52 protein-coding genes and 5 tRNA genes (1 of these 57 running past the window's edge) are annotated in these 56,927 nt (G+C 63.8%); 44 read left to right on the top strand and 13 right to left on the bottom strand.

Features of this window, described 5'->3' with window-relative positions:
* Positions 1-1,321 carry the 5' portion of a PAS domain S-box protein gene (locus F2P45_RS07945; RefSeq protein WP_166872530.1) on the bottom strand. Its footprint begins 1,583 nt before the window's first position, so only the first 1,321 of its 2,904 coding nucleotides appear in the window; its start codon is at positions 1,319-1,321; its stop codon lies off the left edge, out of view.
* A 491-nt stretch (positions 1,322-1,812) separates the two neighbouring features.
* Here F2P45_RS07945 and F2P45_RS07940 point away from each other — a divergent pair, with 491 nt between their 5' ends.
* The 5 genes from F2P45_RS07940 to yiaA all read left to right on the top strand — a co-directional run bounded on the left by F2P45_RS07940 (position 1,813) and on the right by yiaA (position 6,424).
* Complete coding sequence (locus F2P45_RS07940; protein ID WP_166872527.1) at positions 1,813-2,427, top strand: hypothetical protein; 615 nt, start codon at positions 1,813-1,815, stop codon at positions 2,425-2,427.
* 147 nt (positions 2,428-2,574) lie between these two features.
* Complete coding sequence (locus tag F2P45_RS07935) at positions 2,575-5,142, top strand: DUF349 domain-containing protein (protein ID WP_166872524.1); 2,568 nt, start codon at positions 2,575-2,577, stop codon at positions 5,140-5,142.
* Positions 5,139-5,597 carry a molybdenum cofactor biosynthesis protein MoaE gene (locus F2P45_RS07930; protein WP_166872521.1) on the top strand — a complete coding sequence of 153 codons (459 nt, stop codon included), beginning with the start codon at positions 5,139-5,141 and terminating at the stop codon, positions 5,595-5,597. Before F2P45_RS07935 ends, F2P45_RS07930 begins: the two co-directional genes overlap by 4 nt.
* The gene (crcB, locus tag F2P45_RS07925) at positions 5,594-5,968 is read left to right on the top strand and encodes a fluoride efflux transporter CrcB (RefSeq protein ID WP_166872518.1); all 375 of its coding nucleotides are present in this window, start codon (positions 5,594-5,596) and stop codon (positions 5,966-5,968) included. Before F2P45_RS07930 ends, crcB begins: the two co-directional genes overlap by 4 nt.
* A gap of 21 nt (positions 5,969-5,989) precedes the next feature.
* Positions 5,990-6,424, top strand: coding sequence for an inner membrane protein YiaA (gene yiaA / locus F2P45_RS07920; RefSeq protein ID WP_166872515.1), 435 nt, complete (start codon positions 5,990-5,992; stop codon positions 6,422-6,424).
* 49 nt (positions 6,425-6,473) lie between these two features.
* Here yiaA and pepN read toward each other — a convergent pair whose 3' ends face one another.
* The gene (gene pepN / locus F2P45_RS07915) at positions 6,474-9,110 is read right to left on the bottom strand and encodes an aminopeptidase N (RefSeq protein WP_188130114.1); all 2,637 of its coding nucleotides are present in this window, start codon (positions 9,108-9,110) and stop codon (positions 6,474-6,476) included.
* 136 nt (positions 9,111-9,246) lie between these two features.
* On the opposite strand from pepN, the gene clpB reads away from it, so the two are divergent.
* Positions 9,247-11,841: an ATP-dependent chaperone ClpB gene (clpB, locus tag F2P45_RS07910; RefSeq protein ID WP_166872511.1), complete on the top strand. Its 2,595-nt coding sequence runs from the start codon at positions 9,247-9,249 to the stop codon at positions 11,839-11,841.
* A 102-nt stretch (positions 11,842-11,943) separates the two neighbouring features.
* On the opposite strand, the gene F2P45_RS07905 is transcribed toward clpB, so the two are convergent.
* The 3 genes from F2P45_RS07905 to F2P45_RS07895 form a co-directional block, all read right to left on the bottom strand.
* Positions 11,944-12,996 carry an NF038122 family metalloprotease gene (locus F2P45_RS07905; RefSeq protein WP_166872509.1) on the bottom strand — a complete coding sequence of 351 codons (1,053 nt, stop codon included), beginning with the start codon at positions 12,994-12,996 and terminating at the stop codon, positions 11,944-11,946.
* 309 nt (positions 12,997-13,305) lie between these two features.
* The gene (locus tag F2P45_RS37225) at positions 13,306-15,096 is read right to left on the bottom strand and encodes a response regulator (RefSeq protein WP_166872506.1); all 1,791 of its coding nucleotides are present in this window, start codon (positions 15,094-15,096) and stop codon (positions 13,306-13,308) included.
* Between the two features lie 299 nt (positions 15,097-15,395).
* Positions 15,396-17,810: a catalase gene (locus tag F2P45_RS07895; RefSeq protein WP_166872503.1), complete on the bottom strand. Its 2,415-nt coding sequence runs from the start codon at positions 17,808-17,810 to the stop codon at positions 15,396-15,398.
* A 161-nt stretch (positions 17,811-17,971) separates the two neighbouring features.
* Here F2P45_RS07895 and F2P45_RS07890 point away from each other — a divergent pair, with 161 nt between their 5' ends.
* Together F2P45_RS07890 and F2P45_RS07885 are read left to right on the top strand one after the other, a co-directional pair.
* Entirely contained in the window at positions 17,972-18,946 is a 975-nt protein-coding gene (locus tag F2P45_RS07890; protein ID WP_166872501.1) for a questin oxidase family protein, read from the top strand.
* 14 nt (positions 18,947-18,960) lie between these two features.
* On the top strand, positions 18,961-19,200 hold the full coding sequence (locus tag F2P45_RS07885) for a hypothetical protein (protein ID WP_166872499.1): 240 nt from the start codon (positions 18,961-18,963) through the stop codon (positions 19,198-19,200).
* A 153-nt stretch (positions 19,201-19,353) separates the two neighbouring features.
* On the opposite strand, the gene F2P45_RS07880 is transcribed toward F2P45_RS07885, so the two are convergent.
* Entirely contained in the window at positions 19,354-20,619 is a 1,266-nt protein-coding gene (locus F2P45_RS07880) for a TolB family protein (RefSeq protein ID WP_166872496.1), read from the bottom strand.
* A 93-nt stretch (positions 20,620-20,712) separates the two neighbouring features.
* Positions 20,713-21,504 (bottom strand): AraC family transcriptional regulator, encoded by a 792-nt coding sequence (locus F2P45_RS07875; protein ID WP_166872493.1) that lies wholly within the window; start codon positions 21,502-21,504, stop codon positions 20,713-20,715.
* A 107-nt stretch (positions 21,505-21,611) separates the two neighbouring features.
* Between F2P45_RS07875 and F2P45_RS07870 the strand changes: the two genes are divergently transcribed.
* Positions 21,612-22,820, top strand: a complete 1,209-nt coding sequence (locus F2P45_RS07870; protein WP_166872490.1) for an MFS transporter — start codon at positions 21,612-21,614, stop codon at positions 22,818-22,820.
* Positions 22,821-22,998: 178 nt separating this feature from the next.
* Here the strand turns inward: F2P45_RS07870 and F2P45_RS07865 are convergent, their stop codons facing one another.
* Positions 22,999-23,730: a hypothetical protein gene (locus F2P45_RS07865; RefSeq protein ID WP_166872487.1), complete on the bottom strand. Its 732-nt coding sequence runs from the start codon at positions 23,728-23,730 to the stop codon at positions 22,999-23,001.
* A 222-nt stretch (positions 23,731-23,952) separates the two neighbouring features.
* Between F2P45_RS07865 and rraA the strand changes: the two genes are divergently transcribed.
* On the top strand, positions 23,953-24,447 hold the full coding sequence (rraA, locus tag F2P45_RS07860) for a ribonuclease E activity regulator RraA (RefSeq protein ID WP_166872484.1): 495 nt from the start codon (positions 23,953-23,955) through the stop codon (positions 24,445-24,447).
* A gap of 122 nt (positions 24,448-24,569) precedes the next feature.
* Here rraA and F2P45_RS07855 read toward each other — a convergent pair whose 3' ends face one another.
* The 3 genes from F2P45_RS07855 to F2P45_RS07845 form a co-directional block, all read right to left on the bottom strand.
* Entirely contained in the window at positions 24,570-25,142 is a 573-nt protein-coding gene (locus F2P45_RS07855) for a DUF8082 domain-containing protein (protein WP_166872481.1), read from the bottom strand.
* A 39-nt stretch (positions 25,143-25,181) separates the two neighbouring features.
* Complete coding sequence (locus tag F2P45_RS07850; RefSeq protein WP_166872478.1) at positions 25,182-26,258, bottom strand: cache domain-containing protein; 1,077 nt, start codon at positions 26,256-26,258, stop codon at positions 25,182-25,184.
* Positions 26,259-26,640: 382 nt separating this feature from the next.
* Entirely contained in the window at positions 26,641-27,717 is a 1,077-nt protein-coding gene (locus tag F2P45_RS07845) for a cache domain-containing protein (protein ID WP_166872475.1), read from the bottom strand.
* A 281-nt stretch (positions 27,718-27,998) separates the two neighbouring features.
* On the opposite strand from F2P45_RS07845, the gene F2P45_RS07840 reads away from it, so the two are divergent.
* The 4 genes from F2P45_RS07840 to F2P45_RS07825 all read left to right on the top strand — a co-directional run bounded on the left by F2P45_RS07840 (position 27,999) and on the right by F2P45_RS07825 (position 32,529).
* Positions 27,999-28,268: a hypothetical protein gene (locus F2P45_RS07840; RefSeq protein ID WP_166872471.1), complete on the top strand. Its 270-nt coding sequence runs from the start codon at positions 27,999-28,001 to the stop codon at positions 28,266-28,268.
* 115 nt (positions 28,269-28,383) lie between these two features.
* Positions 28,384-29,682, top strand: a complete 1,299-nt coding sequence (aceA, locus tag F2P45_RS07835; RefSeq protein WP_099877013.1) for an isocitrate lyase — start codon at positions 28,384-28,386, stop codon at positions 29,680-29,682.
* A 321-nt stretch (positions 29,683-30,003) separates the two neighbouring features.
* Positions 30,004-31,131 carry a 23S rRNA (adenine(2030)-N(6))-methyltransferase RlmJ gene (locus F2P45_RS07830; RefSeq protein WP_229504967.1) on the top strand — a complete coding sequence of 376 codons (1,128 nt, stop codon included), beginning with the start codon at positions 30,004-30,006 and terminating at the stop codon, positions 31,129-31,131.
* Positions 31,132-31,269: 138 nt separating this feature from the next.
* Entirely contained in the window at positions 31,270-32,529 is a 1,260-nt protein-coding gene (locus tag F2P45_RS07825; RefSeq protein WP_166872465.1) for an EAL and HDOD domain-containing protein, read from the top strand.
* Between the two features lie 422 nt (positions 32,530-32,951).
* Here the strand turns inward: F2P45_RS07825 and F2P45_RS07820 are convergent, their stop codons facing one another.
* Both F2P45_RS07820 and F2P45_RS07815 read right to left on the bottom strand, forming a co-directional pair.
* Entirely contained in the window at positions 32,952-33,716 is a 765-nt protein-coding gene (locus F2P45_RS07820; RefSeq protein ID WP_166872462.1) for an SAM-dependent methyltransferase, read from the bottom strand.
* Between the two features lie 5 nt (positions 33,717-33,721).
* Positions 33,722-34,324, bottom strand: a complete 603-nt coding sequence (locus tag F2P45_RS07815; protein WP_166872459.1) for a Maf family nucleotide pyrophosphatase — start codon at positions 34,322-34,324, stop codon at positions 33,722-33,724.
* A gap of 180 nt (positions 34,325-34,504) precedes the next feature.
* On the opposite strand from F2P45_RS07815, the gene F2P45_RS07810 reads away from it, so the two are divergent.
* The 30 genes from F2P45_RS07810 to tnpA all read left to right on the top strand — a co-directional run bounded on the left by F2P45_RS07810 (position 34,505) and on the right by tnpA (position 56,887).
* On the top strand, positions 34,505-35,002 hold the full coding sequence (locus F2P45_RS07810) for a YceD family protein (RefSeq protein ID WP_166872456.1): 498 nt from the start codon (positions 34,505-34,507) through the stop codon (positions 35,000-35,002).
* Between the two features lie 220 nt (positions 35,003-35,222).
* Entirely contained in the window at positions 35,223-35,405 is a 183-nt protein-coding gene (gene rpmF / locus F2P45_RS07805) for a 50S ribosomal protein L32 (RefSeq protein WP_008449924.1), read from the top strand.
* A gap of 196 nt (positions 35,406-35,601) precedes the next feature.
* A complete protein-coding gene (plsX, locus tag F2P45_RS07800; protein WP_166872453.1) occupies positions 35,602-36,663 on the top strand; it encodes a phosphate acyltransferase PlsX in 1,062 nt (353 codons plus the stop codon).
* A 10-nt stretch (positions 36,664-36,673) separates the two neighbouring features.
* On the top strand, positions 36,674-37,660 hold the full coding sequence (locus F2P45_RS07795) for a beta-ketoacyl-ACP synthase III (protein ID WP_308613391.1): 987 nt from the start codon (positions 36,674-36,676) through the stop codon (positions 37,658-37,660).
* 99 nt (positions 37,661-37,759) lie between these two features.
* Positions 37,760-38,707 (top strand): ACP S-malonyltransferase, encoded by a 948-nt coding sequence (fabD, locus tag F2P45_RS07790; RefSeq protein ID WP_166872450.1) that lies wholly within the window; start codon positions 37,760-37,762, stop codon positions 38,705-38,707.
* Positions 38,708-38,752: 45 nt separating this feature from the next.
* Positions 38,753-39,490: a 3-oxoacyl-ACP reductase FabG gene (gene fabG / locus F2P45_RS07785; protein ID WP_166872448.1), complete on the top strand. Its 738-nt coding sequence runs from the start codon at positions 38,753-38,755 to the stop codon at positions 39,488-39,490.
* Positions 39,491-39,669: 179 nt separating this feature from the next.
* A complete protein-coding gene (gene acpP, locus F2P45_RS07780) occupies positions 39,670-39,909 on the top strand; it encodes an acyl carrier protein (RefSeq protein ID WP_018059410.1) in 240 nt (79 codons plus the stop codon).
* Between the two features lie 27 nt (positions 39,910-39,936).
* The gene (fabF, locus tag F2P45_RS07775; protein WP_166872445.1) at positions 39,937-41,184 is read left to right on the top strand and encodes a beta-ketoacyl-ACP synthase II; all 1,248 of its coding nucleotides are present in this window, start codon (positions 39,937-39,939) and stop codon (positions 41,182-41,184) included.
* 150 nt (positions 41,185-41,334) lie between these two features.
* On the top strand, positions 41,335-41,871 hold the full coding sequence (locus F2P45_RS07770) for a protein YgfX (protein ID WP_308613389.1): 537 nt from the start codon (positions 41,335-41,337) through the stop codon (positions 41,869-41,871).
* 69 nt (positions 41,872-41,940) lie between these two features.
* Complete coding sequence (rpoE, locus tag F2P45_RS07765; protein ID WP_166872439.1) at positions 41,941-42,543, top strand: RNA polymerase sigma factor RpoE; 603 nt, start codon at positions 41,941-41,943, stop codon at positions 42,541-42,543.
* Positions 42,544-42,594: 51 nt separating this feature from the next.
* The gene (locus F2P45_RS35585) at positions 42,595-43,302 is read left to right on the top strand and encodes a sigma-E factor negative regulatory protein (protein ID WP_229504966.1); all 708 of its coding nucleotides are present in this window, start codon (positions 42,595-42,597) and stop codon (positions 43,300-43,302) included.
* A gap of 134 nt (positions 43,303-43,436) precedes the next feature.
* A complete protein-coding gene (locus tag F2P45_RS07755; protein WP_166872436.1) occupies positions 43,437-44,909 on the top strand; it encodes a DegQ family serine endoprotease in 1,473 nt (490 codons plus the stop codon).
* A 67-nt stretch (positions 44,910-44,976) separates the two neighbouring features.
* Positions 44,977-45,237: a glutaredoxin family protein gene (locus F2P45_RS07750; protein WP_166872433.1), complete on the top strand. Its 261-nt coding sequence runs from the start codon at positions 44,977-44,979 to the stop codon at positions 45,235-45,237.
* Between the two features lie 258 nt (positions 45,238-45,495).
* Positions 45,496-47,289, top strand: coding sequence for a translation elongation factor 4 (gene lepA / locus F2P45_RS07745; protein ID WP_166872430.1), 1,794 nt, complete (start codon positions 45,496-45,498; stop codon positions 47,287-47,289).
* Entirely contained in the window at positions 47,286-48,200 is a 915-nt protein-coding gene (lepB, locus tag F2P45_RS07740; protein ID WP_166872427.1) for a signal peptidase I, read from the top strand. Before lepA ends, lepB begins: the two co-directional genes overlap by 4 nt.
* An 18-nt stretch (positions 48,201-48,218) precedes the next feature.
* Positions 48,219-48,626, top strand: coding sequence for a DUF4845 domain-containing protein (locus F2P45_RS07735; RefSeq protein WP_166872423.1), 408 nt, complete (start codon positions 48,219-48,221; stop codon positions 48,624-48,626).
* A 26-nt stretch (positions 48,627-48,652) separates the two neighbouring features.
* On the top strand, positions 48,653-49,501 hold the full coding sequence (rnc, locus tag F2P45_RS07730) for a ribonuclease III (protein ID WP_229504965.1): 849 nt from the start codon (positions 48,653-48,655) through the stop codon (positions 49,499-49,501).
* Positions 49,498-50,400 (top strand): GTPase Era, encoded by a 903-nt coding sequence (era, locus tag F2P45_RS07725; RefSeq protein ID WP_166872420.1) that lies wholly within the window; start codon positions 49,498-49,500, stop codon positions 50,398-50,400. Before rnc ends, era begins: the two co-directional genes overlap by 4 nt.
* A gap of 18 nt (positions 50,401-50,418) precedes the next feature.
* Positions 50,419-51,240 carry a DNA repair protein RecO gene (gene recO / locus F2P45_RS07720; protein ID WP_166872417.1) on the top strand — a complete coding sequence of 274 codons (822 nt, stop codon included), beginning with the start codon at positions 50,419-50,421 and terminating at the stop codon, positions 51,238-51,240.
* A gap of 47 nt (positions 51,241-51,287) precedes the next feature.
* On the top strand, positions 51,288-52,061 hold the full coding sequence (gene pdxJ, locus F2P45_RS07715) for a pyridoxine 5'-phosphate synthase (RefSeq protein WP_166872414.1): 774 nt from the start codon (positions 51,288-51,290) through the stop codon (positions 52,059-52,061).
* Positions 52,058-52,450 (top strand): holo-ACP synthase, encoded by a 393-nt coding sequence (acpS, locus tag F2P45_RS07710; protein WP_166872411.1) that lies wholly within the window; start codon positions 52,058-52,060, stop codon positions 52,448-52,450. The genes pdxJ and acpS overlap by 4 nt, the downstream gene beginning before the upstream one ends.
* A 26-nt stretch (positions 52,451-52,476) precedes the next feature.
* Positions 52,477-54,354 (top strand): excinuclease ABC subunit UvrC, encoded by a 1,878-nt coding sequence (gene uvrC, locus F2P45_RS07705; protein ID WP_166872408.1) that lies wholly within the window; start codon positions 52,477-52,479, stop codon positions 54,352-54,354.
* A gap of 121 nt (positions 54,355-54,475) precedes the next feature.
* The gene (gene pgsA, locus F2P45_RS07700) at positions 54,476-55,060 is read left to right on the top strand and encodes a CDP-diacylglycerol--glycerol-3-phosphate 3-phosphatidyltransferase (protein ID WP_166872405.1); all 585 of its coding nucleotides are present in this window, start codon (positions 54,476-54,478) and stop codon (positions 55,058-55,060) included.
* Between the two features lie 91 nt (positions 55,061-55,151).
* Positions 55,152-55,227 (top strand) — tRNA-Gly (locus F2P45_RS07695).
* 77 nt (positions 55,228-55,304) lie between these two features.
* Positions 55,305-55,380, top strand: a tRNA-Gly gene (locus F2P45_RS07690).
* 53 nt (positions 55,381-55,433) lie between these two features.
* A tRNA-Gly gene (locus F2P45_RS07685) sits at positions 55,434-55,509 on the top strand.
* A 56-nt stretch (positions 55,510-55,565) separates the two neighbouring features.
* Positions 55,566-55,641, top strand: a tRNA-Gly gene (locus F2P45_RS07680).
* A gap of 66 nt (positions 55,642-55,707) precedes the next feature.
* Positions 55,708-55,781, top strand: a tRNA-Cys gene (locus F2P45_RS07675).
* A 132-nt stretch (positions 55,782-55,913) separates the two neighbouring features.
* Positions 55,914-56,552 carry a hypothetical protein gene (locus tag F2P45_RS07670; protein WP_166872401.1) on the top strand — a complete coding sequence of 213 codons (639 nt, stop codon included), beginning with the start codon at positions 55,914-55,916 and terminating at the stop codon, positions 56,550-56,552.
* A gap of 41 nt (positions 56,553-56,593) precedes the next feature.
* Entirely contained in the window at positions 56,594-56,887 is a 294-nt protein-coding gene (tnpA, locus tag F2P45_RS07665; protein WP_166872397.1) for an IS66 family insertion sequence element accessory protein TnpA, read from the top strand.
* Positions 56,888-56,927 lie beyond the last annotated feature (40 nt).

The following is a 56,927-nucleotide window of genomic DNA, read 5'->3' as shown; positions in this document are numbered from 1 at the left end:
TGACGTAAATGAGCAGCGGCAGGTGTTCGATCAGCGATTGCAAGAAGCCGCGGTTGCCGCTGATTTCGAGTTCGGCCAGCTTGCGCGCGCTGATGTCGCGCCAGCTCACCGCCACGCCGTCGGGCAGCGGCACGATCTGGTGCCGGATCCAGAGCGCTCGCTCGCCCGGCGTGCGCAGTTCGACTTCTTCTTCCAGCGGGCGCGATTCGCCCAGCACCCGCGCGTAGCGCGCCAGGAACGGCGGGTCCACCCCGACCGGCAGCAGCGGCAGGATGCCTTGTCCGATGATGGCCGCGCGGGTGTGGCCGAACAGGGCCGCGCCCTTGTCGTTGATGTCGGTGACGGTGAAATCGGCGACCACGTCCTGGGCGTCGCGGCGCGCCTTGAGGAACATGACGCCATCGAGACTGCCCTCGGCCGCCGCGCGCGAGGTGGCCTGGGCGTCGCGCGCGGCGCGCATGCTGGCGCGCAGGCGCGCGCTCTGGTGCATCAGCAGCGCCGTGATCAAGACGATCGCCAGGGTCGCGGCCAGCGCCATCGTCAGGTAGCGGATGCGGTGGCGTTCGAATTTTTCCATCGCGGCGCGCTCGGTGACGCCGACCACCGCCACCAGCGCGTAGCGGTCCATGTCGCTGTAGCTGTAGATGCGCGCGATGCGGTCCGGCGGCGTGGTCGGCACCAGTTCGTCCGAGCCCTTGCTGCGCGCGCGAAAACCCAGGCGTTCGCCCACGAACAGGTGTTCGTCCACCCGTCCGATGCTCAGCTTGGCCTCGTGCGCCCACAGGAACAGGGCCGCTTCATCGTCGACGTTGACGCGGTCGTAGTCGTCGACGAAGTACAGCGGGTCGATCATGATCACGATGGCGCCGGCGAAACGGCCGGCGCCATCGTTCAGGCGGCGCGCGATCTGGATCATCCACTTGCCGCTGCGCGGCTCGACCAACGGGGTCGAGAACTGTGCCTCGCCGCTGCCGCGCGCGAGCGCCTGGAACCACGCGGCGCCGGCGGCGGCGCCGGCATGGAAGCCATTGGCGCTGTCGCGCAGGGTGCCGTCGCTCGCGACCAGGGCCATCGGCAGATTGAGCTTGGCCGGCAGCACGCTGTCGAGCAGGCCGTTGCGCTGGCTGAACTCGGCCAGGCGCAGGGCGCCGCCGGTTTCCTCGAACTTGAGCTTGAACAGCTGGGTCGCGTGGTCGCTCTGGCGCAGGATGTGGCTGACGTGCTCCGACAGCACGCGCGCCAGCGCCTGGCTGCCGAGGACCGCATCGTGATGGGCGGCGTCGCGCTCGATCCGCATATGGTGGAACAGGGTGAACCACATGGACCCCACCAGCGCGAGCGCGAAGCACGGGAGCAGCAGGACCCGGAACAGGCGCCTGGCTGATCGGCGAAATGCGCTGGCGGAAGGAATAGGCGTCCCCCTGATGGTTGAGTGGCATCAAAAGACATGGTGCAGGCGCAACTGCTTGACATGGCGCCGCACGCTAACTTACATTCTGCGCGCAAATACAGGCGGTGTGCCTGGCGCACGCGAAAAAATCTTGGAGACAAGAACAAAGCGTGGTGTTTCGTTACCAAATACCCTGCGCCACGTTGCGATGTGCCGACAAGAAACTCGCTGATGACGCACGCCTTGCGCTAGATCAAACGGACGGTGTCGGAGTTCTTTACACTGGTTTCTCCGGGCCGATGCAAGAGTTCATAAAAAGCAACTTCAGGGGCCATTCTCCAAGCCGGCCTGAACACACCACGCCACAATAGCTGGCTGCCAGCGTCCGGATCTTGCGTATGCAGCTCTTCTGAGGAGAACGAATGTTAACGGCGACATATACCCTGGTTGCACTGTCTGTCGAGCAAGCGAATATTCGCAAGCAAGTGCAGACCTTGCAAAAGATGCTACATGCGGCCTTCGCGCACCAGAATGCCTTGGCCGCCGGGCAGGTAAGCGCCGCATGCGAGATGGTCAAACGCCTTTACGAAAACTGTCACTGGCGCAAGATCGACATGTTCCTGGTGCCGGCCATCCGCAAGGCCAGTCCCGCCGCCGAGCGGCTGCTGCTCGACCTGGAAGAACTGGGCCGGGCCGCCGCCGACGCGGTGGGCGTGCTGGTAGTGCGCCTTGGCGTCACGGCGCTCGACACCTATGCCGGCGTGGCCCAGTTCTGCGCCGCGCTCGAAGCCTTTTGCAGCGCCACGCTCAAGCGCCTCGAGCGCGAGGAAAAAGAACTGTTCCCGGTGGCGCGGGCGGTGATTTCCGGCGAAGCGTGGTTTTCAATCGCCAACCAGATGCTGGTGCACGATGCGTACGAGCAAGAACGCAAGCCCTCGCGGGCGCCCATCGGCACGGCCGGGTACGGGCACGAGCGTGGGGCCGCGCGCGCCGACGACGCGGGCCGGCGCCGCTTCGCCACCCTTCCGGCCCACTGACGGCCGGCCGCTCAATGCGTCGGCGCGCCGCCAGCAACCGTGGCGGCCGATGCCACCCGTCGTATCGGCAGTGAATACTCGATCCGATCGCGTGCTTTCCTCGCCATTCTTGCTATCATGGTGGTTTTGAATGGTTGATATCACGTCATGTTCGAATTCCTTTTCAAGCGACCGGCCGACAAGTCCGACACCCCTGCCGGGAAGTCCGCGCAGGCGAGCCCGAATCCGGCGCCGCAGCCCTCGCAGACCAGCGTGCTGCGTGCCCAGCAGGCCGAAAAGGTAGCCGCGCTGGCTGGCGATGAAGCCGCCGCCGTCGAGTTCATCCTGCAATCCGATTTCTCCGAGCTGCGCCTGGCTGCCGCCGAGCACGTCCATACAGCGGCCCAGCTCGAAAAAGTCCACGCCGCCATGCGCAACACCGACCGCCGCGTCGCCAAGCTCATGCAGTCGCGACTGGACGCGCTGCGCCACCACCAGGCCGAGCTGGCCCGTGGCCAGGCCTGCATCGACCAGGCCCAGGCCCTGCTCAAGGACGAGAAACTCTCGCCCAACCAGGTAGCCGACCTGGACCGCCGCTGGTCGGTGATCGCCGCCCGGGAACTGGCCGAGCAGTTCAACGCCATCCGCGCGCAGCTGGCGCAACGCCTCGAAGCGCAGATGACCTTGCAGCGCTCCATGATCGACAGCCTGGGCGCCTTGCGCGCCCTGGGCACAAGCGGCCTGCGCGCCTTTGAGCTGGGCGAACGGCTGGAACAGATGGCGCAGGCACAGGCCGCCGCCCTGGCCGCGCCGGAACACGCCTCGCTGCCGCGCAGCCTGACCAACGAATTCGCTTCCGAGCACGCGCGCCTGACGGCCTCGCTCGGCGCGCTCGAACAAGGCCAGTCGGCCGTGATCGCGCGTGAGACCGCGCTGGCCGAATGGCGCGCCACGCCGCCCGGCGCGTTCAACCAGGAGCAGCTCAAGAAAGCCTGGCAGCAGTTGCCGCCGGCCCCGGCGGGCGAAGCGGCCGACTTGCAGCAGCGCTTCGAGGAGTTGCTTGCCTTGCTGCCGGCGCCGGTCGCCGCGCCCGGCAAGCCGGCCAGGGAGCCGCGCAAGAACGCCCCCGCGCAAGCGCCCGACCAGCATTTCCTCGACGCGCTCGACGCCATGGAAGCGGCCTTGCAACACGGTTCGCTCGGCAGCGCGGCCGAGATGGACAAGATCCTCAAGGACAGCAAGGGCACGCGCCTCACGCCCGCCCTGTCGGACCGCCTGGCGCACGCGCGCGCCGAACTCAAGCGCCTGTCGGACTGGGCGCGCTGGGGCGGCAATGTCTCGCGCGAAGAATTGATCAAGGCGGTCGAGCAGCTGGGCACGCAAAAACTGGCGATGAGCGAACTGGCGAAAAAGGTCGGCAGCATGCGCGAACGCTGGAAGGCGCTCGACACCCTGTCGGGCGCCGCGCCGAAGAGCCTGTGGGAGCGCTTTGACGCCGCCTGCAGCACCGCCTACGCGCCGGCCGCGGCCCACTTCAAGCACCTGGCCGACGAGCGCCACACCAACGCGGCCAAGGCGCAAGCCCTGATCGCCGAGGCGGCGCAAGAAACCGCCAAGCTGGCCGAAGGCGAAAGCGTCGACTGGAAGCACATGGCCGCCACCGTGCAGCGCATGCGCCTGGCGTGGAGCCACCTGGGCGCGATCGACCGCAAGGAAAAGAAGCGCCTCGACCACGAATTCACCGATGCGCTCAACACCTTGCAGGCGCCGCTGGAACAGCAGCGCAAGAACGAGGTGGCCGAACGCGAGGCGATGATCGCCCAAGTGGCCGCGCTCGACGCGCATGACCGCCATGCGCTCGACACCCTGCGCGCCTTGCAGGAACGCTGGCAGGAACACGCCAGGGCGCTGCCGCTCGAACGCAAGTCCGAGCAAGCCCTGTGGCAGAAATTCCGCGCCGCCTGCGACGCCGTCTTCGCGCGCCGCAAAGAAAGCGCCAACGCCGCCGACGCCGAACGGCGCAGCCACCAGGAAGCCAAGGACGCCATCAGCGCGCGCCTCGAACTTGCCGCCGGCGAGCCTGACGCCGCCGCCCACGCCGCCAGGCTGCTGCGCGAAGCGGCGGCCGAATGGAACGCCATCGGCGCCGTCCCGCGCGCCAACGAAGCGAAGGTCGAGAAACGCTACCACGCCGCCATCGCCGCATTGCAGCACCATGTCGATGCCGCCAAACGCGACGCCAGCCGGGCCCAGGCCAGCGCGCTGCGCGACAAGCTGCGCCTGTGCCAGGAACTCGAAGCGGCCGTCGCCGCCGGCAGCGAGCTGGCCGCTAGCTGCGACTGGGCCGCGCGCTGGAGCGCCTTGCCGGCGCTGGACGCCAACCACGAACGCACGCTCAAAGCGCGCTTCGACGCGGCGCTGGCGGCGCGTGGCGAAGGCCGCGCCGCGTTTGCCGCGCTGCTCGAGAAAAACCGCGCTGCGCTGCTGCACGAAATCCTCCGTCTCGAAATCGCGGCCGGCATCGACAGCGGCAGCGAGTTCGCGCGCGAGCGCCTGAAACTCCAGGTCGAAACCTTGCAGTCCTCGCTCAAGTCCGGGCAAAAGCCGGGCAACCAGGCCGCCCAATTCCTGCAACTGTGCGCCATGCCGGCGCTGGTGGACGACCGCACCGCCTCGCGCATCGAACACCTGTTCACGCGTATTGTCAGGGACGACAAATCGAAGGACGCCAAATGATGGCGGTGCGGGTCCAGACCGCCGACTTCGACCTGAGCACCGACATAGCGGCCCTGCGCGCGCAGGATGCGCGCATCGGCGCCGTGGTCAGCTTTGTCGGCACGGTGCGCGACATGAACGACGGCGCCAGCGTGGCCGCGATGGAGCTCGAACACTATCCCGGCATGACCGAGCAGGCGCTGGAAAAGATCGTGGCGCAGGCTGGCGAGCGCTGGCCCCTGTACGGCGCGCTGGTGGTGCACCGGGTCGGTCCGCTCGCGCCGCTCGACCAGATCGTGCTGGTGGCGTGCAGCGCCGCGCACCGGGGCGAAGCGTTTGCGGCCTGCGAATTCATCATCGACTACCTCAAGACCGACGCCCCGTTCTGGAAGAAGGAACAAACCCCCGATGGCGCGCGCTGGGTCGACGCGCGCGTGACCGACGACGCCGCGCTGGCCAAGTGGGCCAACGGGTGAACTTCGTCGCCGTCGGCGTGGGCGCCGCGCTCGGCGCGTGGCTGCGCTGGACTCTGGGCTTGTGGATGGGCGCCTGGCACCCGAAGCTGCAACTCGGCACCCTGGCCGTTAACCTGGCCGGCGGCTATCTGATCGGCGTGGCGCTGGGATTGTTTGGCGCGCATCCGCAGCTGCCGCCCGAATGGCGGCTGTTCGCGGTGACCGGTTTCCTGGGCGGGCTGACCACGTTTTCCACCTTTTCGGGCGAGGCGATGGTGCTGCTCGAACGCGGCGACTATGGCTGGGCGCTGGCGCATTCGGCCCTGCACCTGGCCGGCTCGATTATCTGCTGTATCGCCGGCCATGCCAGCTGGCGCGCTTTGTCCACGTGATGTCAAACCAAGGAGAATTGAATGTCCAAGCAACTGCCGCAACGTCCCACCGGGGCCTTTATCGGCGCATCGTGGGCGGCCCTGTTCGTCGGTGCCGGCACCTTCCTCGTCGGGCTGTGGAATTCGACGATGCAGCTCAATGAGCGCGGCTACTATTTCACCTTGCTGATGTACGGGCTGTTTGCCGCCGTGTCGCTGCAAAAATCGGTGCGCGACCGCCTCGAAGGCGTGAAGGTGACCGCCATTTACTTCGCGCTGTGCTGGGTGTCGCTGCTGCTGTCGGTGCTGCTGTTGACGGTGGGCCTGTGGAATGCCACGCTGGCGCCGAGCGAAAAGGGGTTTTATGCGATGTCTTTCGTCCTGAGCCTGTTTGCGGCGGTGGCGGTGCAAAAGAACGTGCGCGACGTCGCGCTGTCGCAGGACGCCAACGTGTACGTCGATTCGGGCAAGGAATAAGCCTGCGCTCAAGGTCCAGCGGCCCGGCCCGGCCGCTGGCCGGCATCCATCACTCCCGCGGGAACTTCATCGCCTTTCTCACCGCCAGGCAGCGCCGCTCGTTTTCATGCTGGTCGCGCAGCGCGCGCATGGTCCCTTCCGATAATCCCTTCAACTCCTTGCCGGCCCTGGCCAGGCGCGCCACGCTGGCCGGCGTGCAGTCCTTCGGTATCAGGGTCGCGGCCCAGCTGCGCATGTAGACCGGGCCGGCGGCCTTGTCCAGCGCCGGCAACTGGCGCAGGCGCTCGGCCGCGCTCATTTCGCTCAGCACGCGCTGCTCGGCCGGATACAGGTTTTCCATCGCCGTGCGCACGCGCGAAAACGGCAGCGTGGTTTTCAGGTTCATGATCGTGGCCAGCCACTGGCGCTTGACGGCGGCGTCGGGCCGGATCACGGTGGCGCGCAGCGCGGCGGCCTGGCCGGCATCGGAATTGTCGTGCGCCTGTTCGGCCGCGATGAGCGCGCCGCTGCCGGCGTAGCCTGCGCGGCTGAGCGCTTCGATGATTTTCCAGCGCAGGTCCTGGTCGAGCGGCACGCCGTCAAGCACGGTCGCGCCGTCCAGGATCGACACCAGGCGCTCTTGGGCTTGCGCGCTGGTGGCCGCGTTCAGGTAGGCGTCCATCCAGCGGTGCGTAAAGTTGGCGTTGCCCTTGCCCGCTTCGACCCCGCGCCACGTCATCGCTTCGAGTGCGGCGACGGTCTTTTGGGCGTAGCGCGGCGGCGCGTGCATCACGTCGATGTAGTACTTGGCGCCGGCCACCTTGGCCAGCACGTCGCCGAGCAGCTTGTAGTTCTTTTCGAGCGGAGCGTTGGCCAGCGCGGTCTGGATGAAGCTTTCCAGCGGCAGTTCGCCATCGCGCACGCCATCCCACAGGCTTTGCCACATCATCGCGCGCAGCAGCGGCTCGTCGATGGCGCCCAGGTGCGCGCTGGCCGAGGCGAACGAGCGCTTGTCCAGCTTGACCTTGACGTAGCCCCAGTCCTGGTAGTTCGGATACACCAGGTCGGGACAGGCGCTGCCCACCAGTTCGGGCACGCGGGTCGCAGCGCCCTTGTAGGTGACAGCCACGGTTTTTGCTGGAGCGAGCTTGCCGGCGTCAAACACGAAGGTGGCTACCTGCACGCGCTGTTCGCGCAGGGTCGGCAGCGCGGCCGGGGCGCTCTGGCGCAGGGTGAAGCTGGCGATCTTGCCGGCGCCGCAGCGGTAGTCGGCCGCCAGCGTGTTCACGCCGGCCTTGTACAGCCATTGCCGGGTCCACGGCGTGAGATCGCGCCCGGCGGCCTCGCCCAGGCTGCCGATGAAGTCGTCGAGCTGCGCGTTCTTGTACTGGTACTTGACGAGGTAGTTGTGCACGCCCTTGCGGAATACTTCTTCGCCCAGCAGATGGCGCAGCTGCTTGAGGGTGGAGGCGCCTTTCGAGTAGGTGATCGCATCGATGTTGTCGAAGGCGTTGGCGGTCGACGCCACCGGCACCTCGATCGGGTGCGTGGCCGGGCTCTGGTCCTGCACGTAGGCTTCCTGCTTGCCTTCGGCGTAGAAGGTTTGCCAGGCGCCGGTGAATTCGGTCGATTCGGCCGTCGCCATGGTCGCCATGAAGGAGGCGAAGCTTTCGTTGAGCCACAGGCCGTTCCACCATTTCATGGTCACCAGGTCGCCGAACCACTGGTGCGCCATCTCGTGCAGGATGACTTCGGCCAGGCTTTCGCGCTGGGCCTCGGTCATGGCCGCCTTGTACAGGAAGCCGTCTTCGGCGAAGGTGACCGCCGCCGCGTTTTCCATCGCGCCGTACAGGAAGTCCGGCACCAGCACCTGGTCGTATTTTTCGAACTGGTAGGCAATGCCGAAGTAGTTGTCGAAGTAGGCCAGGCCCTGTCTGGTGTACTTGAACCAGTCGGCGGGCGAGACTTGCGCGGCCACCGACTGGCGCGCCAGCAGGCGCATCGGATACGGGCCGCTGTTGTCTTCCCAGACCTTGTACGGGCCGGCGTGCATCGAAAAATTGTAGGCGGAGAGCTGCCTGGTGGCCGGGAAGGTCCAGCGCCGCGTGGCGCCGCGATCTTCGATGGCGCTTTCGCGTTTTGTCGACACCACCTGCCAGTCGGCCGGCGCGGTCACCGTCAGCTGGTAGGTCGCTTTCAGGTCGGGCTGGTCGAACAGGGCGAACATCTGCTGCGCCGCCGCCGGCTCGAAGTGCGAGTAGGTGTAGACCTTGCCGTCGACCGGGTCGAGCATGCGGTGCAGGCCTTCGCCATTGGTGCTGTGCGCGCGCTGGTAGCTCACGGTGATGCTGTTGCGCCCCACCTTGAGGTCGCGCGCGGCGATCGTGATGTAGGCCTTGTTGTACTGCGGCGTCACCGCCACGCCGTTGACGGCGAGGCTGGCGATGCTGGCCTTGTCGAGATCGACCGTGATCGGCGCGCGCGTGTCGGCCAGGTCGAACCGCAGGGTGCTGGCGCCGCTGAAGGTCTCGGCGCCGGTCAGCGTGAAGTCGAGCACATAGGCCACGTTGGCGATGCGTTTCGAGCGCGCCGCGGCGTCGGCCTGGGTCAGCGCGTCGGCGCGCACGGGCGAGGGCGCCGGGGCGGCTGCGCAGCTTGCGCCGGCCAGGAGGAGGGCGCCCAGGGCGCTGAATCGGGAAATAGACAAGGCGGCAGTCCAATAAAAGTTTCAATGATGAAAGAATATCATGGGCAGTGCGCCGTCCAGGGGGCTGCGCCTTGAAAAAGTCGGGCGTGGCCCAATCTGTCAATCAAGTTAATCACACTTTATGTGGAGCTCGACCATGCGCCAAGACAAAATGACCACCAAACTGCAGGAAGCGCTGTCCGATGCGCAAAGCCTCGCGGTGGGCAATGACAACCAGTATATCGAACCGGTCCACCTGCTGTCGGCCCTGTTGAACCAGGACGACGGCGCGGCGCGCTCGCTGCTGCAGCGCGCCGGCGTGAACGTGGGCAGCCTGACCACGGCCCTGCGCAGTTCCCTGGAGCGCCTGGCGAAAGTGTCCGGCAACGGCGGCCAGGTGCAGGCGGGGCGCGAGTTCGTGGGCGTGCTCAATCTGGCCGACAAGGAAGCGCAAAAGCGCGGCGACCAGTTCCTCTCGAGCGAGATGGTGCTGCTGGCGCTGACCGAAGACAAGTCCGACGCCGGCACCCTGGCGCGCGAGAACGGCCTGACCCGCAAAGCGCTGGAGACGGCGATCCAGGCCGTGCGCGGCGGCGAAGGCGTGAAGTCGGCCGACGCCGAAGGCCAGCGCGAATCGCTCAAGAAGTATACGCTCGACCTGACCGAGCGCGCCCGCCTGGGCAAACTCGATCCGGTGATCGGGCGCGATGACGAAATCCGGCGCGCCATCCAGGTGCTGCAACGGCGTACCAAGAACAATCCGGTGCTGATCGGCGAGCCTGGCGTGGGCAAGACCGCCATCGTCGAAGGCCTGGCGCAGCGCATCATCAACGGCGAGGTGCCCGATTCGCTCAAGGGCAAGCGCGTGCTCTCGCTCGACATGGCGGCCCTGCTGGCGGGCGCCAAGTTCCGCGGCGAGTTCGAGGAGCGCCTCAAATCAGTGCTCAAGGAGCTGGCGCAGGATGAAGGCCAGACCATCGTCTTCATCGACGAGATGCACACCATGGTCGGCGCCGGCAAGGCCGAAGGCGCCATGGACGCGGGCAATATGCTCAAGCCGGCGCTGGCGCGCGGCGAGCTCCATTGCGTCGGCGCGACCACGCTCGACGAGTACCGCAAGTACATCGAGAAGGACGCCGCGCTGGAGCGCCGCTTCCAGAAGATCCTGGTGGACGAGCCGAGCGTGGAGGCGACCATCGCCATCCTGCGCGGCCTGCAAGACAAATACGAGCTCCATCACAAGGTCGAGATCACCGACGCGGCCATCATCGCGGCGGCCGAACTGTCGCACCGCTACATCACCGACCGCTTCTTGCCGGACAAGGCGATCGACCTGATCGACGAAGCGGCCTCGAAGATCAAGATCGAGATCGATTCCAAGCCGGAGGTGATGGACAAGCTGGAACGCCGCATCATCCAGCTGAAAATCGAACGCGAAGCGGTCAAGAAGGAAAAGGACGACGCCTCGCGCAAGCGCCTCGACCTGATCGACGATGAAATCGCGCGCCTGGAACGCGAGTACAACGATTTCGAGGAAATCCTCAAGTCCGAGAAGGCGATCGTGCAGGGCACCACGCACATCAAGGAAGAAATCGAGCGGGTGCGCCTGCAGATGGAAGAAGCGACCAGGAACAGCAACTGGCAGAAGGTATCGGAACTCCAGTACGGCAAGCTGCCCGAACTTGAAGCGCAACTCAAGCATGCCGAAGCCGACACCGGCAAGGCCGCCGAAAACGCCAAGCCGAAGCTGCTGCGCACCCAGGTCGGCGCCGAAGAAATCGCCGAAGTGGTCTCGCGCGCGACCGGCATTCCGGTCTCGCGCATGATGCAGGGCGAGCGTGACAAGCTGCTGCACATCGAAGAGAAGCTGCACGAGCGCGTGGTCGGGCAGGACGAGGCGATCGTCGCCGTGGCCGACGCGATCCGGCGTTCGCGCGCGGGCCTGTCGGACCCCAACCGTCCGTACGGCTCGTTCATGTTCCTCGGCCCCACGGGCGTCGGCAAGACCGAGTTGTGCAAGGCGCTGGCGGGCTTCTTGTTCGATACCGAGGAATCGATGATCCGCATCGACATGAGCGAATTCATGGAGAAGCATTCGGTGGCCCGCCTGATCGGCGCGCCGCCGGGCTATGTGGGCTACGACGAAGGCGGCTATCTGACCGAGGCGGTGCGGCGCAAACCGTACAGCGTGATCCTGCTCGATGAAGTCGAGAAGGCGCACAGCGATGTCTTCAACGTGCTGCTGCAGGTGCTCGACGACGGCCGCATGACGGACGGGCAGGGGCGCACGGTGGACTTCAAGAATACGGTGATCGTGATGACCTCGAACCTCGGGTCGCACAAGATCCAGTCGATGGACAGCGACGATCCGGGCGTGGTCAAGCTGGCGGTGATGGCGGAGGTGCGCTCGCACTTCCGGCCGGAGTTCGTCAACCGGATCGACGAGATCGTGGTGTTCCATGCGCTCGACGAGAAGAACATCGGCGCCATCGCCAAGATCCAGCTCAAGCACCTGGAGCAGCGCCTGGCGAAGATGGAGATGACGCTCGACGTCTCGGATGAAGCCTTGCAGAAGATCGCGGAGGCGGGCTACGACCCGGTGTATGGCGCGCGGCCGCTCAAGCGCGCCATCCAGCAGCAGATCGAAAATCCGCTGTCGAAGCTGATTCTGTCGGGACGCTTCGGACCGAAGGACACCATTCCGGTGCGGGTCAAGGGTGGTGGCTTGACGTTCGAGTCGTTGGGAGAGTAAGTGCCGGCGCAGGAGGGCATTGCGCCCCCTGCGCCACGTCATTCCCGCCTGCGCGGGAAGTCATTTCTGCCAGTGGCGGGAATGACGGAGCTTAGCTTAGCATCAACGCTTGCGGCGCACGCCGACCAGGCCAGCCAGGCCAAGCATGAACAGCGCCAGCGCGCCCGGCTCCGGAACCGCGTTCACGTTCCAGCCGATCACGTCAAAATACTGCAAGTCCAGCGGCGACAGGCCGAGTTTTTCGCCACGGCCGGCGGTCGGGTCGAGCAGGCCCAGATTCATGTCATCCTGCCAGTGGCTGGCCTGCTGGCCGTCGCCATACACCGACCCGGTGGAGAAGGTCGCCAGCGTGGTCTGGCATTTATCGAGCGAGAAGAACTTGGTGCGCGTGTCGGCCGACCAGTCCAGGTCCGCCGCTTTCTTTTTGCTGTGCGACGAGCAGCGATACAGGTCGCCCGGGGCGATGTAGCTGAACTCCGAGTCGGCATAGTCGCCGTCGCGGTTGTAGTCGAGGACGTCGACGCCGCTGATGAAGCCGAGCGCATGGCCGATTTCGTGCGCGGCCACGCCGATGAAGTCGTAGGCCTTGCCGTCGACGCCATTGTCGGGATCGAAGTCCCAGTCGAACAGGCTGCTGAAATTGATTTCACCGTCCGAGACATCGTCCTTGGCGTCGCTCAGGCCGACAGCGCGCGCGTTGGCGCGGGTCATGCGGATGCTGTTGTTGTTATCGTCGCAGTTATCGTCCAGGAAGGGCGTGGCGCTGCCGATGCCCGACGGGTTGGTGCCGGTGCCGTTCATGATCACGTTCAGGCAGCTGCTGGTCGACAGGTTCGACACGGCCTGCTTGTCGCTGGTGCTCCAGGAATCCTTGGCGAGCGCGTTGCGGTAGTCGTCGTAGCTGAACAGCTCTTGGGTCGAGCCGGTCGAACCGAGCACGCCCGCCTCAAGCTCCAGGAAGCCGATGTTCAGGTTGACCTGCACGTTATCGTGCAACACATTGGTCCAGCGCGCAGCGGCGGCCTGGAAGCCGGCCAGCGCCAGCGGATCCATGCCGGGGGCCGGGGTGAAGTTGATGACGAGTGCCTGGGCAGAGCCGGCGTAAGCGCACAGCAGGACCGGCGCGATCTTCAAGAGACGTTTTAAGGTTTTCATTTCCGCTTTTCAAGGTGTCGCTGATTAGAATCAGACTATTGGTATATTTTTAACCATGCTTGGTGCAATAGGGCATTGCCCGCATGGCTCACTCGTAAAAGCGTATTCTAAAAGCAAGTTTCGCGCCTGAAATTTAAGCCCTTGTTACTAAACATTAAATTTTGAACAAGGGCGGATTTGACAGTTGCGGTGTAAAGATATCCGACAGTGCCGCGTGGGCGCGAGGAGGGTTGGACGGAAAGAAAAAACCGCCATGCCTGCGTTTGCAGGGATGGCGGTTTTGGTCGGGATGATCGGCCGTCGGACGGGTCAGGCGCGGCCCTCGCGCATGAAGCGCTGGATGTGATCGAGCATGACGGCATCCGAATACGGCTTGCCGAGCAGGACATCGACACCGGCTTCGGCGGCCTTGACCTGGTAGCTTTCCTCGGCACTGATCATGATGACGGGAATGTGCGCCGTCAGCGGGTTCTGGCGCACGTGCCTGGTCAGCTCGAAGCCATTCATGCCGGGCATTTCGACGTCGGTGATGAGCACGTCGGGCATGCGCTCGGCGATCTGCTTCATTGCGTCGAGGCCGTCTTCGGCCTGCGCGACCTGGAACTGATTGTTGACCAGCAAGCGGTTGGTTTTTACCCGGACCACTTTGGAATCGTCGGCGATCATGACGACGGTGTCGGTGGCGACCTTGGGCTGGTGCACGCGTGCGGGGGCGGCGCGAGCGGCTACCTCGGGCGCGGCAGCGGGGGCGCTGTTGGCAGCCGCCACGCGTGCTGCCTCGTCGGCGGCGGCGCGTTCAGCTTCCAGGCGCGCGGCTTGTTCCGCAGCGACGCGCTCGGCTTCAAGCCGGGCAGCCTGTTCCGCAGCAAGGCGTTCGGCATCCACGCGAGCGGCTTCTTCAGCAGCCACGCGCGCAGCTTCCGCTTGCGCAGCCGCGACGCGTGCAGCTTCTTCCGCTGCCGCCTGTTCGGCCTGCAGGCGTGCAGCCTCGGTGTCCGCGAGGCGCTGCGCTTCCACGCGCGCCGCCTGTTCCGCAGCCAGGCGGTCGGCTTCGATCCGCTCGGCTTCGGCCGCAGCGATGCGTTCGGCTTCACGCTGGGCGGCTTCTTCGGCAGCGATGCGCTCGGCTTCACGCTGGGCCGCTTCGATGGCGGCGATGCGCTCGGCTTCCAGCTGCGCAGCCTGCTCATCGGCAACACGCTGCGCTTCCAGTTGCACGGCTTGCTCGGCGGCGATGCGCTGTGCTTCCAGCTGCGCCGCGTGTTCGTCGGCCAGGCGTTTGGCTTCCAGCTCTGCGGCCTGCTCGTCGGCGAGGCGTTTGGCTTCCAGTTGCGCGGCTTGCTCATCGGCCAGGCGTGCGGCTTCCAGTTGCGCCGCCTGCTCATCGGCGATGCGCTTCGCTTGCGCCTGCGCGGCCTGCTCATCGGCCAGACGCTGCGCTTCCAGTTGCGCCGCCTGCGCGTCGGCGAGGCGTTGGGCCTCTTGCCGGGCGGTTTCTTCGGCGGCCAGACGCTCCGCTTCCATGCGGGCGATATTGATGGCGGCGATGCGTTCCGCTTCCACGCGCACGGCCGCGTCGAAGGCGGCGCGCGCCGCTTCGGCACGCGCGGCTTCTTCCGCGGCAAGACGCTCTTCTTCGGCCAGGCGTTCGGCTTCCAGGCGCTCGGCCTCGGCGCTAGCGAGACGCTCGGCTTCCAGGCGCGCCGCTTCCTCGGCAGCGGCGATGCGTTCGGCGTCGAGGCGGGCGGCCTCGCGCACCTCTTCCAGGCGCGCCTGTTCGGCGGCAGCCAGGCGTTCTTCCTCCAGGCGCGCTTGTTCCAGCGCCGCCAGGCGGTTCTGTTCGTCTTGCGCGCGCGCTTCGGCGATCAGGCGGGCCTCTTCGACGCGCGCGGCTTCCTCGGCGGCTTCCTTCTCGGCCTGGATGCGCGCGAAATTCTTTGCCTGCTCGTTAGCATCGAGCATGGACGGTTCATCGCGTTGTTGCAAGGCCTTGATCTCGCGTTCGCGCAACTTGTAGATCACCACGCGATACGCCACGTAGAGCAACAAAATGATAAAAACGCCTATGCCGACATTGGTTTCGTAACTTGAAGTAAACACGCGAACAGCTCTCCGTCGTTACCTTTTTTCAAGGCAATGGGTTAATAAAAGGCGATCTTGGTTGTAGGCAATAATGATACACCGCCGCGCGGCAGAACACGATGGATGGTTGTGAGCAATTCACGTGAGCTTGTTTTGCGACAGGGCCGATGTCATTGGTACGGATGTGATTTTGGTATCGCCTCCTGCTACTTTATCGGCTTTCTTGCCTGAACTCAGCAGGATGGGGCGGATGGCGACACTATTTTGCGCTGCACAAAAAAGCCGGCGCATGCCGGCTTTACCACACACCATGCCGCTTATACGGCCGGCGGATCGGTTGCGCGCTCGAATGTGCGGTGCCGCGCGAGCGCCAGCTTGAACTGGCCGATTGCCAGCGTGGCGAGCGCCGGGTCCATGCTGACGATGCCGGGGTCGCCGCAGCCGTCCGGCAGGGTCGTGGGGATGGCGGCGCTGGCGAGCAGGGCGGCGCCGTTGCCGAGGGCCAGGATGGGCTTGCCGTGGCGGTACTGCTCGCGCACGAAGTCGATCACGCGCGCATCGCGCCCGAGTGCGATCACGCCATCGTCGCCGCCCGGCGCGACCATCGCGTCGTACACCACCGAGGGCGTGACGTCGACGGTGGTTTCGACATGGAGCGCAACACCGTCGAGCGAGCTGACCTGTCCGAGGCGCTGGCCCACCAGGCGCGGCACGGCGCCGGCTTCCAGCAAGGCCGTGTAGACCGCGCGCACGGCGGCCCCATCGACGCCGGGCGCGATGAAGATGGCGACCTGGCGCGTGCGGATGCCGGTGACCCCGGGACGGCTGAGCAGGGACAGGGCGGGCGAGGGCGCGTAGCCCGGCAGCGGCAGGCTGGTGGCCAGCGGCAGCGGCGGCGGCACGGCGATGCCCAGGCCGCAGGCGACGGCGTGCGCCAGGGTCGCGTCCACATTGACCAGCCCGGCCACCATGCGCACCCGGATCGCCAGCGTTTCCACGCGCGTGAGTTCGAAGCGGAAGGCGTCGATGATGTGGGCTTTCTCGGGCGCGCTCTGGCTGATCCAGAACAGGCGCGCCTGCGAGTAGTGGTCGGCGAACAGCTCCGGCTTGCCGCGCACCTTGTTGCCGCTGACGGGCTCGGGCACGCTGACGAAACCGGCGCGGCCGACCTGGAACGGGCAGCCGCCGGCCAGCGAGTTGGGTTCGTAGTTGACCCGGCCGCGGTTGATCGTCTGCCGGTGAAAACCCTCGCGCTGGTTGTTGTGCACGTCGGCCAGCGGCGCGTTGATCGGGATTTCGTGGAAGTTGGGGCCGCCCAGGCGCGTAATCTGGGTATCCGGATAGGAATGATTGCGGCCCTGCAGGATCGGATCGTTGCTGAAGTCGATGCCGGGAACAATGTGCTGGGTGCAGAAGGCCACTTGTTCGGTCTCGGCGAAGAAATTGTCCGGGTTGCGGTTCAGGACCAGTTTGCCGACCGGGAACACCGGGATCAGTTCTTCCGGAATCAGCTTGGTCGGGTCGAGGATGTCGAAGGGGAAGCTCTCGGCCTGCTCTTCGGTGAACACTTGCAGGCCCAGCTCGTACTCGGGAAAGTTGCCCGCTTCGATGGCTTGCCACAGGTCGCGCCGGTGGAAGTCGGTATCGAGGCCGCGCAGCTTGAATGCTTCGTCCCAGACCAGCGAGTGAGTGCCCTGCAGCGGGGTCCAGTGGAATTTGCACAGGCGCACCTCGCCGCTGGTGTTGATCAGCTTGAAGGTGTGCACGCCGAAACCTTGCATCATGCGGTAGCTGCGCGGAATGGCGCGGTCGGACATGAGCCACATCAGCATGTGGGTGATTTCCGGGCTGAGCGAGGCAAAGTCCCAAAAGCTGTCGTGCGCGCTGGACGCTTGCGGCATGCCGTGGTGCGGTTCGGGCTTGAGTGCGTGGGCGACGTCGGGAAACTTCATCGCGTCCTGGATGAAGAACACCGGCATATTGTTGGCAACCAGGTCCCAGTTGCCTTCGTCCGTATAGAACTTGACCGCGAAGCCGCGCACGTCGCGCGCGGTGTCGGGCGAGCCGCGCTCGCCGGTGGCGGTGGAAAAGCGCACGAACGCCGGAGTGCGCTTGCCGGCATAGGCGAAAGGTGCGGCGCGTGTCAGCTGGCCCAGGTCCTGATACGATTCGAAGTAGCCGTGGGCGCCCGAACCGCGCGCGTGCACGACCCGCTCCGGGATGCGCTCATGGTCGAAATGCGTGAGCTTTTCGCGCATGACGAAGTCTTCCAGCGCGATCGGGCCGCGCAGGCCGATCTTGAGCGAGTCCTGGTTGCTGGACACGGGAATGCCCTGGTTGGTGGTCAGGCGCTGTTCGGTATCGTCGGCGCGCACGCGGTCGAGCGAACTGTTGAGGGCGTTGTCGCCCAGGTGCGGGATGCCGGCGCCGACCTTGGGCGAGGCGATGTTCTCGGTGCTGGTGCTGGCCGTGGCCAGCGGCGTCGATGGGGCGTAGGCTTCGCCGGTATGCGGCGTGAGCGCTTCGGCGCCGTATTCGAGCGGCTTGGTGGCGTTGAAGGGGCGCTCGTCGGCGAGGTCGGCTTGGCCGCCGGCTTTTTCGAGCAGGCGCTCCGCGATCGGGTTGCTGGTGCCCAGGCTGCCGGGCAGGGTCGGGTCCGAGGGACCCGCGACGGTGCTGAGAACGGAACCTGCGCCGTCGGTGGACGGTCCGCTTTTTTTACGTGTGACCATTGATTACCTCTTAGAAAGAGTGGGGCCGGGCGCCCCTGGCCTGTCGAGTTTGCATCGCTGACGCCGCGCGTGGTTGACCACGGACAGGCGATGCGGCGCGGGAGATCAGAGCGCCGCCAAGCGCGCGGCGGGTTGGTAGGAATCATTGAATGGAGATGTGCATGGAAACCGTGTCGGACACCTGCCGGGCCTTGCTCGAACGCAGCAAGCGCTTCGGGCCGCTGTATGGCGACCGGCTCGCCAATCACTTGCCGATGACACTCATCGCGCTCGACCGCCTGGGTGCGCCGGTGGACAGCATGCAGCGCGCGTTCGACGCCAATGCGCGCCAGTTGCAGGCGCGTGATGCCGGCATCAGCCCGGTTGTGGACGCGGCAATCTGGCTGGGCAAGGGCAGCAACGCCGGCGGGCTGGAACTGTATTTCCAGGCGTGCGTAGCCCGTGACGGGCCGGGCGCCGTGCTGCGGGACTGGGTACCGCGCCTGCTGCCGGGCGTCGCGGCGTCGGCTTTTCATTGCCCGATCCGGCTGGCGTACGCGGTTGATGCCGGCGACCATGACGAGGTCTGCGCCGCGCTGGCGTACTGGGTGATGGAATACGTGACCCTCGACTTGCCGCCGGACACAGTGGACGACACGCCGGCCGCGATCGCCGCGCGCCTGGCGGTCGCGGTGGCAGGCCATGCGCCGTGGGACGGCATCATCATCGACCGCATGCGGCAGGTGGCGCGCCATCCTGGCCTGGCCGGGACGGCGATCCAGCCATCCGTGCTGGACTTGCGGCAGGTGGCGCAGTTCGCGCTGGGCGCCTACCATGCGCGCGAAGATTTCACGCTCTTGCACACGGTGACGGCATGCCATGCGTTCCGCCTGCTGCTGCCGTATGCCGGCGAGCCGGGCCGGGCGCTGCGCTACTTGTGGGAGGCGGTCGTCGTGGCCACGTTGACAGTCGAACCCGAGGACGCCGCCGTGCCCGCCGCAGCCGCGCAGATTGACTGGCACGCCTGCATGGCGCAAGCTGCGCGGGCTAGCGATGCGCACGTCGTCAAGCTGTGCTGGTCGGCGTATTGCGAACACCTGGCCTACGGCGACGCGCGCTACCTCGCGATTGCCGCGCGCAAGCTCGCCAGGCAATGAACCGAAAGGACCTTGTGAAACTGAATCACCTGCCGTTGCTGCTGGCGCTCATCGGAAGTAGTCACGCCTGCCTGGCGCAACAAGCGCGGATTCCTGCCGCATTGGAGCAAGAAAGCCTGGATCTGTCGGGCACGTTCGGGGCTGGTCGGCTCGACGTGGCATTCGCCGCGCCAGGAGCGAGGCCAGCGGTCGCGAGCGTCACCCTGCGGCTCGGTGCGCTGACGACCACGCTGCAGGCATGCGTGGCGCCATGAAGACAGCGGTCCGTCCAGCCTCAGCCTGACCTTTTGCATGGTCGCGCTCCTGCCATCGCGCCGGCTGGCGCAGATCAGCGCCGCGCAAGCTGGACATCGCAGCGATCTGCCCGCCGCAGGAACTGGACGCGATGTTCGATCCGATCCACTGGCTCAATGCGCGATGATGTCGCCCACCAGGTCGCCCTTGAGCACCAGGGTCGAGCGGCCATCCTCGCCCAGCAGGAACACGCCGCGCCCGTTCGAGTAGAGAATCTGACCGGCCGGCGTGAGGTCGTACGAGGCGACATTGCTCGCCAGCACGCGTTCGTCGCCGCGACGGCTGCGCTGCACCAGTTGCCAGCTGGCCGGTACCAGCGAAGGCACGCCGGCCACCATGTTTTCGCTGCGCAAAGCTTTTTCGGCATCGATGCGCTTGCCCTTGAGGATGATCGCCTTGACGTCGGCCTGCGCGGACGGCCCGCTGGCGCCGGTCAGCGGCTTGCGGCTGTACATGAGCGAGAAAAAATTCAGGTAGTGGAACACCGCGCGCAGCAGGCGGAAGGGAAACAGCACGGTGTCGAGCAGGATATTGCCGCTGCTGTATTGCGGCGCCTCGTACGGACGCCGGATGAACAGCAGATCGCCGGTGGCGGTCACGCGCGGATGCAGGAAGTCGGTATTGGCGTCGTCGAGCACGGTTTCCAGCTGGCCCGAGCGCAGGTCCAGCTTCTCGATGGTGCTGTGGCCGAGCGCGACGATCATGCCGCCGCTGTCGCGCGCCAGGCCGGCCGACTGGTAGACGATGGTGTCGTCGTCGCACCAGGCAGGAGCGGAATCGGCCGTGTCGCCGCCGGTCAGTTCGCGCAGGTGGTTGCCGTCCACGTCGAGCGTGGCGATGTTGGTGATGCTGTCCTTGGACGCGGACGTACAGACCAGTTTGCCGGTCTGGGGGTTCAGGTGCAGGTCGCTCAGGTCGAGGTGCTGGCGGTGCACGATGCGGGTTTCGACGCCGGTGTCGAGGTTGAAGGTGAACAGGCCGCCGATGGTCTGGTCGCGCAGGAAGTACAGGATCGACTGCTGCCGGTCGAACTGGGCCGAGGTGTGGCGGATGCCATTGGCGGCGCCGCCGAACTGCTTCATCTGGCCGTAAGCGCCCACTTCGAAGCTGGTGTCTTTCTTCCACGAATTGCGCTCGTTGCTGCGCGCGAGGCGGTCTTCGGTCTCCTGGATGTAGGGGCTGTGCAACTGGCGCACCGCGCCGCCGTCGGGCTGGTAGAACAGATTGCCATTGGAGATGTAGGCCACGCCGATGCCGGCCAGGCTGGCCGAGCCCGCCGCGTTCGGGGCGGTGGCAGGCGTTCCTTCCGGCGCGGCGGTGACGCGGTAGAACAGGATCACCAGGCAGACCAGCAGCGCAAAACCGATAAGTAAAACCACCAGGCAACTCCTTGAAAGGGTAGGACAGGAAACGGCCACTATACTTTACTTGCTTAGTACCGTTGAGAAATACACAATTTGTAAAACGCAAGCTCAGCCGGCGCTGTCGCCGGCGAAAAATGCCGACGGCGAGCTGCCGTAGGTCTTTTTGAACATCGCCGAAAATGCCGACTGGCTGGCGTAACCGAGTTCCCCGGCCACCTGCGAGAGCGGCATGCCGCGCGCGATCAGGGGCGCGGCGTGCGCCAGGCGCACCTGCTGGCGCCAGTGGCCGAAGCGCATGCCCAGCTCGCGTTCGAACAGGCGGGTCAGGGTGCGTTCGGAGGCGCCGACCTGGGCCGCCCACTGGCCCAGGGTCAGCTGGCAGGCGGGATCGTCGATCAGGGCCGCGCACAGGGCGCCGAGGCGCTTGTCCTGCGGCAGCGGCACGCGCATCGGCCGCGTGGCCGCGCCGGGCAGCTCGTCGAGGATCAGTTCGGCCAGCAGCGTTTCGCGCGGCCCCGCGCCGGTCTGGCCGAGCGCAACGATCAGTTCGCGCAGCAGTGCGGACACGGCCAGCACGCGGCACTCGTCGCCCTCGAACGGGGCGCGCGCGGCCAGGATGCCGAGCGGGCGCAAGCGCGCGTTTTCGAGTACGCGCACCGAATGGACCACCTCCGGCGCAATCCAGATCGCGCGCAGCGGCGGCACGATCCAGCTTGAGCCGGGCGTGCTCACGCGCAGCACCCCGGACAGGGCGAAGGTGAGCTGGCCCCAGGGATGGCGGTGCGGATCGAGCGACTGGGTGATGTCGAGGTCGCGTGCCAGCGCGCGCACCGGCCGCGCCGGGGTCGGGGCCAGTTCCGGCGCTTGCCAGCGGGTATGGGTGAGGATGGTCAGGGACATGGGTGGATGGGGGCAATTGGCGGATTTGCGACAAAGTATGGCTTCCTGTCTAAAAACTGTCGATGGCTTTTTGCTTACACTGGACGCTGCTCAACCATGGATGCCTTATGAACACACCTACCCTGCGCGACGATGCGCGCGTCATCGGCCTGGTCAGCCTGGCGCACGGCGTATCGCACTTCTATCACCTGGTCCTGGCGGCTTTGTTTCCATGGCTCAAGCCCGCCTTCGACCTGTCGTACGCCCAGCTGGGGCTGTTGATGACCTTGTTCTTCGTGGTCTCCGGCATCGGCCAGGCCTTGTCGGGCTTCGTGGTGGACAAGGTCGGCGCGCGCCGCGTGCTGTTTTCCGGGCTGGCGCTGCTTGGCACGGCGGCCCTGGTGCTGGCCGGCGCGCAAAGCTACCTCATGCTGGCGGCCGGGTCGATGCTGGCGGGCCTCGGCAACGCCGTGTTCCATCCGGCCGACTACACCTTGCTCAACCAGCGCGTGAGCAAAGCGCGCATCGCCCACGCGTTCTCGCTGCACGGCATCAGCGGCAACCTGGGCTGGGCGGCTGCGCCCGCGTTTTTGGCCGGTATTGCCGCGCTGGCCGGCTGGCGCATCGCGCTGCTGTCGGCCGCCGCCATTCCGTTCGCCACCCTGGCGCTGCTGTTCGCCCAGCGCGCCCACCTGCGCGCCGACCCGGCCCCGGTGCAGGCGGCCGGCACGGTGCAGGACAGCTCGTTCGCCTTCATGAAACTGCCGGCGGTGTGGATGAGCTTCGGCTTCTTTTTCCTGACCGCCATTGCACTGGGCGGCATCCAGAGTTTTTCGTCAGCCAGCCTGGTGGCGCTGTACGGCATTTCGCTGGCCTCGGCCACCACCGCGTACACCGCTTACATGCTCGCGTCCGCCGCCGGCATGGTCCTGGGTGGCTTTCTGGCCACGCGCGCCAAGCGCCACGACCGCACCATCGCGCTCTCTTTCATCTGCGCCGCGCTGATGGCGCTGCTGGTGGGCGCGGCCGTGGTGCCGGGCTGGATGGCGGTAGTGCTGATGGGCGGCATCGGCCTGGCCGCCGGCGTCGCCGGTCCCTCGCGCGACCTGCTGATTCGCGCCGCGGCGCCCAAAAACGCGACAGGCCGCGTGTTCGGCATCGTGTATTCGGGCCTCGACAGCGGCCTGGCGCTCGGTCCGCTGCTGTTCGGCACCATGATGGACCGCGGCCATCCGGGCTGGGTGTTCGGCTGCATCGCCCTGTTCCAGGTGCTGGCGATCGGCACCGCCCTGACCGTGGGCGGCAGCAGCCGCGCACCGGCGCTCAAGCAAGCCTGAGCGCGCCGCCGCCAGGGCACTAGTGTCCCGAGTTGGAAATCCGTTGATGATTAAATATGGCGAAATCGCACCGAGGCAAGGAACAAAGCGCAGACAGGCAAATGCCTGGCGAGCATTTGTGACGCGGTATCGGCGCGATTATCGCCATATTTATTCAACGAATTTCTGACTCGGGACACTAGGTGACCGGGCACAGGCTGGCCACGCCCAGCAGCGCATAGCGCACCCGGTACGGTTTGAAGCCGAGGATGGTCTTGAAACGCCGCAGCCCCCCGGAGGCGCCGAACCAGGTGTCGTACATGGCGTAGCGCACGCTGCGCTCGGCGATCAACATGCTGACGATTTCGACGATCATGAAGTGCATGACGCCATCGTTGTTGCGGTAGCCAAGCAGGCGCGAGAACAGGGCGAAGTTGCCGTAGATGCCCAGTTCGCAGTAGGCCACCAGCTTGCCCGAGGCATCGAGCACGCCGAAATAGCGGTAGTTTTCGCGGTCGGTGTAATGCGCCACCCGGTCATGGTAGCCGGCGGCCATGGGCCGGCCCTGGCGCTCGGGCATGGACTGGTTGATGGCGTGGATCTCGTCGACGTAGCGGTTGCGGTCGATGCGGGTGAACTGGTAGCCGCGCGCCTTGGCCCGCCGCGCGAAGAAACCGCCCCAGTTGCGCTCGCCGATCGAGTCGCGGTATTGCGTGCTCGATGCGAATTGCCCGGTGTCGAGCAGGGCCGCGCCGATGGTCTTGTTGCCGATGATGCGGTAGCGCGGATGGCGCCGCGTAAAGTTGCGGTAGGTGGCGCTCACTTCGGCGGGCGCGAGCGCCAGGTCGAATTGCAGGTGAGCGAGCGGCAGTTTGACGATGGCGGCGAGAACGTCCCACAGGCGCCTGAGCTGTGACAGCGTGCTGAGCATGCATGCCCCCTTGACGAGAACGAGGCACCGATTATGGCGCGCCTCGGGCGCCGCGTCAGCCGCTGTCTGCGCTTCGCTTGTGACACATCAGGCGCGCCCGCATACCTTGTTTTCACGGGAACCAACACCCCGGTGGCGCGGTCGTACTCAATCAAGGGGCAGGGGCGGCGGCGCCAATCGCTTAGAATTGTTCTCATTTCCATTTTTTGCGAGCGAGCCGACATGACTTTTGCCACCACCGACCTGTGCGACGACCATCCCGAACTGCTGGAAGAGGGCCGCCTGGCCGTGTTGCCGCCGCTGTTCAGGCACTACGGTCAACGTGTGCGCTTTTGCGGCAGCGTGACGACACTAAAAGTGTTTGAAGACAACGCCCTGGTGCGCGCTACCCTGGAAGCGCCCGGCAACGGCAATGTGCTGGTCATCGACGGCGGCGCCAGCCTGCGCCGCGCGCTGGTCGGCGGTCAGCTGGCGTTATTGGCGCAAAACAATGGCTGGAGCGGCATCGTGGTGGACGGCTGCGTGCGCGACAGCGACGAAATCAATGCCTGCGCCATCGGGGTGCGCGCGCTCGGCACGCATCCGCAAAAGAGCAGCAAGCTGGGCGCGGGCGAACGCAATGTGCGCATCTGCGTGAGCGGGGTGGCGGTGCAGCCGGGAGACTGGTTGTATGCCGATGCCGATGGCATCGTGGTGTCGCAGCAGAAGCTGGTGTGACAGGGAGGGACAAGCGCGGAACAGCGGAAACAACGACAGCGGCGAAAACAAGGAAAGCAGCGGGGGAGGGGCAATAGAGCACCCTGCGCGCGGCGGCCGCAGCCGCTGCGCGCAGGGATTCGTCAGAACGCCGGCATGTCGAGCGCCTTGGCGACGTCGACCTTGAACTTGGCGGCCTGGTCGTCGCTTGGGATTTCCTTGGCCAGCGCCATGACCACGGCGCGCACATCGGTGGCGCCGTCGAAATGGTCGCTGCAGACGATCTCCGCCATTGGCCCCACATACTTGACCAGGCAACGCTGCAAGGTGGCCTTGATGTCGGGCGTCAGGCCCGGCGTGGCGACCGGGCGCACGGCCGCGGTGTCGGCGCGTGGCGACGCTCCGCCCAGTACGCCAGTACCCGGCAAGTCGTCCAGGGTGCCGTCGAGGTAGCCCAGCACGATTTCGGTCGGCCAGTCGAGGCCGTCGGCATTGACGACGCCGGCCTTGTCCAGGGTCAGGCGCGCATTTTTCATGGTGCGCATGATGGCCAGGCCGTCGCGGCCGCGGCGGCCGCGGCACAGGATGAAGACGATCTTGCCGCCTTGCAGGTGGACCTGGGCCATGCGGTTGTCATCGCTGATGACCAAGGCAGTGCCGCTGACGCGCTGTGCGCAAAAGCCAGCGATCTGGTCGACCACGTCGATAAATGGCATGAATTCCGGTTGTGACATATCAGTAACCTCTCATCGGTATCAAACCTTTTTACGCAGTCGATCCATTGCCAGCTGGATGCTGACGCCGAGACGTTCAATGGCACGGGCCAGCGAGCCGATTTCATCGCCGCGGGCCGTTTGCGGAATGTCCACTTGCAGTTCGCCATTGCTCAGTTGCACGGCAATGGCGGTCAATTGATTGATCGGGCGGGTCAGCGCCTTGCCCAGGAAAATTGCCACGCCGATGACCAGCGCCACAGCGGCGGCGATCAGGATGCGTGCTTCGTTTTCCATCTTGTGCATGGTGGCGAAAGCTTCATCGTAGTCCTGTTCGATCAGCACGGTCCAGCCTTGCGGCAGTTTGCGCACGAAACCGATCTTCTTGCGCTCTTCCGCAGTATAGACCACGGGTGCGTCGTTGATGCCGGGAACCTTGAGGGCCGGATGGTTGGTAAAGTCTTGCAGCGCGGTAAGAACCTTGGCCGAGTCGCCGTGGGCGATCACCTTGTTGGTGGCGTCGAGCAGGATCGCGCGGCCGGTCTTGCCGATGCGGATATCGGTCACGATCTTGGAAATATCGGTCAGGTTCATCGACATCGCCAGCACGCCGACCAGGGCCGAGTTGATGTCGCGGATCGGGGTGGCCACGATCAGTGCCGGCTTGCCGGTGGTTTTGCTGATCGCTACCTGGCGGCCGACCGGCTGGCCGCTCATCACGGCCTTGAAGTAGCTGCGGTCGCCGTAATTGATCGGGGCGGCGCCGTCGTTACGGGCGGTGTTCGAGCCATCCGGCGCGATCGTAAACATCAGGAACGACCATTCGTAGGCCTTGCCGGTCGCTTTCAGCAGGGGAATCTGGCGCTCGTCCTTCATCGACACCATGTCGTCGAGGCGGCTGGCCTGGTTCATGGCGTGCATATTGGTGTCGTCCCAGGCATTGATGCCGTTGACCACCGTGTTCATGGTCAGCACCAGGCTTTGCGAGACGTTGTCGGTCAGTTCGCGCTGGGCCGCCCGGTCGCTGATCACCCACAGCGTGCACAGGGGGATCAGCGTCACCGCGAGCAAGGTCATCAAGACCTTGTGAAAAATACTGAAACTAAATTTTGAGTTCATGCTGGGCCTTCGTAATAGAGGTCTGCTTGACGTGGCAGATCGGCCAGCGTCTCGGACATCAAGGAACCGATTGCTGGGCCGACATTAAAAACAAGGTGTCGGACTTCTGTATCTGGCAACCCCGTTCGCCGGCGGCGCAACGGGATCGTTCATGCGGAGCTTGCTGTCGGCGGGAGGCACTGTCCCTCATGGACCGCGCCGCCGTCTTCCAGCAATCCCGGGGCGCAATCGTCAGCAGTGATTTTGGTTGCTTGTAAGCACATTATTATACCGGTGTTTACCAACAGCATCGGTATTGCGGCAAGTCTCGTTGTATTTCGTGAGAATTTGCGACGTTTGTGTATTTACTGCAACGACTTCACTACTGTCGATGGCGCGGGGTTCAGCTTTTCTTGCGCAGGCGATCCATTGCCAGCTTGATACTGATGCCGAGACGGTCGATGGCGCGGGCCAGCGCGCCGATTTCGTCGCCGCGTTCGGTTTGTTCGATCGTCACTTGCAGCTCGCCGTTACTGAGCTGGCGGGCAATCGAGGTCAGTTCATTGATCGGACGGGTCAGTGCCTTGCCGAGGAAAATCGCGATGGCGATGACCAGCGCCACGCTGACGCCGATCAGGATCTGCGCATCCTTTTCCATCTGCTTCATGATGCGGAACGCTTCGTCGTAATCCTGTTCGACCAGCAGGGTCCAGCCTTGCGGCAATTTGCGCATGAAGCCGATGACTTTGCGGTCTTCCGTGGTGTACACCACGGGCGCCTTGTCGATGCCGGCCACCTTGAGGGCGGGATAGGCGCCGAAATCCTGCAGCGTGCCGCGCACCTTGGAGGCATCGCCGTGGGCAATGACTTTGTTGCTGGCGTCGAGCAGGATCGCACGGCCGGTTTCGCCGACGCGGATATCGGTCACGATCTTGGAAATGTCGGTCAGGTACATCGACATGGCCAGTACGCCGACCAGGTTGGCGCTTTCATCCTTGATCGGGGTGGCCAGGATCAGTGCCGGCTTGCCGCTGGTCTTGCCGATCACGACCTGGCGGCCGACCGGCGCGCCCTTGATCACTTGCTGGAAGTAGGAGCGGTCGCCGTAGGGGGTCAGGGCGCCGCCGTCGTTACGGCCGACGTTGCTGCCGTCGGGCGCGACCGTAAACATCAGGTACGACCATTCGTAGGCGGTGCCGGTGACGGACAGGATCGGGTTCTGGCGCTCGGCCTTCATCGATACCATGTCGGGCAGGTAACCGACCTGGGTCATGGCGCGCACGTTGGTGCTGTCCCAGGCGGTAATGCCGTCGGCCACCGTGTCCATGGTCAGGACCAGGTTTTGCGACACGTTGGCCGTCAACTGGGTCTGGGCCGCCTTGTTACTGACCAGCCACAAGGTAATCAGAGGGATCAGCGTGACCGCTAACAGCGTGATGAGTACTTTGTGGAAGATGTTTAGAGTAAATTTTGAGTTCATGAGTTGCATTCGTAATGTAGGTCTGCTTGACGTGGCAGATCGGCCAGCGTATCGGACATCAAGATACCGATTGCTGGGCCGACACTAAACAGCGTGCCGGACTTTATCTGGCAACCATCCCGCTCGTCTGCGCAACGGGATTGGGATGAGGAATTGTTGGTAGGAGTTGCACTGTCCGCCATGGAGCGCATTGCAAACTGCCTGGAGACGTCGGCTGCGCCCTGCGGCAGTGGTTAAGGATTGCCTGAGAGCACATTATCCTACGGAGCAGTAAGCGAGCGATGGTTTTTCGAGCGATTCCTGTTGTTTTTCGTGACAATTATACCCTCGTGTGTCTTCTGTGCAACACAAATCTCCCTGTTTTGGTGCGTCGGCGGCCGGCTCCGGCGCCGATCTGCTTCCCGGGCGCAAAAAGGGTGCTGGATTTCATCAGGCGCGAAGTGCATTTCACAATGCAAAATGCCATGGTGCGTTTGCACCTGCGCGCTCTTCCATTTAGAGAAATTCCGTTCCGCATCATGAAAAATGAATTGCAAGCAATTGATTTTTAAGGAATTAAATTTAGTTATATGTCTTATATAAGAGTGTTGTTGCAGCGCGCAAAACGGTCTATCATTTGTTCAAGGCATTTCATTTCTTAAACGGCTTTTCAATTAGGAGAACACCATGGCAACTCGTGAACAGCAAGTAGCAGAACTGCAAAAAGATTGGGACACCAACCCGCGCTGGAAAGGTGTTGTACGTAACTACACCGCGGCGGACGTGGTGCGCCTGCGCGGCTCGCTGAAGATCGAGCACACGCTGGCCAAGCGCGGCGCGGAAAAATTGTGGGACCTGGTGAACAACGAGCCCTTCGTCAACGCGCTCGGCGCCATGACCGGCAACCAGGCCATGCAGCAGGTCAAGGCCGGCCTGAAAGCCATCTACCTGTCCGGCTGGCAAGTCGCAGGCGACGCCAACGTCGCTGGTGAAATGTATCCCGACCAATCGCTGTACCCGGCCAACTCGGTGCCGCTGGTGGTGCGCCGCATCAACAACACCTTCCAGCGCGCCGACCAGATTCAATGGTCCGAAGGCAAGGATGACATCGATTACTTCGCACCGATCATCGCCGACGCCGAAGCCGGTTTCGGCGGCGTCCTGAACGCCTACGAACTGATGAAGTCGATGATCGACGCGGGCGCCGCCGGCGTTCACTTCGAAGATCAGCTTGCCTCGGTCAAGAAATGCGGCCACATGGGCGGCAAAGTGCTGGTGCCGACCCGTGAAGCGGTCGAAAAGCTGACCGCGGCGCGCCTGGCGGCCGACGTGATGGGCACCTCGACCCTGGTGATCGCCCGTACCGACGCCGAAGCGGCCGACCTGCTGACCTCCGACGTGGATGACAACGACCGCGAATTCTGCACCGGCGAGCGCACCGTAGAAGGCTTTTACAAAGTTCGTCCGGGCATCGAGCAAGCCATTTCGCGCGCCATCGCCTACGCCCCCTTCGCCGACCTGGTCTGGTGCGAAACCGGCAAGCCGGACCTGGCCTTCGCCAAGCAGTTCGCCGATGCCGTGCACGCCAAGTTCCCTGGCAAGATGCTGGCTTACAACTGCTCGCCATCGTTCAACTGGAAAAAGAACCTGGACGACGCCACCATTGCCAAGTTCCAGAAAGAACTGGGCGCCATGGGTTACAAGTTCCAGTTCATCACCCTGGCCGGCTTCCACGCCTTGAACTACGGCATGTTCAACCTGGCGCACGGCTATGCGCGCCGTCAGATGTCGGCCTTCGTCGAGCTGCAGGAAGCCGAATTCGCCGCCGCCGACAAGGGCTTCACGGCCGTCAAGCACCAGCGCGAAGTCGGTACCGGCTACTTCGATGCCGTCACCCAGACCATCCAGCAGAACCAGAGCTCGACCACCGCGCTGCATGGTTCGACCGAAGATGAACAATTCTTCGACGAAAAGAAAGTAGCTTAAACGCTATTGATCCGCGGCGCTTCCAGAAGGAGCGCCGCCAGCGCGGCGGTGCGGACAAGGACCGCCGCGCGCCCCCACGGGTGGAAACGCACAGCGCCTTCCCCCTTGTCCGTGCGCCTTTCGCGGCGCGCCGGCAAGGGGGAGGGCGTTGTGCATTTACGCGCTTTTTGCGTCGGAAACGCCTTTATGGAGGATAATGGCGTCTCAGATCCCCCTTTTTTATGGAATTCCCACGTTATGTTGAGCTACCGCCACGCCTTTCACGCGGGTAATCACGCCGACGTCCTGAAGCATTTCGTGCAGATTCAGCTGCATGAGTACATGAATCAGAAAGACACGGCCTACACCTATATCGACACCCACTCCGGTGCCGGCGTGTATGCGCTCGATGGCGGTTACGCGTCCAAGAACGCCGAATACGAAACCGGCATCGGCCCCTTGTGGGAGCGCACCGACTTGCCCAAGCCGCTGGCCGAGTACGTCAACCTGATCAAGGAACTCAACCCGAGCGGCAAGATGCGCTACTACCCGGGTTCGCCGTACTGCGCCGACAAGGTCATGCGCGAGCACGACCGCCTGCGCCTGTTCGAGCTGCATCCGGCCGACAGCAAGATCCTGGCCGACAATTTCCGCAAGGTGGCGGAGCATGCCGCCGCCCAGGGCGAGCGCTCGAGCGCGCGCGGACGGCGCGTGCTGATCGAACGCGGCGACGGTTTCCACGCCCTCAAGACCTTGCTGCCGCCGCCCTCGCGCCGCGCGCTGGTGCTGATCGACCCGCCCTACGAAGACAAGCAGGATTACCGCAAGGTGCGCGATGCGCTCGAAGACGCGCTGGTGCGCTTCCCGTCGGGCATCTACGCGATCTGGTATCCGGTGCTGCAACGCATGGAGTCGCGCCAGTTCGCCGACAAGCTCAAGCGCCTGGCGGCCAAGGACTGGCTCAACGTCACCCTGACCATCACCACCCCGGGTCCGGATGGTTTCGGCCTGCACAGCAGCGGCATGTTCATTCTCAATCCGCCGTACACGCTCGAGCCGACCTTGCGCCAGGTGATGCCTTACCTGGTGCAAGTGCTGGGCAAGAATGCCGACGCCACCTACGTGATCGAAAAAGGCACCCAGGTGACCGGCACGGCCGCCGCCCGCACCGGCGCCAATGGCGCCGCGCGCATGCCGGTCGGTAACGCCCGCAAGGCCAGCCCGACCGCCGGCACCGGCAGCTTGCGCCTGCCCGGCCAGGCGCCCGCCGGCACCCCCGGCCAGGCCGGTGGCGCCCCGCGCGCCCCGACCGTCAAGCGCTCCAGCATTGCCGCCGCCGCGGCCGGCAAGAGTGCCCGTCCCACCGAAGCCGGGGTCACGCGCAAGAGTGCGCGCCCTGCCGAAGGCGGCACGGCGGGCAAGAGCGCCCGTCCGACCGGTCCACGCAACAGCGGCCCGCGCCGTCCTTAAGAGCCTGTTTCGGCAGGCCGGGGGAAGCAGGCGCGTCCACTGCGACTCCGGCCTGCCCAAACAGGCTCCAAGTCTGCCGCCGTAGTATAGTCACCGCGGGAGGCGCTGTTGTCGGCGCCCCCGTTTTCCGGAATTCCCATGCCTATTGACACCGTGGCCGAGCTGGCGCTGCCGTCCGACGATTTCTTTCTCGCGCGCCAACCGATTCTCGGACGTAACCAGCGACTGGTTGCCTTTGAACTCTTGTTTCGCAGCGCCAACGGCGGCGACGCCAATGTGACCGATCACGCCGCCGCCACGGCGGCCGTGATTTCGCACGCGTCCCAGCTCGGCATGGCCAAGGTGGTCGGCGAGCGCCTGGCGTTCGTGAATGTCGACGATATCGTCTTGATGAGCGACTTCGTGCGCTTCCTGCCGCACGACAAGGTCATCCTGGAAATTCTGGAAACCGTCAAGGCGACCCCGGCACTGGTCGCCCGCGTGGCCGAGCTCAAGGGCTTCGGCTTCACCTTCGCGCTCGACGATGTGGTGGAAGAATCCGACGACGTGCGCAAGCTGGTCGACCTGGTCGACATCATCAAGGTCGATGTGCAGGCGGTGGCGGCGGCCGATCTGCCCAGGCTGGTGGCGGCGCTCAACGGGCGCAACAAGAAGCTGCTGGCCGAAAAGGTCGAGACGGTCGAGGAATTCGAGATGTGCATGGCGCTCGGCTTCGAATATTTCCAGGGCTATTATTTCGCGCGTCCGGCCATCCTCAGCGGCAAGAAGATAGCGCCATCGGAACTGGTGATCCTGCGCCTGCTCGACCTGATCAATTCCGACGCCGACAATGCCGAGATCGAACGCGCGGTCAAGCGCGACGCCCTGATCAGCCTGAACCTGCTGCGCCTGGTCAACACCCCGGCGGCCGGTGCGCGCGGGCGCATCGATTCGCTGACCGAGGCGCTGTACGTGCTGGGGCGTCAGCAATTGCAGCGCTGGCTGCAGATTTTGCTGTACGCCAAGCCGGGGGCGGCGGTCGAACTCAATTCGCCGCTGCTGCAGATGGCCACCACGCGCGGCAAGCTGATGGAGCTGATGACGCAGAAAGTGCGGCCCGAGCGCCGCGTCAGTGCCGAGGCCGGCTTTACGGTGGGCATCATGTCGCTGATGGATGCGCTGTTTTCGATGTCGATGCAGGATATTCTCAATACCGTGGTGGTGGCCGACGAAGTGCGCGCCGCCTTGCTCGAGCGCGAGGGCGTGCTGGGCGAGATGCTCAAGGTGGTCGAGCTGGTCGACCACCCCAAACGCGGGACGGAACTGGCCAGGGCGCTCAAAGCGCTTGGCTTGAGCGCCACGACCATGCGCGAGATCGAGATGGAGGCGTTTGGCTGGGTCAATGAGCTGGTGACTTGAGACCGACGCCAACCGGAAATCCTGGCGCAGGGGAGCATCGTGCTCGCGCGCTGACAATCGGCAAGGCGCAGTTCACCTCGCAAGCAACAGAATATGCTCGGTTCGCGTGAGCAAATGCCGAGTTTCTGATTAAGCGCCTGCAAACCTGCATCGTTGCTTGTTGGTAACCCGTTCTATGGGTGACACTCATGTTGCCCACGGGGGTGTTTTTGACATTCTATTTTTTGAGCGTATGGCCGTTGATCGCTGTGTGTCTGGGTATGGCCATGATCATGGTCTACTCGATCCGGCACGCACAACTTTCAAAGCAATTTTTGCTGACGCGCCAAAGAATTGTTTTGACGCCAGAAGACGTCGAGTAGCAGGCAACATGCCGGGAGACTGGCCTGAGCGAATGTTCTATCGGTCCGGCCAGTGCTGGATTAAGCGAGCAGCAAAAACACAGTCGGCTTCTTGTGGAAATCCGGCGCCTTGCCGGCCGCCAGCAGCGCCTTCCATTTGCCGCCATTCAAGGTGCGGATCGATTCGGTCGGCAGGCTGAGGTCGGTCGCCACGCAGATCAGGGTGCCCGGCTGGCAGGCGCCGACCAGGGCTTCAAGCATGGCGCCGTTGCGGTACGGCGTTTCGATCAGCAATTGCGTCTGCTTTTCCGCGCGCGAACGTGCTTCCAGCTCCTTGATGCGCTTGGTGCGCAGGGCGGCGTCGGTCGGCAGGTAGCCGTTGAACGCGAAGCTCTGCCCGTTCAAGCCGCTCGCCATCACGGCCAGCAGCAGCGACGACGGCCCGACCAGCGGCCGCACCTGGATGCCGCGCTCGTGCGCCAGGCGCACCAGGTCGGCCCCGGGGTCGGCCACCGCCGGTACGCCCGCTTCCGAAATCAGCCCGGCATCGCGTCCGGCCAGCAGGGGTTCGAGCAGGCCGGCCAGCGCTTGCGCCGGGGTGTTCACGTTCAGTTCGGCAATCTCGATTTCCTGCAAGGTCTTCGCCAATGGATGACGCACCGCAATCAGTTTCAGGAAGCCGCGCGCGGTCTTGGCGTTTTCGGCGACAAAGTAATCGAGGCGCGCGGTCAGGGCCTGGACTTGCTCCGGGATGATGTGCGCCAGCGCATGGTCGGTCGGGGCGGCTGGGTCGGCCGGGTCGGCCGCGCCGAGGGTGTTGGGGATCAGATATAAGGTGCCGGACATAATGCTCACTGTGTAAAAAAGGTAAAACCGGCGCGCCGCAGCATGCCGGTCAGGGCGATCAGGGGCAGGCCGGTGAGGGCGGTCGGGTCGCTGCTGTCGATGCGCTCCAGGATGGCGATGCCGAGCGCTTCGTTCTTGGCGCTGCCGGCGCAATCGTAGGGTTGTTCGATGCGCAGGTAGGCGTCGAGTTCGGCGTCGGGCAGGTCGCGCACGGTGACGAAGGTCTGCACGTTCTCCACCTGCGCCGTGCCGGTGCGCCCATCCCACAGGCACAGCGCCGTATGGAACACCACGCGCCGTCCGCGCATGGTTTGCAGTTGGCGCAGGGCGTTGGCGTGGCTGCCGGGTTTGCCGATCTGGGCGCCGTCGAGCGTGGCGACCTGGTCGGAACCGATGACCACGCTGCCGGGTGCGCGCGCGGCCACCGCTTCGGCCTTGGCGCGCGCCAGGCGCAGCGCGGTCGCTTCGGGCAGTTCGCCATCCTGCGGCGTTTCATCGATAGCGGGCGCCAGAACGTCGAACGGCAGGCGCAGGCGCTCAAGCAATTCGCGCCGGTACGCGGAACTCGACGCAAGAATTAGCCGCGGAGCGCTGGAAGTTGGTATCATGTCGTACTCAAGTCCTGTTGGCTGTCCCGGCAGGCGGGGGCAGCGGGATTCATGTGGCGGGCGCGGCGCGCACGCGCCAGCAACAGCGCGCGGGTCCTTGCCCAAATATTCGCGCTAAGTGTTTGACTCCACAACGAGAAGCCTGTTATTATCGCAGGTTTTCCGGGGAAAATTTCTGCAATGAGTGCTTTTGTCATCGACGCTTTTGAGTTTTGTCGAAGCAACGGCCATCGCGAAGGCGTCACGCCTGTCGCTGAAATGAGCCGGTTGAACAAGGATTGTGCCGACCAGTCGGGCCAGATCGCCTGGACCATCGATGGGTCGACCAGCAAGCTGGGCTATCCGCAATTGACCTTGTCGGTCTCCGGCACGGTCCAGCTGGTATGCCAGCGTTGCCTGGCCCCGTTCGCTTACGAGATGGAGTCGTCCACCGTGCTGATGCTCGGCAAGGATGACGAGCATGCGGACGAGATCGAAGAGGCCTTGAACGACGAGAGCATCGACGTCATCGTCGGCAGCCGCGAATGCGATGTGCGCGACCTGTTTGAAGACGAAGCCTTGCTGGCCCTGCCGCAAGTGCCGAAACATGACGTGTGCCCGGACAACAAACTGCTCGACGTGGTCAAGTCCGACAAGCCGTCGCCCTTTGCGGGGCTGAAGAATCTCAAGCCGGAGTAGTCTGCACGCCAAGAATGGCTGGAATGCGGGCTGGAATACAGAACAAGTAGTAGTCAAGAACGTGTCAAACGCGTGTTGTAGTCGAGTATGGCATTGGTAGTAAAGGTAGGTCGGCGTTAAAACATGTCGGTAAAGAAATTTTGCCGCTGGGATACTCGATTCGCATGTATTTGCTGATCGATTGTGTTAGAATTTTAGAACTTATGTATTAGGAGTCATCATGGCTGTTCAGCAAAACAAGAAATCCCCTTCGAAGCGCGGTATGCACCGTTCGCACGACTTCCTGGTCGCGCCACAACTGGGCATCGAGCCAACCACCGGTGAAACGCACCTGCGTCACCACATCAGCCCTAACGGCTTTTACCGTGGTCGCAAAGTTCTCAAAACCAAAAACGACGAGTAATCGACGTTTTAGTTTGAGTAAGATAAAAGCGGTGCAACGACTTTTTTGTGCGTCGCACCGCTTTTTCTTTGTCCCCGGCTGCAAACCAGCTTTGCACTCCGTCATTTCGAATTACGCAGACTCTGCTTGGCGTTCGTCCACATACAGATCGCATCCTGCCGCCACACGCTGTTGAGTCGCGGTACGAATCCACAAAATGACAATTAAAATTTCCATTGACTGCATGGGCGGCGATCATGGCCCGTCAGTTACTATCCCCGCAGCACTTTCTTTCCTTGACAGCGAACCTGAAGCAGAACTGATTCTGGTCGGCCTGCAGGACGAGGTGCGCGCCGAACTGAAAAAACACAAAGCCGACAGCCATCCGCGCCTGTCCATCCTGCATGCCTCGGAAGTGGTGACGATGGACGATCCCATCGAAATCGCGCTGCGCCGCAAGAAGGATTCGTCGATGCGCGTGGCGATCGAGCTGGTGAAAGACGGCAAGGCCCAGGCCTGCGTGTCCGCCGGCAATACCGGCGCCCTGATGGCGGTCTCGCGCTATGTGCTCAAGACCATGGCCGGGGTCGACCGTCCCGCCATCTGCTCGATCCTTCCCAACCAGAAAGACGGCCCGACCTATATGCTGGACCTGGGCGCGAACGTCGACTGCGAGCCGCATCACCTGCACCAGTTCGCCATCATGGGTTCGGTGCTGGTCTCGGCCATGGAAGGCATCAAGCGGCCCACCATCGGCCTGCTCAATGTGGGCACCGAAGAAATCAAGGGCAATGAAGTGGTCAAGGCCACCGCCAAGCTGCTGCGCGAAGACCATGAGCGCGGCGCCCTGAATTTCTTCGGCAATGTCGAAGGCAACGATATCTTCAAGGGCACCACCGACATCGTGGTGTGCGACGGTTTCGTCGGCAACGTCACGCTCAAGGCGGCCGAGGGACTGGGCCGCTTCGTCAAGGATGCCCTGACCACCGAGTTCAAGCGCAATCCGCTGACCATGCTGGGTGCGCTGATCGGGCGCGGTGCGCTGAAGAAATTTTCGAACCGTTTCAATCCTTCGCGCTACAACGGTGCCAGCCTGCTCGGTTTGCGCGGTCTGGTGTTCAAGAGCCATGGCGGCGCCGATGCGTACTCGTATGAGTGGGCGATCAAAAGGGCGTTTGACGCGGCAAAATACAATGTGCAGGAGCAGCTCTCGGCCATGATCACCGAGTTGATGCCCCGCACGCCTGACCCGGAAGTGCCAGGAATAACCCACTCGTAGGACGGCCAGCATGACCTTGTACAGCAAAATTATCGGCACCGGCAGCTATCTGCCGGCCAAGCGCGTCTCCAACGGCGACCTGACCGAGCAACTGGCGGCCAAGGGCATCGAAACCTCGGACGAGTGGATCGTCTCGCGCAGCGGCATTTCGAACCGGCATTACGCAGCGCCGGACGAACTGTCCTCGGACCTGGCGGTCGCGGCCGCCAAACAGGCGCTCGAGATGGCCGGCAAGCATGCCGAGGAAATCGACCTCGTCATCGTGGCCAGCTCGACCCCGGACTTTCACGGCAGCTTTCCCAGCACCGCCTGCATCGTCCAGCGCAAGCTCGGCATGCACAACAACAGCGCCGCCTTCGATGTGCAGGCTGTCTGCAGCGGCTTCGTGTATGCGGTGTCGGTGGCGGACGCCTTCATCAAGTCGGGCGCGCACAAGAACGTGCTGGTGATCGGCGCCGAAGTGTTTTCGCGCATTCTCGACTTTAACGACCGCACCACCTGCGTGCTGTTCGGCGACGGCGCCGGCGCCATCGTCCTGTCCGCCTCGGAAGAGCCGGGCATCCTCTCGACCAAGCTGCATGCCGACGGGCGCTATTCGGACATCCTGAGCGTGCCGGGCACCCTGGCCGGCGGCGCGATCGCCGGCAGCGGCTTCCTGTACATGGATGGCCCGGCCGTCTTCAAGCTGGCCGTCACCGTGCTCGAACAGGTGGCCAACGAAGTGCTGGAACACGCCGGCATGACGGCCGACCAGCTCGACTGGCTGGTGCCGCACCAGGCGAATATCCGCATCATGAAAAGCACGGCCAAAAAGCTCGGCTTGCCGTTGGACAAAATGGTGGTCACGGTCGACCAGCATGGCAATACCTCGGCCGCCTCGATTCCGCTGGCGCTCGACATCGCCGTGCGCGACGGCCGCATCAAGGCTGGCGACAACGTCATGATGGAAGGCGTCGGCGGCGGCTTTACCTGGGGCGCCGTGCTGGTGCGCATGTAATGACCGGGCGCCGCCTGCGGGCTGCGCCAAGCGATTTTTGCCCGCACCAGTCCTTGGTGCGGATGCCGCCATAAAAACAAAATAGGAGGACATCATCCCATGAGTAAATTCGCGTTTGTATTTCCCGGCCAGGGTTCGCAAGCCATCGGCATGTTGAACGGCTTCGCCGGCAACCCGGTGGTCGCACACACCATCGCCGAAGCCAGCGAGGCCCTCGGTTTCGACCTCGGCAAGCTGATTGCCGACGGTCCCAAGGAAGAGCTGGACCTGACCACCAACACCCAGCCGATCATGCTGACCGTCTCGGTCGCCGTGTACCGCGCCTGGATCGCGGCCGGCGGCGCCGTGCCGTCGGTGGTTGCCGGACATAGCGTGGGCGAGTATTCGGCCCTGGTCGCGGCCGGCGTGATCGCCTTCAAGGATGCGGTGCCGCTGGTGCGCTTCCGCGCCCAGGCCATGCAAGAAGCGGTGCCGGTCGGGCAGGGCGGCATGGCCGTCATTCTCGGCCTGCCGGCCGACCAGGTGCGCGCGGTCTGCGCCGAGGCAGCCGCCGCGAATCCGGCCGAAGTGGTCGAGGCCGTCAATTTCAACGAGCTGACCCAGATTGTGATCGCCGGCCACAATGGGGCCGTCGAGCGCGCCTGCGAACTGGCCAAGGCGAAAGGCGCCAAGCGCGCCATGAAGCTGGCGGTATCGGCGCCGTTCCACTCCTCCTTGCTCAAACCCGCTTCCGACCGCCTGCGCGCGTACCTGAAAGACGTGCCGTTCGCCGTGCCGCGGATCGACTTGATCAACAACGTCGACGTGACTATCCTGAACGATCCCGAAGCGATCAAGGATGCGCTGGTGCGCCAGGCGGCCGGTGCGGTGCGCTGGGTCGAAACCATGCAGAAGATGGCGGCCGATGGCGTCACGCAAGTGATCGAATCGGCGCCGAGCAAGGTGCTGATCGGCATGGCCAAGCGCATCGATGCGCAGTTGGTGGGCGAGGCGCTGGTCGACCAGGCTTCGCTGGAGCGCGTATTGAGCAGCCTCAATCAGGCTTGAGCTTTTAAGCGCAGTATCGCAGAACATCAGCATAAAAGGATATCAATGAATCTGGAAAATCAAGTCGCCCTGGTAACGGGCGCGTCGCGCGGCATCGGCAAGGCCATCGCTCTCGAACTGGCCCGCCAGGGCGCCAAAGTGGTCGGCACCGCCACCACCGAGAGCGGCGCGCAAGCCATCTCCGACTACCTCGCCGAGTTCGGCGGCAAGGGCGCCGTGCTCAATGTGACCGACCCGGCCGCCTGCGCCGCCACCATCGACGAGGTGCAAAAGGGCTTCGGCAGCCTGTCGATCCTGGTCAACAATGCCGGCATTACCCAAGATCAATTGGCTATGCGCATGAAGGACGAGGAATGGGACAGCGTTATCGCCACCAATCTGTCGGCCGTGGGGCGCCTGTCGCGCGCGGTCCTGCGCGGCATGATGAAAGCCAAACATGGGCGTATCATTAATATCACCTCGGTGGTCGGCTCGGCCGGCAACGCGGGGCAGATGAATTACGCGGCCGCCAAGGCCGGCGTGGCCGGCATGAGCCGGGCGCTGGCGCGTGAAATCGGCAGCCGCAACATTACGGTGAACTGCATCGCGCCCGGCTTTATCGATACCGATATGACCAAAGCCTTGAGCGCCGAGCAGCACACCGGTCTGCTGACGCAGATTCCGCTGGGCCGCCTGGGCGCGCCGGAAGACATCGCCCACGCGGTGGCCTTCCTGGCGGGGCCGCAGGCGGCGTACATCACGGGCACGACCCTGCACGTGAATGGCGGAATGTATATGAATTGATGTTGAAATCCCTTTGTCCGCTCCCATTTGCGGCCCTGCGCACGGAGAGAATAAAGGGAATTCTCGTCATTTAGCAGTACGTTCGGTGGAATTTGCGGCAGACACCGAAATTAGTTTTTCGCCGCGCAAACCTGATAAAATGCGCGCACTTTCCGTAACACACACAATGGAGCCATAACATGTCGGATATCGAACAACGCGTTAAAAAAATCGTCGCTGAGCAACTGGGCGTTGCAGAAGTAGACATCAAAATCGAATCCTCGTTCGTTGACGACCTCGGCGCTGATTCCCTCGACACCGTCGAACTGGTGATGGCGCTGGAAGACGAATTCGAAATGGAAATCCCTGACGAACAAGCTGAAAAGATCACCACCGTGAAACAGGCAATCGACTACGCCACGGCGCACGTCAAGGCCTAAGTTTTACAATTTTCTCGGGAGAATCGCTTGAGCCGTTCACGAAATCGTCGTGTCGTCATCACCGGGCTGGGCGCCGTTTCACCTATCGGCAACACGGTTGCCGACACGTGGAACGCCGCACTGGCCGGCAAGTCGGGCATTGCCAACATCACCAGGTTTGATGCGCAGCCTTTTTCGACCCACTTCGCGGGCGAAGTCAAGGGTTTCAATATCGAGGATTACATCTCGGCCAAGGATGCCCGCCACATGGATACGTTTATCCATTACGGCATGGCGGCGGGCATGCAAGCCATGCGCGATAGCGGACTGGTAGTCACCGAAGAGAATGCCGACCGCATCGGCGTCATCGTCGGTTCCGGCATCGGCGGCTTGCCGCTGATCGAAGACACCAAAGAAGATTACAGCAAGCGCGGCCCGCGCCGCATTTCGCCGTTCTTCGTTCCGGCCTCGATCATTAATATGATTTCGGGCAACCTGTCGATCGAGTACGGCTTGCGCGGTCCGAACCTGGCCATCGTCACGGCCTGCACCACCGGCCTGCACAGCATCGGCGCGGCTGGCCGCCTGATCGAGTACGGCGATGCCGACGTGATGATCGCCGGCGGCGCCGAAGCGACCATCTCGCCGCTGGGCCTGGGCGGTTTCGCCTCGGCACGCGCGCTGTCCTCGCGCAACGACGATCCGGCCACCGCCTCGCGTCCATGGGATGTCGACCGCGACGGCTTCGTGCTGGGCGAAGGCGCCGGCGTGATGGTGCTCGAAGAGTACGAGCACGCCAAGGCGCGCGGCGCGAAAATCTACGCCGAACTGCTGGGCTTTGGCATGAGCGCCGACGCCTACCACATGACGGCGCCGGTCGAAGACGGCAGTGGCGCCAGCCGCTGCATGAAATCGGCCCTGGCCAACGCCGGCGTCAACGCCGACCAGGTCAATTACGTCAATGCGCACGGTACCTCGACGCCGCAGGGCGACGTGGCCGAAGTGCAGGGCCTGAAGAAAACCTTCGGCGACCATGCCGGCAAGCTGGTGGTCAATTCGACCAAGTCGATGACCGGCCACCTGCTGGGCGGCGCCGGCGGCCTCGAAGCGGTATTCACCGTGCTGGCGATGCATCACCAGATCTCGCCGCCGACGATCAACATCTTCAACCAGGACCCCGCTTGCGACCTGGACTTCTGCGCCAACACGGCGCGCGAGATGAAGATCGACATCGCGGTGAAGAACTCGTTCGGCTTCGGCGGCACCAACGGCACCCTGGTGTTCGGCAAGGCGTAACATGTTGTCGCCCGCCCTATCCATAGGGCAATGACGCGCAGGAAAATATTCGCGTCATAGTATGAACTTTCGGCGCCCGCACTTGTCTCAAGTGTGGGCGTCGATGAAACGCCGGCGGCACTCGCCGGGGTCCGATTTGCCCAGTGCACCATGACGCACTGGCGCCCCGCAGCACCTTTCCTACTGATTATGTCGATTGCGGTTTCCGCCTGCATCAGGCCGTCACGCTTGTTGCGCCTGGTCCTGCTTGGCTACGCCGCGCTCAATCTGGCTGTGGCTCTTGCGCTCGCCGGGCGCTGGGCCGCAGGCATTGGCGCGGCTGGCGTTTGGACGGCAGTGTCCGCCGTGGCTTGCGCCGTGGCAGCATTGCTTGCATGGAGGTCATCGGCACAGGGGGAAAAGCGGCGCAGGATTGATATTTCTGGACTCGGCGAGATTCGCCTGACGGTACAACAGAGCTTGAGCGCAGTACCGGCGCAAGCGGATGTGCTGCAATTGCTTCCCGGATCGACTATTTGGCCGCACAGCCTGATCCTGCTGCTGGGTTCACCCACCGGCAAGCTCATCACTGTGCAGCTCATCTGGCCGGACAGCGTGCCCCGCGCGCAGTTCCGGGCCTTATCGGTCGCTCTGCGGGCCATTGCCGGGCGGGACAAACAATTTGTCGGAAATAACAAAATACTTTGAACTTATTGCAAGCGGCCAACTCTATAGACATAGGGACGGTTCGCTGCTGCAGCCAAGAGGGCAGGGTCAGTGACGACAGAACGCGAGTGTGATCAACTGCTGGTTGAGCGCGTCCAGGCTGGCGAGAGGCAGGCGTTCGACCTGCTGGTCAGCAAATATCAGCGCAGGCTGATGCGGCTGGTGTCGCGCCTGGTGCATGATCCGGCCGAGGCCGAGGACGTCGTACAGGAAACATTTATCAAGGCTTATCGTGCCTTGCGGCACTTCAGGGGGGATTCCGCTTTTTATACCTGGCTGTACCGGATCGGCATCAATACGGCGAAGAATTTTCTCGTCACACAGGGCCGGCGCGCCCCGACCTCGACCGAGGCCGATGCCGAGCGTGCCGAAGCGTTTGAAGATGCGGAAAGTTTGCGGGATATCAACACCCCGGAATCGGTGTTGGCAAGCAAGCAGATCGCGTATACGGTCAATGCCGCGATGGAAGCGTTGCCGCTGGAACTGCGGACCGCGATTGTCCTGCGCGAAATTGAAGGGTTGAGCTACGAGGAAATATCTGAAGTCATGTCATGTCCTATCGGCACAGTGCGCAGCCGCATCTTCCGGGCCCGCGAAGTGATTGCCGACAAGTTGAGGCCCTTGCTCGACGATCCGCATGACAAACGACGTTAGGTGTAGCAATGATCGCTCTAATCGGTTAACTTTTGGTCACCAATCACAGTGATGGAAATATCGATGGACACCCCGAAAACCATCCGGGAGCAGATCTCGGCATTCAGCGACCACGAACTGTCGCCTTCCACGCTGCCCGACGACGCGCTGCGCTCGGCCGAGGGCGAGCACGCCTGGCATGCCTACCACCGCATCCGCGACGTCATGCGCGAGCAGGGCGCGCCGCACCTGTCGCCCGGCTTCGCCGACAAGCTGGCCGCGCGCCTGGCCGCCGAGCCGTCGCCCGCCAAGCGCACGCTGCGCGCCTCGGGCGAGGCGCTGGCGCGCAGCGCTCCGGCGCCGGTCGCGCTGGCGGTCGCCGCCGGCGCGGCCGGGCCGGTGACCGGGATCGGCGGCGTGCCGCCCGAGGGCGCCGGCGCCGTCGCGAGCGCGGGAACGCCGCTCGCCCCCGACGCCCAGGCGCTCGGCGAGGCCGTGGACGATGCGGACACGCTCGATGCCGGCGCCGCGGCCGCGGCCGAGGCCGAGGCCAGCATTGCGGCAGGCGCCGCGCTGGCGTCGATTGCCGTGGTCCAGGCGGCGGCCACGGTCGAACCCGGGGAGGCGGGCGTAGCCGGGCTGGCGGCCGCTGCCGGCGGCGATGCCGGTCTGGCCGGCGCGCCGGATGCAAGCGGGGAGGTGGCCGCGGGCGCCGCCGATGGCGCGGCCGATGGCAAGGCCGCTCCCGCGCTGAAACCGCCGACCGCCCCGGTGTCCTGAGTCCGGCCGCTGGCGGGCGGGTTTTTCCTTGAAAACCTGGCCCGCCACCCGCCACGCGCAGGGCGGCGCGACAAGGATGGCGTTTTGGCTTACCATAACGTCAATCTTTGTTCCGATTCCCCACTCCGATGACCATGACACTTTCCGCTGGCAACAAGATTTTCTCCGCCCTGTTTATCGCCGCTTCGGCCCTGGCCTTTGTCCCCAGCGCGGGCGCCGCCGCGGTTGCCGCCGCCGCGCCCGGCGCGCCGCTGGTCAAGGGCTTGCCCGACTTTACCGACCTGATCGACAAGGTCGGGCCGGCGGTGGTCAATATCCGCACCACCGAAAAACTCAAGCAGGGGCAGGGCAGTCCCAGCGAAGAGGAAATGCAGGAATTCCTGCGCCGCTTCTTCGGCGGCGCGGTGCCGCGCGGCCAGGATCCGCGCGGACGCCGCTCGCCCCAGCAGCCGCAAGAGGAAGAAGTGCAGCGCGGGGTCGGTTCGGGCTTCATCGTCTCCGCGGACGGCTTCGTGCTGACCAACGCCCATGTGGTCGATGGCGCCGACGAAGTGCTGGTCACCCTGACCGACCGCCGCGAATTCAAGGCCAGGGTGCTCGGCTCCGACAAGCGCTCCGACGTGGCCGTGCTCAAGCTCGAAGCGCAGCAGCTGCCCAGCCTGACCATCGGCGACTCCAACAAGATCCGCGTCGGCGAATGGGTGATCGCCATCGGTTCGCCATTTAATCTCGATAACACCGTTACGGCCGGCATCATTTCGGCCAAGTCGCGCGATACCGGCGAATATTTGCCGCTGATCCAGAGCGATGTCGCGGTCAATCCCGGCAACTCGGGCGGCCCGCTGATCAATATGCGCGGTGAAGTGATCGGCATCAATTCGCAGATCGCCACCTTATCCGGCGGCTACAACGGCATTTCCTTCGCCGTGCCGATCGACGAAGCGATGCGCGTGGCCGACCAGCTCAAGAAGACCGGGCGCGTCACGCGCGGCCGCCTGGGCGTCGAAATCGGCGAAGTGAGCAAGGAAGTGGCCGAGTCGCTCGGACTGCGCAAGGCGCGCGGCGTCGAAGTGGCGCGCGTGGAAGCGGGCGGACCGGCCGAGAAGGGCGGCATCAAGGTCGGCGACATCATCCTCAAATTCAATGGCCAGGATATCGAGAAAAGCGCCGACCTGCCGCGCCTGGTCGGCTCCACCGCCGTCGGCAGCAAGGCAGTCGTCACCGTGTGGCGCCAGGGCCAGCAGAAAGAGATCCCGGTGAGCATCGTCGCCCTCGACGACGACAAGTCCGCGCGCAAGCCCGCCGTCAAGAAGCCGGCCCCCGAGCAAGCCCCGAACGCGGTGGGCCTGCACGTGTCCGACCTGAGCGAGGTGCAGCGCAAGGAGCTCGACATTGCCGGCGGCGTGCTGGTCGACGCCAGCGAAGGGGCGGCGGCGCGCGCCGGCCTGCGTCCGGGCGACCTGATCCTGCAACTGAACAATGTTCAAGTCAAGGATGCCAAGCAGTTCAACGCCATGGTCGCCAGGCTCGATCCCAAGAAAAGCGCCGCCGTGCTGGTACGCCGCGACGAAACCACCCAGTACGTGGTGATCCGCCCGCGCCAGTAACGGGTCCCCGTCTTGTTGCTCCGGCGGGCCGCGCGCCCGCCGCTTTTTCATTCCTGCCCCCCGTCCCATGATCCGATTTACCCTGTATTCCCGCGGTTACTGCCACCTGTGCGACGACATGCTCGCCGCCCTCAACGCCCTGCAAACCGGGACCGTCCGCTTCACTGTGGAGGTCATCGATGTCGATGCCGACCCGGCCCTGGTGGCGCGTTTCGACGAACTGGTGCCGGTGCTGTTCGGCGACCCGTCCCAACCCGAGCTGTGCCACTACTTCCTCGACCTGGCGGCGGTGCGCGGCTACCTGGCCACGTTCGATGTATTGATTTAACAATGTTTACGCGGAATTCGGGATTAAGCCGGCTTTCTACCCTGAAATCCGGTAAAATGCGGGGGTCGGAAATAGCTTCTGTCCTGAGCTTGACAGCTTCTCTTGCTTGATAAGGCGCTCGCCTGGGGATTGCCATGGCCCCCACGGAGCGCTTTTTTCGTATGGGGCGGCGTCGCCCCGATACGGCTAGCCGGCACTGCAAAGAGCGCGCGACCACCCCGAATGTCGTCCTTCCCTACTTGGTTTTGAATTGCATTAATGAACAACATACGTAACTTTTCCATCATCGCCCACATCGATCACGGCAAATCGACCCTGGCCGACCGTATCATCCAGATCTGCGGCGGCCTGTCCGACCGCGACATGGAAGCCCAGGTGCTCGATTCGATGGACCTGGAGCGCGAGCGCGGCATCACCATCAAGGCCCAGACCGCGGCCCTGCATTACAAGGCGCGCGACGGCCAGGTGTACAACCTGAACCTGATCGATACCCCGGGCCACGTCGACTTCAGCTATGAAGTGTCGCGCTCGCTGTCGGCCTGCGAAGGCGCGCTGCTGGTGGTCGATGCTTCCCAGGGCGTGGAAGCGCAAACCGTGGCCAACTGCTACACCGCGCTCGACCTGGGCGTGGAAGTGGTGCCGGTACTCAACAAGATCGACTTGCCGCACGCCGATCCGGCCAATGCGATCGCCGAGATCGAAGACGTGATCGGGATCGACGCGACCGACGCCGTCAAGTGCTCGGCCAAGAGCGGCCTGGGCGTGGAAGACGTGCTCGAATCGCTGATCGCCCGCGTGCCGCCGCCGAAAGGCGACCCGGAGGCGCCGCTGCAGGCGCTGATCGTCGACTCGTGGTTCGATAACTACGTCGGCGTGGTGATGCTGGTGCGCGTGATCAACGGTACCCTGAAACCGAAAGAAAAAATCCTGCTGATGGCCTCCGAATCGGTGCAGCTGGTCGAGAGCGTGGGCGTGTTCAGCCCGAAATCGCAATCCTTGCCGCAAATTTCGGCCGGCCAGGTGGGTTTTGTGATCGCCGGCATCAAGGAACTCAAGGCCGCCAAAGTGGGCGACACCGTCACCCACGCCGCCAAGCCGGCCGCGGCGCCGCTGCCGGGCTTCAAGGAAGTCCAGCCGCAAGTGTTCGCCGGCCTGTTCCCGGTCGAAGCGAACCAGTACGACGCGCTGCGCGACTCGCTCGAAAAGCTCAAGCTCAACGATGCGGCCCTGATGTACGAGCCGGAAGTGTCGCAGGCGCTGGGCTTCGGCTTCCGCTGCGGCTTCCTCGGCCTGTTGCACATGGAAATCGTGCAGGAACGCCTGGAGCGCGAATTCGACATGGACCTGATCACCACGGCCCCGACCGTGGTGTACGAAGTGATCATGCGCGACGGTTCCCTGATCCGGGTCGACAATCCGTCCAAGATGCCGGACCCGTCCAAGATCGAGGAAGTGCGCGAGCCGATCGTCACCGTCAATCTGTACATGCCGCAGGAATACGTCGGTTCGGTGATCACCCTGTGCATCGGCAAGCGCGGCGTGCAGATGGACATGAGCTACCACGGCCGCCAGGTCAAGCTGATCTACGAAATGCCGATGGCCGAGATCGTCCTCGACTTCTTCGACCGCCTCAAGTCGACTTCGCGCGGCTATGCCTCGATGGATTACGAGTTCAAGGAATACCGGGCGGCCGACGTGGTCAAGGTCGACATGCTGATCAACAGCGAAAAAGTCGATGCGCTGGCCATCATCGTGCACCGCGCCAACAGCCAGTTCCGTGGCCGCCAGGTGGCCGCCAAGATGCGCGAACTGATTCCGCGCCAGATGTTCGACGTGGCGATCCAGGCCGCCATCGGCGCCACCGTCATTTCGCGCGAGAACGTCAAAGCCTTGCGCAAGAACGTGCTGGCCAAGTGCTACGGCGGCGACATCAGCCGTAAGAAGAAATTGCTTGAGAAACAAAAGGCGGGTAAAAAGCGCATGAAGCAGGTTGGCTCGGTGGAAATTCCACAAGAAGCCTTCCTGGCAATTTTACAAGTGGACGATAAATGAACCTGCAGTTTATCTTAGGGAATTTTGCACTGATCCTGTTCGTGGCGATGGTGCTCACGGGCATTATCTGGTGTCTGGATGTGTTCTACTTCGCGCGCCAGCGGCGCGCCGCGGCCGATGCGGCCCTGGCCGCCTTCGACGCGCGCAATGCCAAGCTGACCGCCGAAGGCATCAAGGTCGACAACACCAGCCGCGACTCGATCACCGCGGCGATCCTGCGCCAGCCGGTCTGGATCGAGTATTCGGGCAGTTTCTTTCCGGTGATCGCGCTGGTGTTCATCCTGCGCTCGTTCCTGTACGAGCCGTTCAAGATTCCCTCGGGTTCGATGGTGCCGACCCTCATGATCGGCGACCTGATCCTGGTGAACAAGTTCACCTACGGCATCCGCCTGCCGGTGCTGAACCAGAAGATCATCGACGTCAACGACCCGCAGCGCGGCGACGTGATGGTGTTCAAGTACCCGGAAGACATGTCGCAGGACTACATCAAGCGGGTCGTCGGCGTGCCCGGTGATAAAATCACCTACGCCAACAAGCGCCTCTCGGTCAACGGCAAGGAACTCGGCTACGCGCCGCTGGACGACTACCTTGACGACGAAAGACTCGTGTACCATAAGCAATTCACGGAAACCCTGTCGGCGCCGCCGCACCGCATCTTGAACGAGCCGGGCAAGCTGACGTATAACCCGGAGCAGGTCAAGGCCTTCCCGCAACACGAAGCCTGCACCTACAGCACCGACCAGTTTACTTGTGTCGTACCTCCGGGCAATTACTTTATGATGGGTGATAATCGCGACAACAGCGCCGACAGCCGCTACTGGGGATTCGTCCCGAACAAGAATATCGTCGGCAAGGCGTTTTTCGTCTGGATGAATTTCAGTAGCCTCAAACGCATCGGCAGCATTGACTAACATCACAGGGAATTGACTATGTACGGACCGAAACCGGCCAATCTGGCCAAGCAGCAGGGCGTTTCCCTGGTTGGCCTGATTTTTGTGCTGGCAATCATCATGTTTCTTGCCATGTTTGCCATGAAAGTCTTTCCGACCTTCCTGGAATACCGCTCGGTCAAGGAAGGCGTCATGGCGGCCAAGAAGACCGATGGCACGGTGCGCGAGATCCAGCTGGCCTTCGACAAGCACGCCGATATCAACCGCATCGACTCCATCAAGGGTACCGATCTGATCATTACTAAGGATACCGGCGAGACCCAGGTCGCGTTCGACTATACCGCGCGCATCCCGCTGATCACCAACGTCACCTTGCTGATCGATTATTCCGGCACCACCGATCCAAGCGGCAAGATTCCTGAAAAACCAGCTGAACCCGTCCGTTAAGGCAGTCCAACCAAGAAGTCCGACACATGAATCTTCAGTTATTGCAAACGCGCTTAGGGTATACGTTCCAGGATGCTGGCCTGTTGCAGCAAGCCTTGACGCACCGCAGCCACAGCAGTTTGCATAACGAGCGCCTCGAGTTTTTGGGCGATTCGATCCTGAACTGCGTGGTGGCCTCGGTCCTGTACGAGCGCTTTGCCGCCATCGACGAGGGCGACCTGTCGCGCCTGCGCGCCAACCTGGTCAAGCAGCAATCGCTCTACGAAATCGCCCAGAAGCTGGAACTGTCGCAGTTCCTGCGCCTGGGCGAGGGCGAGCTCAAGTCGGGCGGTTTCCGCCGTCCCTCGATCCTGGCCGATACGCTCGAAGCGCTGCTGGGCGCGATTTTCCTCGACGCCGGTTTCAATGCCGCGCGCGACGTCATCCGCGCCTTCTATATTCCCATCCTCGACTCGGTCGACCCGCGCACCCTGGGCAAGGATGCCAAGACGCTCTTGCAGGAATTCCTGCAAAGCAAAAAGATCTCTTTGCCGACTTACAACGTGGTGGCCACCCATGGCGCCGCGCACAGCCAGGAATTCGAAATCGAATGCCTGGTGCCCAAGCTCGGCATCCAGGTCTACGGCCGTGGCGGCAGCCGCCGCGCCGGCGAACAGGCCGCCGCCAAGCTCGCGCTCGAGGTGGCCGAGCAAGCCCTGCTGAAAACCCCGGCGGCCGGCCGCAAGGCCAAGCCGCGCGCCGCCCAGCTCAAGCTGGCCGGCATCGCCACCATCCAGAGCGACGCCGATCCCGATTCCCATGGCGACGACGACGGCGCCTTGCCGGTCGACGCCAAAACCCCTCAACACCCGCATCCAGAAACGAAATCAGCATGAACGCCACAACTACCCCCGAAAACTTCCGTTGTGGCTATATCGCCATCGTCGGCCGCCCGAACGTGGGCAAATCGACCCTGATGAACGTGCTGATCGGCGCCAAGGTCTCGATCACCTCGCGCAAGGCGCAGACCACGCGCCACCGCATCACCGGCATCCAGACCGTGGACGACGCCCAGTTCATTTACGTCGACACGCCGGGCTTCCAGACGCGCCACTCGAATGCGCTCAACAAGACGCTCAACAAGACGGTGACCAACACCCTCATTTCGGCCGACGTGATCCTGTACCTGATCGAAGCGGGCACCTTCGGGCCGGCCGACCAGCAAGTGATCGACCTGTTGCCGAGCGACGTGCCGTGCATCCTGGTGATCAACAAGTCGGACCGGGTCAAGGACAAGGCGGCACTGATGCCGTTCGCCCAGCAGATCGCGGCCAAGCATGATTTCGCGGCCATCGTGCCGGTGTCCGCCAAGCTCAAGTTCCAGCTCGACGGCCTGCAAAACGAAATCAAGCGCCTGCTGCCTGAGAACGCGCCGGTGTTCGGCCCGGATGACATCACCGACCGCAGCGAAAAATTCCTCGCGTCCGAAATCGTGCGCGAAAAACTGTTCCGCCTGGTCGGCGACGAGCTGCCGTACACCAGCACCGTCTTGATCGAAAAATTCGAACAGGAAGGCGACCTGCGGCGCGTGTTCGCCGCCATCCTGGTCGAGCGCGACACCCACAAGTCCATGGTCATCGGCAACAAGGGCGCGCGCCTGAAGGAAGTCTCGACCCAGTCGCGGCTCGACATGGAAAAGCTGTTCGGCGGCCCGGTGTACCTGGAAATCTGGGTCAAGGTCAAGTCCGGTTGGGCCGACAATGAAGCCGGCCTGCGCGCCTACGGCTACGAATAAGGCGCAGCCGCGGCCCGCATGCCCATTACCGACGCCGACCTGACCGTCGCCGTACCAGCGCCGGCGGCGCCCGCCACCCCGGCAGCGACGACCGCGGCGGCGCCCGCCAGGCGGCGCGCGCCCCAGCGCGTGGAAAAAGTCAGCGGCCAGCCAGCCTTCGTGCTGCACAGTTATCCCTACAAAGAAACCAGCCTGATCGTCGACATGTTCACGCGCGACTTCGGCCGCGTGGGCCTGGTCGCCAAGGGCGCCAAGCGGCCGCTGTCGAAACTGCGCGGCGTGCTGCAGACCTTCCAGCCGCTGCAAGCGGCGTGGAGCGGCAGGTCCGAGCTGCGCACCCTGATCGACGCCGAGTGGGTGGGCGGCATGCTCCCCCTCGAAAAGACCGCGCTGCTGTGCGGCTTCTACCTGAACGAACTGCTGGTCAAGCTGATCGCGCGCGACGACCCGCATCCGCTGTTGTTCGACCACTACGTCTCGACCCTGAACCAGCTGGCGCATAACGAACCGGCGCCGGTGGTCTTGCGAAAATTCGAACGGGCCTTACTTAAAGAGACAGGCGTGGCGGCCGACCTGACCCGCTGCACCAGCACCCGCGCGGCGGTCGAGCCGGAGGGCGACTACGTGGTCGACCCCGAGCGCGGCGCGCGCCCGGCGCGCGCTGGCGACAGCTGGCCTGTGGTGTGCGGCAAGACCCTGCTCGACATGGAGCGCGAAGACTACGGCGACCCTGTCACGCAGGCGCAGAGCAAGCTCCTGCTGCGCTTCCTGCTGGCGCACCAGCTGGGCGGCGCCACCCTGAACACGCGCCAGATCCTGATCGACCTGATGCAGTTATAAGCTGATTACGCAACCATCATCACGCAACCACGCAAGCGAGCAACCCTATGAGCTTTCTCCAACCGAATGGCCCGGTCATCGACCTGGGTGTGAACATCGACCATGTGGCGACCTTGCGCAATGCGCGCGGCACCGTCTATCCGGACCCGCTGCGCGCGGCGATCCTGGCCGAGCAGGCCGGCGCCGACGTGATCACCCTGCATCTGCGCGAAGACCGGCGCCACATCAAGGACGCCGACGTGATTGCGCTGCGCCCGCAGCTGATGACGCGCATGAACCTGGAAGCGGCGGTCACGCGCGAGATGGTCGATTTTGCCTGCTCGGTGCGCCCGCAGGATGTCTGCCTGGTGCCCGAGCGGCGCGAGGAAGTGACCACCGAAGGCGGCCTCGATGTGATCCGCTATTACAAGGAGGTCGAAGCGGCGGTCAAGCAGCTGCAGGGGGAGGGCATTCGCGTCAGCCTCTTCATCGACGCCGACGAAGCGCAGATCGGCGCCGCCGCCGACCTTGGCGTACCGGTGATCGAACTGCATACCGGCCGCTACGCCGAAGCCGGCCAGGATCAACTGGCGCAGGAACTCGAGCGGATCCGGCTTGGTGCGCGCTACGGCGTCTCGCGCGGGCTCAAGGTCAACGCCGGCCACGGCCTGCACTACCAGAACGTGCAGGCGATTGCGGCGATGGCCGATATCGGCGAACTCAATATTGGCCACGCGATCGTCGCGCACGCGCTGTTCGCCGGATTCGAGAACGCGGTGCGCGAGATGAAGGCGATCATGGTCGCGGCGCGCCTGGCGGCGGGAGCGTCCGTAGCGCGATGATCTACGGGATCGGCACCGACATCGTGCAGGTGTCCCGCATCGGCGCGGCGCTGGCGCGCAGCGAGCGCTTCGCCTCGAAGATCCTGGGCGAGGACGAACTGGCGGTGTTCCGCCAGCGCCGCGAACAGAACGCTGTGCGCGGCCTGCGCTACCTGGCCACGCGCTTCGCGGCCAAGGAAGCATTCTCCAAGGCGCTCGGCCTCGGGCTGCGCGCGCCGATGGCCTGGCGCAGCGCCCAGATGCTCAATACGCCGCAAGGCCAGCCAGTGATGGTGTGCAGTGGCGCGCTGGCCGACTTTATGCGGCAAAATGGGCTTTGCGCCCAGGTGACGGTGAGCGATGAAGCCGAATACGGCGTCGCCTTCGTGATCGTCACCCGGCAAGCCTAGTTGAATTGACCCGGATTGATTTTGCCATGACCGATGTAACTCCCGATACCAGCGCCGCACCCGACCCGGGCGCGCGCGAACAGGTGCTGGCCACCGTCGCCAAGCTGCCCGGCCTGCCCGGCGTGTACCGCTATTTCGACGCCAACGATGCGGTCCTGTACGTGGGCAAGGCGCGCGACCTGAAGAAGCGCGTCTCGAGCTACTTCCAGAAGAATTTGTCCAGCCCGCGCATCGCCATGATGGTCGAGCGCATCGCGCGCCTCGAAACCACCGTCACGCACAGCGAGGCCGAAGCGCTGATCCTCGAAAACAACCTGATCAAGACGCTCAAGCCGCGTTTCAACATCCTGTTCCGCGACGATAAATCGTATCCCTACCTGAAGATCAGCGGGCAGGACGTGCCGCGCATGGCCTACTACCGCGGCGCGGTCGACAAGAAGAACCAGTATTTCGGTCCCTTCCCGAGCGCGTGGGCGGTCAAGGAGTCGATGCAGATCCTGCAGAAGGTGTTCATGCTGCGCACCTGCGAGGACAGCGTGTTTTCGAACCGCACGCGCCCCTGCCTGCTGCACCAGATCGGCCGCTGCAGCGCGCCCTGCGTGGACCTGATCACGCCTGACGAATACAAGCTCGATGTCGACAACGCCGCCAAATTTTTGCGCGGGCGCCAGAGTGAGGTGATGGCCGACCTGGAAGCGAAGATGCACGCCTTCGCGGGCGAACTCAAATTCGAGCAGGCCGCCGCCGTGCGCAACCAGATCCAGTCGCTGGCGCGCGTGCTGCACCAGCAAAGCATGGAGACCGGCGGCGACGCCGATGTCGACATCATCGCCGTGGTGGTGCAGGGCGGGCGCGCCTGCGTCAACCTGGCCATGGTGCGCGGCGGGCGCCACCTGGGCGACCGGGCCTACTTCCCGACCCAGGTCAGCGATGCCGCCGCGATCGCGGAAGGGTCGATCGAAGTCGAGGTGCTGGCCGCGTTCCTGGCGCAGCACTACAGCGAAAAATTCATCCCCGGAGTGCTGATCCTGAATATCGAATTCGACCAGCCGGCCCTGATGGTGGCGCTCACCGAGCAGTGCGGACACCGCATCAACCTGATCTTCCAGCCGCAGGGGCAGCGCCGCCAGTGGCTCGAGATGGCGCAGAAGGGCGCCGACATTTCGCTGGCGCGCCTGCTGTCGGAACAGGGCTCGCAGCAATCGCGCACGCGCGCGCTGGCCGAAGCGCTCGCGCTCGACGCGAGCGACCTCGATGCGCTGCGCATCGAGTGCTTCGACATCAGCCATACGCAGGGCGAGGCCACGCAGGCCTCGTGCGTGGTGTTCCATCACCACGCCATGCAGAACGGCGAGTACCGGCGCTACAACATCAACGGCATCACGCCGGGCGACGACTACGCGGCCATGCGCCAGGTGCTGATGCGGCGCTACGAAAAGGTCGCCAACGGCGACGGCGTCATGCCCGACGTGGTGCTGATCGACGGCGGCAAGGGCCAGATCGAAATGGCGCGCCAGGTGTTCGCCGAACTGGGCCTGGATATCTCGCTGATCGTCGGCGTGGCCAAAGGGGAGGGCCGCCGGGTCGGCCTCGAGACATTGATGTTCGTCGACGGACGCGCGTCGCAGGAACTGGGCAAGGAATCGGCGGCGCTGATGCTGGTCGCCCTGATCCGCGACGAGGCGCACCGCTTTGCCATCACCGGCATGCGCGCCAAGCGCGCCAAGACGCGCCAGACCTCGCGCCTGGAAGAGATCGAGGGCATCGGCGCCAAGCGCCGCCAGAAGCTGCTGGCGCGCTTCGGCGGCCTGCGCGGCGTGGTCGACGCCAGCGTCGAAGACCTGATGTCGGTCGAAGGCATTTCGACCCAGCTGGCCGAAGAGATTTACAAGCAGCTGCATTGACGATATTGACGCGGGCCGTGCCGGTTCCCCCCGCGCACGGCCCAAACTGGTTAAAACAGCGTGAGCAAGGTAGACTAGCGGCGCAAGCATCTATCAACGCTTAACCAGTGCGCCCCCCTCTATGCCCTTTAATATCCCGATTCTCCTGACCTGGTTACGTGTAGCCCTGATTCCGCTCGTCGTCGGCGTGTACTACCTGCCGGTGCACTGGCTGCCGCGCTCCGACCAGGACATGGCGGCCACCCTGGTGTTCGTCATCGCCGCCGTCACCGACTGGTTCGACGGCTTCCTGGCGCGCCGCTGGAACCAGACCTCGGCCTTCGGCGCCTTCCTCGATCCGGTGGCCGACAAGTTGATGGTGGCCGGCGCGCTGCTGGTGCTGGTGCACCTGGACCGGGTCGACCATTTCATCGCCTTCATCATCATCGGCCGCGAAATCGCCATTTCGGCGCTGCGCGAATGGATGGCGCAGATCGGCGCCTCGCGTTCGGTCGCGGTCAGCTCGATCGGCAAGATCAAGACCGCCGCCCAGATGACCGCCATCCCGCTGCTGCTGTGGCATGACATGCTGTTCCGCTTCATCGACACCCAGCTGTTGGGCGAATACCTGATGGTGCTGGCCGCCGTGCTGACCGTCTGGTCGATGTTCTATTACATGCGCCTGGCCTGGCCGCTGATCAAGGAAAAGGGCGGCATGATGGATTGATCGCAGTAATTGTTTGTCGATCCTTGACAGCCTGTTCAGATCCTCTATAATGCCGCCCTGTTGTGACGATGTTGTAACGATGCTGTAATACGCGGGAGTAGCTCAGTTGGTAGAGCGCAACCTTGCCAAGGTTGAGGTCGAGAGTTCGAGACTCTTCTCCCGCTCCAGTCAGCTGGAAATAACGTCGTAAGGTTATCCTTGAAATGTTGCTCAGTTTCTGCGATAATCATGGTCTTGAAAAAATGCGGGAGTAGCTCAGTTGGTAGAGCGCAACCTTGCCAAGGTTGAGGTCGAGAGTTCGAGACTCTTCTCCCGCTCCAGTTTTCTGGACTGGCTTTAAGTGGCGGTAAGTAGTAAAATGCAGGACTCCGATGCGGGAGTAGCTCAGTTGGTAGAGCGCAACCTTGCCAAGGTTGAGGTCGAGAGTTCGAGACTCTTCTCCCGCTCCAGTTTGTTCTGGGTCAGGCAGGCAGTAGCGGTAAATTGTAAAATGCAGAACTCCAATGCGGGAGTAGCTCAGTTGGTAGAGCGCAACCTTGCCAAGGTTGAGGTCGAGAGTTCGAGACTCTTCTCCCGCTCCAGAATTCAAAAGGGAAGCATCGCTTCCTTTTTTTGTCACCCCGAGAAGGGTGGCGCAGCAAGTCTCTGGCGAGGTAGCAAAGAGGTTATGCAGCGGCCTGCAAAGCCGTTTAGACGGGTTCGATTCCCGTCCTCGCCTCCAGAAAATCAAGGACTTAGCTCACTCTGAGCTTGTTAGAACAGGGTCTGCACCTCCCGGCACGGGAGGTGCACCTCCCTCACAACGGCCTACTAGCCGTTTGACTTTTCGGCGTTTGAGTCCTATCTTGGATTCATGGCCTCGATCAAAACCACTCCCTCTGGTACCTTTCAGCTCAGCGTGAAGAACAAGCTGTGGCCCAGGACATTCTGGGCCACGTTTGACACTTTCGACGAAGCGCAGCGTTACGGGCAGCAGCTTGATGGCTTGCTCGCTCAAGGCATCGTCCCAGCTAGCCTCCTGGAGCCGCGGAAAGGGCCGTCGACGTCCTGGTCGCTCAAGCGCTGTATCGCTGAGTACGTCCGTGCGAACGCGTTACCAGTGTCAGAAACCAAGCTGCTGGGCACCATTGAAAATCAGATGCTGGGCTTGACCAGTGCCAATATGAATTTCGACTGGGCCAATAGCTGGATACGCAGCATGAAACGAGAGCTCAATCTCGCCCCTTCGACGATACGGCATCGCCATGGCGCTCTGGCCCGCTGCCTTGACTGGATTCTCCGCACGCACCCCGAGATCCTCGCACAGAATCCCCTGCGTCTGTTTAAACGCGGTTTCGCTACCTATTCCGCCGATGATGAGCGGCAGGTCCTGGCGAACGGCGGGACGCTGAAAGTGGATACCGAACGCGATCGACGTCTCGATCCTGATGAGGAAATGCGTGTGCTTGCAGTTATTGGTAAGCATCCAGCCCACCCATCTATGAATTCCTGAACGCTGCGGCCACACTCCTTTCTTCAATTTCGAGGAGAAATATGGTGGCAAATGTGGAGCAAATTAACGAGTGGCAAGAGCGCGTGGCACGGTGGCAGGCAAGCGGCCTGTCCCAGCGCGCATTCGCTATTGAGAACGGTGTCTCTCAGCGCCAGGTCAGCTACTGGGCGCGGCGGCTGGGCGAAGCGCAGTTGTCACCAGCATTTGTGCCTGTGCGTGTGACGCCTACTGGCGCTTCCAGCGGTATTGTTCTGCGCAGCGAACGCGGCTGGACCGTGACCGTGCCGCTCGACGTGCCGGCCAGCTGGCTGGCCGAGTTGATGCGGGCGCTGTGATGGATGTGTCGGCAGATAGCATTTGGCTTGCCACTGCGGC

This window comes from Massilia mucilaginosa (genome assembly GCF_011682145.1).
Taxonomy (GTDB): domain Bacteria; phylum Pseudomonadota; class Gammaproteobacteria; order Burkholderiales; family Burkholderiaceae_D; genus Telluria_A; species Telluria_A mucilaginosa.
Note: the sequence above shows the minus strand (reverse complement) of the source record. Positions and strands in the feature narration are given on the sequence as shown.

Excerpts from the sequence above, each read along its gene's own strand:
- aceA (WP_099877013.1), top strand. The coding sequence starts at position 28,384 with ATGGCAACTCGTGAACAGCAAGTAGCAGAACTGCAAAAAGATTGGGAC.
- F2P45_RS07890 (WP_166872501.1), top strand. The coding sequence starts at position 17,972 with ATGGAAACCGTGTCGGACACCTGCCGGGCCTTGCTCGAACGCAGCAAG.
- pgsA (WP_166872405.1), top strand. The coding sequence starts at position 54,476 with ATGCCCTTTAATATCCCGATTCTCCTGACCTGGTTACGTGTAGCCCTG.
- fabG (WP_166872448.1), top strand. The coding sequence starts at position 38,753 with ATGAATCTGGAAAATCAAGTCGCCCTGGTAACGGGCGCGTCGCGCGGC.
- F2P45_RS07845 (WP_166872475.1), bottom strand. The coding sequence starts at position 27,717 with ATGAACTCAAAATTTACTCTAAACATCTTCCACAAAGTACTCATCACG.
- F2P45_RS07855 (WP_166872481.1), bottom strand. The coding sequence starts at position 25,142 with ATGCCATTTATCGACGTGGTCGACCAGATCGCTGGCTTTTGCGCACAG.
- yiaA (WP_166872515.1), top strand. The coding sequence starts at position 5,990 with ATGTCCAAGCAACTGCCGCAACGTCCCACCGGGGCCTTTATCGGCGCA.
- F2P45_RS07850 (WP_166872478.1), bottom strand. The coding sequence starts at position 26,258 with ATGAACTCAAAATTTAGTTTCAGTATTTTTCACAAGGTCTTGATGACC.
- F2P45_RS07670 (WP_166872401.1), top strand. The coding sequence starts at position 55,914 with ATGGCCTCGATCAAAACCACTCCCTCTGGTACCTTTCAGCTCAGCGTG.
- rpmF (WP_008449924.1), top strand. The coding sequence starts at position 35,223 with ATGGCTGTTCAGCAAAACAAGAAATCCCCTTCGAAGCGCGGTATGCAC.
- F2P45_RS07755 (WP_166872436.1), top strand. The coding sequence starts at position 43,437 with ATGACACTTTCCGCTGGCAACAAGATTTTCTCCGCCCTGTTTATCGCC.
- F2P45_RS07940 (WP_166872527.1), top strand. The coding sequence starts at position 1,813 with ATGTTAACGGCGACATATACCCTGGTTGCACTGTCTGTCGAGCAAGCG.
- pdxJ (WP_166872414.1), top strand. The coding sequence starts at position 51,288 with ATGAGCTTTCTCCAACCGAATGGCCCGGTCATCGACCTGGGTGTGAAC.
- era (WP_166872420.1), top strand. The coding sequence starts at position 49,498 with ATGAACGCCACAACTACCCCCGAAAACTTCCGTTGTGGCTATATCGCC.
- F2P45_RS07875 (WP_166872493.1), bottom strand. The coding sequence starts at position 21,504 with ATGTCCCTGACCATCCTCACCCATACCCGCTGGCAAGCGCCGGAACTG.
- F2P45_RS07930 (WP_166872521.1), top strand. The coding sequence starts at position 5,139 with ATGATGGCGGTGCGGGTCCAGACCGCCGACTTCGACCTGAGCACCGAC.
- F2P45_RS07840 (WP_166872471.1), top strand. The coding sequence starts at position 27,999 with ATGGTTTTTCGAGCGATTCCTGTTGTTTTTCGTGACAATTATACCCTC.
- F2P45_RS07895 (WP_166872503.1), bottom strand. The coding sequence starts at position 17,810 with ATGGTCACACGTAAAAAAAGCGGACCGTCCACCGACGGCGCAGGTTCC.
- F2P45_RS07810 (WP_166872456.1), top strand. The coding sequence starts at position 34,505 with ATGAGTGCTTTTGTCATCGACGCTTTTGAGTTTTGTCGAAGCAACGGC.
- F2P45_RS07825 (WP_166872465.1), top strand. The coding sequence starts at position 31,270 with ATGCCTATTGACACCGTGGCCGAGCTGGCGCTGCCGTCCGACGATTTC.
- lepA (WP_166872430.1), top strand. The coding sequence starts at position 45,496 with ATGAACAACATACGTAACTTTTCCATCATCGCCCACATCGATCACGGC.
- F2P45_RS07935 (WP_166872524.1), top strand. The coding sequence starts at position 2,575 with ATGTTCGAATTCCTTTTCAAGCGACCGGCCGACAAGTCCGACACCCCT.
- F2P45_RS07820 (WP_166872462.1), bottom strand. The coding sequence starts at position 33,716 with ATGTCCGGCACCTTATATCTGATCCCCAACACCCTCGGCGCGGCCGAC.
- acpS (WP_166872411.1), top strand. The coding sequence starts at position 52,058 with ATGATCTACGGGATCGGCACCGACATCGTGCAGGTGTCCCGCATCGGC.
- recO (WP_166872417.1), top strand. The coding sequence starts at position 50,419 with ATGCCCATTACCGACGCCGACCTGACCGTCGCCGTACCAGCGCCGGCG.
- F2P45_RS35585 (WP_229504966.1), top strand. The coding sequence starts at position 42,595 with ATGGAAATATCGATGGACACCCCGAAAACCATCCGGGAGCAGATCTCG.
- tnpA (WP_166872397.1), top strand. The coding sequence starts at position 56,594 with ATGGTGGCAAATGTGGAGCAAATTAACGAGTGGCAAGAGCGCGTGGCA.
- acpP (WP_018059410.1), top strand. The coding sequence starts at position 39,670 with ATGTCGGATATCGAACAACGCGTTAAAAAAATCGTCGCTGAGCAACTG.
- fabD (WP_166872450.1), top strand. The coding sequence starts at position 37,760 with ATGAGTAAATTCGCGTTTGTATTTCCCGGCCAGGGTTCGCAAGCCATC.
- F2P45_RS07865 (WP_166872487.1), bottom strand. The coding sequence starts at position 23,730 with ATGCTCAGCACGCTGTCACAGCTCAGGCGCCTGTGGGACGTTCTCGCC.
- F2P45_RS07795 (WP_308613391.1), top strand. The coding sequence starts at position 36,674 with ATGACCTTGTACAGCAAAATTATCGGCACCGGCAGCTATCTGCCGGCC.
- F2P45_RS07735 (WP_166872423.1), top strand. The coding sequence starts at position 48,219 with ATGTACGGACCGAAACCGGCCAATCTGGCCAAGCAGCAGGGCGTTTCC.
- clpB (WP_166872511.1), top strand. The coding sequence starts at position 9,247 with ATGCGCCAAGACAAAATGACCACCAAACTGCAGGAAGCGCTGTCCGAT.
- F2P45_RS07905 (WP_166872509.1), bottom strand. The coding sequence starts at position 12,996 with ATGAAAACCTTAAAACGTCTCTTGAAGATCGCGCCGGTCCTGCTGTGC.
- plsX (WP_166872453.1), top strand. The coding sequence starts at position 35,602 with ATGACAATTAAAATTTCCATTGACTGCATGGGCGGCGATCATGGCCCG.
- F2P45_RS07770 (WP_308613389.1), top strand. The coding sequence starts at position 41,335 with ATGACGCACTGGCGCCCCGCAGCACCTTTCCTACTGATTATGTCGATT.
- lepB (WP_166872427.1), top strand. The coding sequence starts at position 47,286 with ATGAACCTGCAGTTTATCTTAGGGAATTTTGCACTGATCCTGTTCGTG.
- F2P45_RS07870 (WP_166872490.1), top strand. The coding sequence starts at position 21,612 with ATGAACACACCTACCCTGCGCGACGATGCGCGCGTCATCGGCCTGGTC.
- F2P45_RS07830 (WP_229504967.1), top strand. The coding sequence starts at position 30,004 with ATGAATCAGAAAGACACGGCCTACACCTATATCGACACCCACTCCGGT.
- rraA (WP_166872484.1), top strand. The coding sequence starts at position 23,953 with ATGACTTTTGCCACCACCGACCTGTGCGACGACCATCCCGAACTGCTG.
- uvrC (WP_166872408.1), top strand. The coding sequence starts at position 52,477 with ATGACCGATGTAACTCCCGATACCAGCGCCGCACCCGACCCGGGCGCG.
- F2P45_RS07750 (WP_166872433.1), top strand. The coding sequence starts at position 44,977 with ATGATCCGATTTACCCTGTATTCCCGCGGTTACTGCCACCTGTGCGAC.
- rnc (WP_229504965.1), top strand. The coding sequence starts at position 48,653 with ATGAATCTTCAGTTATTGCAAACGCGCTTAGGGTATACGTTCCAGGAT.
- F2P45_RS07815 (WP_166872459.1), bottom strand. The coding sequence starts at position 34,324 with ATGATACCAACTTCCAGCGCTCCGCGGCTAATTCTTGCGTCGAGTTCC.